The sequence below is a fragment of the Curtobacterium oceanosedimentum genome (genome assembly GCF_020297365.1).
Taxonomy (GTDB): Bacteria; Actinomycetota; Actinomycetes; order Actinomycetales; family Microbacteriaceae; genus Curtobacterium.
In genome coordinates this window covers 1-43,874 of record NZ_JAIXIG010000031.1, presented here as the reverse complement: position 1 = coordinate 43,874, position 43,874 = coordinate 1, and the positions used below count along the sequence as shown (strand labels likewise).

Annotated in this window: 44 protein-coding genes, 1 tRNA gene and 2 pseudogenes; 23 read left to right on the top strand and 24 right to left on the bottom strand. The window is 72.1% G+C overall.

Translation table 11 applies throughout. From position 1 onward, the window contains the following. Nucleotides 1-296: 296 nt before the first annotated feature. The 8 genes from LEL83_RS13570 to LEL83_RS13535 all read right to left on the bottom strand — a co-directional run bounded on the left by LEL83_RS13570 (nucleotide 297) and on the right by LEL83_RS13535 (nucleotide 9,653). Nucleotides 297-2,729, bottom strand: coding sequence for an MDR family MFS transporter (locus tag LEL83_RS13570; protein ID WP_225559211.1), 2,433 nt, complete (start codon nucleotides 2,727-2,729; stop codon nucleotides 297-299). Between the two features lie 222 nt (nucleotides 2,730-2,951). Next, entirely contained in the window at nucleotides 2,952-4,571 is a 1,620-nt protein-coding gene (gene pgm / locus LEL83_RS13565) for a phosphoglucomutase (alpha-D-glucose-1,6-bisphosphate-dependent) (RefSeq protein WP_225559210.1), read from the bottom strand. Nucleotides 4,572-4,694: 123 nt separating this feature from the next. Beyond that, nucleotides 4,695-4,940 (bottom strand): hypothetical protein, encoded by a 246-nt coding sequence (locus LEL83_RS13560; protein WP_225559209.1) that lies wholly within the window; start codon nucleotides 4,938-4,940, stop codon nucleotides 4,695-4,697. Between the two features lie 122 nt (nucleotides 4,941-5,062). Beyond that, nucleotides 5,063-5,725, bottom strand: coding sequence for a class I SAM-dependent methyltransferase (locus tag LEL83_RS13555; protein WP_225559213.1), 663 nt, complete (start codon nucleotides 5,723-5,725; stop codon nucleotides 5,063-5,065). Continuing rightward, nucleotides 5,722-6,372, bottom strand: a complete 651-nt coding sequence (locus tag LEL83_RS13550) for a TIGR04282 family arsenosugar biosynthesis glycosyltransferase (RefSeq protein ID WP_225559208.1) — start codon at nucleotides 6,370-6,372, stop codon at nucleotides 5,722-5,724. The genes LEL83_RS13555 and LEL83_RS13550 overlap by 4 nt, the downstream gene beginning before the upstream one ends. After that, the gene (locus LEL83_RS13545) at nucleotides 6,369-7,184 is read right to left on the bottom strand and encodes a glycosyltransferase family 2 protein (protein WP_308009914.1); all 816 of its coding nucleotides are present in this window, start codon (nucleotides 7,182-7,184) and stop codon (nucleotides 6,369-6,371) included. The genes LEL83_RS13550 and LEL83_RS13545 overlap by 4 nt, the downstream gene beginning before the upstream one ends. 484 nt (nucleotides 7,185-7,668) lie before the next feature. Further along, complete coding sequence (locus LEL83_RS13540) at nucleotides 7,669-8,739, bottom strand: NAD-dependent epimerase/dehydratase family protein (RefSeq protein WP_225559207.1); 1,071 nt, start codon at nucleotides 8,737-8,739, stop codon at nucleotides 7,669-7,671. Then, the gene (locus LEL83_RS13535) at nucleotides 8,736-9,653 is read right to left on the bottom strand and encodes an MTAP family purine nucleoside phosphorylase (RefSeq protein WP_225559206.1); all 918 of its coding nucleotides are present in this window, start codon (nucleotides 9,651-9,653) and stop codon (nucleotides 8,736-8,738) included. The genes LEL83_RS13540 and LEL83_RS13535 overlap by 4 nt, the downstream gene beginning before the upstream one ends. A 107-nt stretch (nucleotides 9,654-9,760) precedes the next feature. On the opposite strand from LEL83_RS13535, the gene LEL83_RS13530 reads away from it, so the two are divergent. The 8 genes and pseudogenes from LEL83_RS13530 (at nucleotide 9,761) to LEL83_RS13500 (ending at nucleotide 15,567) form a co-directional block, all read left to right on the top strand. Continuing rightward, nucleotides 9,761-11,002 carry a molybdopterin molybdotransferase MoeA gene (locus LEL83_RS13530; RefSeq protein WP_225559205.1) on the top strand — a complete coding sequence of 414 codons (1,242 nt, stop codon included), beginning with the start codon at nucleotides 9,761-9,763 and terminating at the stop codon, nucleotides 11,000-11,002. After that, nucleotides 10,999-11,487 (top strand): cyclic pyranopterin monophosphate synthase MoaC, encoded by a 489-nt coding sequence (gene moaC / locus LEL83_RS13525; protein ID WP_225559204.1) that lies wholly within the window; start codon nucleotides 10,999-11,001, stop codon nucleotides 11,485-11,487. Before LEL83_RS13530 ends, moaC begins: the two co-directional genes overlap by 4 nt. Beyond that, a complete protein-coding gene (locus LEL83_RS13520) occupies nucleotides 11,484-12,020 on the top strand; it encodes a MogA/MoaB family molybdenum cofactor biosynthesis protein (RefSeq protein WP_225559203.1) in 537 nt (178 codons plus the stop codon). Before moaC ends, LEL83_RS13520 begins: the two co-directional genes overlap by 4 nt. Continuing rightward, a complete protein-coding gene (locus LEL83_RS13515; RefSeq protein ID WP_225559202.1) occupies nucleotides 12,017-12,478 on the top strand; it encodes a molybdenum cofactor biosynthesis protein MoaE in 462 nt (153 codons plus the stop codon). Before LEL83_RS13520 ends, LEL83_RS13515 begins: the two co-directional genes overlap by 4 nt. Before the next feature lie 82 nt (nucleotides 12,479-12,560). Continuing rightward, on the top strand, nucleotides 12,561-12,953 hold the full coding sequence (locus LEL83_RS13510; protein ID WP_225559201.1) for a PLDc N-terminal domain-containing protein: 393 nt from the start codon (nucleotides 12,561-12,563) through the stop codon (nucleotides 12,951-12,953). A gap of 8 nt (nucleotides 12,954-12,961) precedes the next feature. Next, nucleotides 12,962-13,633, top strand: coding sequence for a hypothetical protein (locus LEL83_RS13505; protein WP_225559200.1), 672 nt, complete (start codon nucleotides 12,962-12,964; stop codon nucleotides 13,631-13,633). A 62-nt stretch (nucleotides 13,634-13,695) separates the two neighbouring features. Next, nucleotides 13,696-14,164, top strand: a pseudogene (locus LEL83_RS16380) (ATP-binding cassette domain-containing protein); the annotation flags it as partial. A gap of 56 nt (nucleotides 14,165-14,220) precedes the next feature. Further along, nucleotides 14,221-15,567, top strand: a complete 1,347-nt coding sequence (locus LEL83_RS13500; protein ID WP_443652041.1) for an ABC-F family ATP-binding cassette domain-containing protein — start codon at nucleotides 14,221-14,223, stop codon at nucleotides 15,565-15,567. 79 nt (nucleotides 15,568-15,646) lie between these two features. Here the strand turns inward: LEL83_RS13500 and LEL83_RS16310 are convergent, their stop codons facing one another. The 3 genes from LEL83_RS16310 to LEL83_RS13485 all read right to left on the bottom strand — a co-directional run bounded on the left by LEL83_RS16310 (nucleotide 15,647) and on the right by LEL83_RS13485 (nucleotide 18,110). Next, entirely contained in the window at nucleotides 15,647-17,083 is a 1,437-nt protein-coding gene (locus LEL83_RS16310; protein WP_225559198.1) for an FtsX-like permease family protein, read from the bottom strand. Continuing rightward, nucleotides 17,080-17,508 carry a hypothetical protein gene (locus LEL83_RS13490; RefSeq protein ID WP_225559197.1) on the bottom strand — a complete coding sequence of 143 codons (429 nt, stop codon included), beginning with the start codon at nucleotides 17,506-17,508 and terminating at the stop codon, nucleotides 17,080-17,082. Before LEL83_RS13490 ends, LEL83_RS16310 begins: the two co-directional genes overlap by 4 nt. Before the next feature lie 107 nt (nucleotides 17,509-17,615). Beyond that, on the bottom strand, nucleotides 17,616-18,110 hold the full coding sequence (locus LEL83_RS13485) for a MarR family winged helix-turn-helix transcriptional regulator (RefSeq protein WP_198657747.1): 495 nt from the start codon (nucleotides 18,108-18,110) through the stop codon (nucleotides 17,616-17,618). Between the two features lie 79 nt (nucleotides 18,111-18,189). Between LEL83_RS13485 and LEL83_RS13480 the strand changes: the two genes are divergently transcribed. Further along, nucleotides 18,190-18,261, top strand: a tRNA-Gln gene (locus tag LEL83_RS13480). A 230-nt stretch (nucleotides 18,262-18,491) separates the two neighbouring features. Here LEL83_RS13480 and LEL83_RS13475 read toward each other — a convergent pair. Further along, nucleotides 18,492-18,665 (bottom strand): annotated as a pseudogene (locus LEL83_RS13475) (3-hydroxyacyl-CoA dehydrogenase family protein); the annotation flags it as partial. A 21-nt stretch (nucleotides 18,666-18,686) separates the two neighbouring features. Here LEL83_RS13475 and LEL83_RS13470 point away from each other — a divergent pair. From LEL83_RS13470 to dapA, 5 genes are all read left to right on the top strand, one after another. Further along, nucleotides 18,687-19,058 carry an alpha/beta hydrolase fold domain-containing protein gene (locus LEL83_RS13470; RefSeq protein ID WP_308009913.1) on the top strand — a complete coding sequence of 124 codons (372 nt, stop codon included), beginning with the start codon at nucleotides 18,687-18,689 and terminating at the stop codon, nucleotides 19,056-19,058. A 737-nt stretch (nucleotides 19,059-19,795) separates the two neighbouring features. Further along, nucleotides 19,796-21,034 carry a sialidase family protein gene (locus tag LEL83_RS13465; RefSeq protein WP_225559194.1) on the top strand — a complete coding sequence of 413 codons (1,239 nt, stop codon included), beginning with the start codon at nucleotides 19,796-19,798 and terminating at the stop codon, nucleotides 21,032-21,034. Next, complete coding sequence (locus LEL83_RS13460; RefSeq protein WP_225559193.1) at nucleotides 21,031-22,470, top strand: SLC13 family permease; 1,440 nt, start codon at nucleotides 21,031-21,033, stop codon at nucleotides 22,468-22,470. The genes LEL83_RS13465 and LEL83_RS13460 overlap by 4 nt, the downstream gene beginning before the upstream one ends. Before the next feature lie 46 nt (nucleotides 22,471-22,516). Continuing rightward, nucleotides 22,517-22,873 (top strand): VOC family protein, encoded by a 357-nt coding sequence (locus LEL83_RS13455; protein ID WP_225559192.1) that lies wholly within the window; start codon nucleotides 22,517-22,519, stop codon nucleotides 22,871-22,873. 46 nt (nucleotides 22,874-22,919) lie between these two features. Continuing rightward, complete coding sequence (gene dapA, locus LEL83_RS13450; protein WP_225559191.1) at nucleotides 22,920-23,816, top strand: 4-hydroxy-tetrahydrodipicolinate synthase; 897 nt, start codon at nucleotides 22,920-22,922, stop codon at nucleotides 23,814-23,816. 82 nt (nucleotides 23,817-23,898) lie between these two features. Here the strand turns inward: dapA and LEL83_RS13445 are convergent, their stop codons facing one another. Then, entirely contained in the window at nucleotides 23,899-24,870 is a 972-nt protein-coding gene (locus LEL83_RS13445; RefSeq protein WP_225559190.1) for an aldo/keto reductase, read from the bottom strand. A gap of 166 nt (nucleotides 24,871-25,036) precedes the next feature. On the opposite strand from LEL83_RS13445, the gene LEL83_RS13440 reads away from it, so the two are divergent. From LEL83_RS13440 to LEL83_RS13430, 3 genes are read left to right on the top strand one after another with little or no spacing between them, the layout of a single operon-like run. Continuing rightward, nucleotides 25,037-26,335 (top strand): four-carbon acid sugar kinase family protein, encoded by a 1,299-nt coding sequence (locus tag LEL83_RS13440; protein WP_225559189.1) that lies wholly within the window; start codon nucleotides 25,037-25,039, stop codon nucleotides 26,333-26,335. Next, nucleotides 26,335-27,357, top strand: coding sequence for a 4-hydroxythreonine-4-phosphate dehydrogenase PdxA (gene pdxA, locus LEL83_RS13435; RefSeq protein WP_225559188.1), 1,023 nt, complete (start codon nucleotides 26,335-26,337; stop codon nucleotides 27,355-27,357). Before LEL83_RS13440 ends, pdxA begins: the two co-directional genes overlap by 1 nt. A gap of 35 nt (nucleotides 27,358-27,392) precedes the next feature. Next, nucleotides 27,393-28,157 carry a DeoR/GlpR family DNA-binding transcription regulator gene (locus LEL83_RS13430; RefSeq protein WP_225559187.1) on the top strand — a complete coding sequence of 255 codons (765 nt, stop codon included), beginning with the start codon at nucleotides 27,393-27,395 and terminating at the stop codon, nucleotides 28,155-28,157. Between the two features lie 19 nt (nucleotides 28,158-28,176). On the opposite strand, the gene LEL83_RS13425 is transcribed toward LEL83_RS13430, so the two are convergent. Together LEL83_RS13425 and LEL83_RS16305 are read right to left on the bottom strand one after the other, a co-directional pair. Next, nucleotides 28,177-29,961, bottom strand: coding sequence for an endo-1,4-beta-xylanase (locus LEL83_RS13425; protein WP_225559186.1), 1,785 nt, complete (start codon nucleotides 29,959-29,961; stop codon nucleotides 28,177-28,179). Nucleotides 29,962-30,023: 62 nt separating this feature from the next. Next, complete coding sequence (locus LEL83_RS16305) at nucleotides 30,024-30,356, bottom strand: hypothetical protein (RefSeq protein WP_225559185.1); 333 nt, start codon at nucleotides 30,354-30,356, stop codon at nucleotides 30,024-30,026. Nucleotides 30,357-30,507: 151 nt separating this feature from the next. Between LEL83_RS16305 and LEL83_RS13415 the strand changes: the two genes are divergently transcribed. The 3 genes from LEL83_RS13415 to LEL83_RS13405 all read left to right on the top strand — a co-directional run bounded on the left by LEL83_RS13415 (nucleotide 30,508) and on the right by LEL83_RS13405 (nucleotide 32,580). Next, on the top strand, nucleotides 30,508-31,452 hold the full coding sequence (locus tag LEL83_RS13415; protein ID WP_225559184.1) for a serine hydrolase domain-containing protein: 945 nt from the start codon (nucleotides 30,508-30,510) through the stop codon (nucleotides 31,450-31,452). Between the two features lie 57 nt (nucleotides 31,453-31,509). After that, nucleotides 31,510-32,220: a 5'-methylthioadenosine/S-adenosylhomocysteine nucleosidase gene (gene mtnN / locus LEL83_RS13410; protein WP_198657753.1), complete on the top strand. Its 711-nt coding sequence runs from the start codon at nucleotides 31,510-31,512 to the stop codon at nucleotides 32,218-32,220. 204 nt (nucleotides 32,221-32,424) lie between these two features. After that, nucleotides 32,425-32,580 carry a hypothetical protein gene (locus tag LEL83_RS13405; protein ID WP_198657754.1) on the top strand — a complete coding sequence of 52 codons (156 nt, stop codon included), beginning with the start codon at nucleotides 32,425-32,427 and terminating at the stop codon, nucleotides 32,578-32,580. 73 nt (nucleotides 32,581-32,653) lie between these two features. On the opposite strand, the gene LEL83_RS13400 is transcribed toward LEL83_RS13405, so the two are convergent. From LEL83_RS13400 to LEL83_RS13380, 5 genes are all read right to left on the bottom strand, one after another. After that, nucleotides 32,654-35,077 (bottom strand): excinuclease ABC subunit UvrA, encoded by a 2,424-nt coding sequence (locus LEL83_RS13400; RefSeq protein WP_225559183.1) that lies wholly within the window; start codon nucleotides 35,075-35,077, stop codon nucleotides 32,654-32,656. A gap of 257 nt (nucleotides 35,078-35,334) precedes the next feature. Then, nucleotides 35,335-36,015, bottom strand: a complete 681-nt coding sequence (locus tag LEL83_RS13395) for a hypothetical protein (RefSeq protein ID WP_198657756.1) — start codon at nucleotides 36,013-36,015, stop codon at nucleotides 35,335-35,337. 211 nt (nucleotides 36,016-36,226) lie between these two features. Beyond that, entirely contained in the window at nucleotides 36,227-37,627 is a 1,401-nt protein-coding gene (locus LEL83_RS13390; protein ID WP_225559182.1) for an FAD-binding oxidoreductase, read from the bottom strand. Between the two features lie 67 nt (nucleotides 37,628-37,694). Beyond that, on the bottom strand, nucleotides 37,695-38,129 hold the full coding sequence (locus LEL83_RS13385; protein WP_225559181.1) for a VOC family protein: 435 nt from the start codon (nucleotides 38,127-38,129) through the stop codon (nucleotides 37,695-37,697). 88 nt (nucleotides 38,130-38,217) lie between these two features. Then, on the bottom strand, nucleotides 38,218-39,093 hold the full coding sequence (locus LEL83_RS13380; RefSeq protein ID WP_198657761.1) for a DUF808 domain-containing protein: 876 nt from the start codon (nucleotides 39,091-39,093) through the stop codon (nucleotides 38,218-38,220). 99 nt (nucleotides 39,094-39,192) lie between these two features. Between LEL83_RS13380 and LEL83_RS13375 the strand changes: the two genes are divergently transcribed. Continuing rightward, nucleotides 39,193-39,462, top strand: coding sequence for a hypothetical protein (locus LEL83_RS13375; protein ID WP_198657762.1), 270 nt, complete (start codon nucleotides 39,193-39,195; stop codon nucleotides 39,460-39,462). 12 nt (nucleotides 39,463-39,474) lie between these two features. Here the strand turns inward: LEL83_RS13375 and LEL83_RS13370 are convergent, their stop codons facing one another. Both LEL83_RS13370 and LEL83_RS13365 read right to left on the bottom strand, forming a co-directional pair. Continuing rightward, nucleotides 39,475-39,885: a VOC family protein gene (locus LEL83_RS13370; protein WP_198657763.1), complete on the bottom strand. Its 411-nt coding sequence runs from the start codon at nucleotides 39,883-39,885 to the stop codon at nucleotides 39,475-39,477. A gap of 31 nt (nucleotides 39,886-39,916) precedes the next feature. Continuing rightward, the gene (locus LEL83_RS13365) at nucleotides 39,917-40,507 is read right to left on the bottom strand and encodes a TetR/AcrR family transcriptional regulator (protein ID WP_225559180.1); all 591 of its coding nucleotides are present in this window, start codon (nucleotides 40,505-40,507) and stop codon (nucleotides 39,917-39,919) included. A 108-nt stretch (nucleotides 40,508-40,615) separates the two neighbouring features. Here LEL83_RS13365 and LEL83_RS13360 point away from each other — a divergent pair, with 108 nt between their 5' ends. Next, nucleotides 40,616-41,563 (top strand): aldo/keto reductase, encoded by a 948-nt coding sequence (locus tag LEL83_RS13360; protein ID WP_225559179.1) that lies wholly within the window; start codon nucleotides 40,616-40,618, stop codon nucleotides 41,561-41,563. Between the two features lie 80 nt (nucleotides 41,564-41,643). On the opposite strand, the gene LEL83_RS13355 is transcribed toward LEL83_RS13360, so the two are convergent. Further along, nucleotides 41,644-42,222, bottom strand: a complete 579-nt coding sequence (locus LEL83_RS13355) for a TetR family transcriptional regulator (protein WP_225559178.1) — start codon at nucleotides 42,220-42,222, stop codon at nucleotides 41,644-41,646. Between the two features lie 68 nt (nucleotides 42,223-42,290). Between LEL83_RS13355 and LEL83_RS13350 the strand changes: the two genes are divergently transcribed. Further along, a complete protein-coding gene (locus LEL83_RS13350; protein ID WP_198657765.1) occupies nucleotides 42,291-43,058 on the top strand; it encodes an SDR family NAD(P)-dependent oxidoreductase in 768 nt (255 codons plus the stop codon). 199 nt (nucleotides 43,059-43,257) lie between these two features. Here LEL83_RS13350 and LEL83_RS13345 read toward each other — a convergent pair whose 3' ends face one another. Further along, the gene (locus LEL83_RS13345; protein ID WP_225559212.1) at nucleotides 43,258-43,860 is read right to left on the bottom strand and encodes a TetR/AcrR family transcriptional regulator; all 603 of its coding nucleotides are present in this window, start codon (nucleotides 43,858-43,860) and stop codon (nucleotides 43,258-43,260) included. Between the last annotated feature and the right edge of the window lie 14 nt (nucleotides 43,861-43,874).

Below are 43,874 nucleotides of genomic sequence, written 5' to 3'. Positions count from 1 at the left end.
GCCGTTGCGACGATGTCGGCGTCGTGCGACATCGACCCCGTCGTTCGGCGTCGGCCCCGGGCGTGGGTGCGCGTCCACGACATGGTCCGCGACGATGCACGCGTCGATCGACACGTGGGTTGTCGCACGATGCGCACGCACATGATGCACGCGCAAGTGCCGACGATGCACGCGTCGATCGACACGTGAGTTGTCGCACTATGCGCACGCAACGATCCCCCGCCGCGAGACAGGCACCGGTGCGACGATGTCGACGTCGTGCGACAACGACCCCGTCGTTCGGCGTCGGTCCCCGGCTACTCCGCAGCGTGCCGCCCGTGCGGATGCCCGTCTGCCTCCGCCGCCTCGACCCGTACACCCGGCACGGCGGACTCCTCACCCCGGGCCGCGTGGGCAGCCCGGGTCCGGATGGCACCCGTGGTCGTCGGGGGCTCGTCGACCGGCGCGGCCGCAGCGTGTGCGCCGTGCGTGGTGGCACCGGGCAGCGGATTGCGGGTGTCGTCCTGGTCCGGGCCCGTCGGCGGCAGCACCGACACACTCGTCGCGCCGGCGGCACGAGCGGACCGGGGCTGCGGGGACACGTCCGGCGAGGTCGGCACCGTCGGCACCGGTCCCACCCCGGGAGCGGCTGCGGCAGCACTGGCCGCCGCAGCACCCGCGGACCCCGACCCCGCGGACCCGGACCCCGACCCCGCCGCCGTCCGAGCGGCATCCGCCTGCTCCTGCAGCGCCGAGGTCTTGCGCAGCGGCGGGACGCGGAAGAACCACGTCAGCACGAACGCGACCAGGATCACCGCGAGCCCGACCCAGTAGACCCGCACGGCCGAGTCGCTGAACCCGACCAGGAACGGTCGCGTGAGCCGCTCGTCCGCCCCGTTGAGGAACGAGGTGTCGCTCGTGGTGGCGCTGCTCGACGAGTTCGCGCTCGAGTCACCGCGCCGGAGCTGCTCGATGATCGTCGGGGCCACCTGGTCGACGACGTCCTGGCGCTGCGACGCGTCCGAGTAGTCGACCTGCACCGAGCCGTCGACGACCGACGCGTTCGCCTTCGTCGCCACGGCCTGCAGCGCCTGCCGCTCGGCTGCGGGCTTCGCGTCGTCGACCTGCTGAGCGATGACGGTATCGGCCGCCGCCGCGGGGAGCGTGCCGGCGTCGACCTGCTGCTGCACGGCTGCGGTGACCTGCTTCGTCACGGCGGCGTCCGCGGCCTGCTTGGCCTGCGCCGCGCCCTGGTCGAGGCCGTCCTGCACGTTCTCCTGCACCGGGTCGACGATCTTCGTCCAGATCTGGTCCATCACGCCCTGGTTGTCGCGCGCGTTCGCGACCGAGGGGGTGAGCGCCGCGTCGAGGGCCTTCCGCAGGTCCGACTCGTTCTGCATCGCCGCCGTGATGTTCGTCGGCATCAGGGTGAACAGCACCGAGAGCAGCACGGCGGTGCCCATCGTGCCGCCGATCTGCCGGAAGAACGTCGCGGCGCTGGTGGCGACGCCGATGTCGCGGGGCGACACCGAGTTCTGCGCGGCGAGGGTCAGCGTCTGCATGAGCTGGCCGAGACCGAGCCCGATGCCGAACATGCCGAGCATCAGGAACCAGAGCGGCCGGTCGGCGGTCAGGAACGTCAGGATCGTGAAGCCGATCGCCGTGAACGCCGTGCCGGTGACGGGGAAGACCTGGTAGTTGCCGGTCTTCGAGATGATCTGCCCCGAGGCGATCGACGAGATCATCAGACCGAGCACCATCGGCAGCATCGCGAAGCCGGACCCGGTCGGGGTGACGCCCTTCACGATCTGCAGGTACAGCGGGATCGTGAGCATCGCGCCGAACATGCCGAAGCCGACGAGGACCGACAGGATCGCCGACATCGAGAACACCCGCGACCCGAACAGCTTCATCGGCAGGATCGCGTCGTCACCCATCGCCCGTTCGACCAGGATGAAGGCGACGAGCCCCACCGCGCCGATGCCGTAACAGGTGAAGGCGGCGACGGAGTCCCAGCCCCACTCGCGCCCCTGCTCGGCGATGAGCAGCAGCGGCACGAGGGTGACGATGACGAGCGTCGCGCCCCACCAGTCGATGCGGGGCTTGCCGCGCTCGCCGAACTTCGGCAGGTGCAGGAACGTCAGCACCATGAAGAGCGCGATGACGCCGATCGGCACGTTGATCAGGAAGACCCAGCGCCAGCCGTCGACGAACAGCAGCTCGTCCGCGCCGGCGAAGACACCGCCGACGAGCGGCCCGATGACGCTCGAGATGCCGAAGACCGCGAGGAAGTAGCCCTGGTACTTCGCCCGCTCGCGGGGGGCGAGCATGTCGCCCATGATCGCCAGCGGCAGGGACATCAGGCCACCGGCACCCAGGCCCTGCAGCGCGCGGAACCCGGCGAGCATGAGCATCGAGTCGGCGAACGACGCCGCGAACGACCCGACGATGAAGATCCCGATGGCGGTGAGGAACAGCGGGCGGCGGCCGAAGATGTCGGAGAGCTTGCCGTAGATCGGGGTCGTCACCGTCGACGCGATCAGGTACCCGGTGGTGACCCAGGCCTGCTGGTCGAGCCCGTGCAGGTCGTCGCCGATGGTGCGGATCGCGGTGCCGACGATGGTCTGGTCGAGGGCGCCGAGGAACATGCCGGCCATCAGGCCGTAGATCACCAGCAGGATCTGCCGGTGCGACATGACGACGTTGGACGCCGTGGTGGGGGCCGCGGGGGCGGTCGCGGTCTGGGTCATGAGCGGGTTCTCCCGAGGTACCGATGCGCGCAGGTCAGGGTTTTGCGCTGCGTGCAAAGTTACAACTTCCGCAAGCGCCCGGTCGCGGGGCGACCGCCTTCCTGAGTGGATCGGCAGTCGCCGTGCGCCCGCACGCCCCGGCGGCTCACGGCCTGGAGGCCCGGCTCGGCTCCGTCGGACGGGCTGCGGTGTCCGGGACCCGCCGGCCGCCCGACGAGGGCGCTACGCGCCCAGTGCTGCGTCGACGATCTCCTTGGCCTCGCGCTGCACCTGCTCCAGGTGCTCCTGCCCGACGAAGCTCTCCGCGTAGATCTTGTAGACGTCCTCGGTGCCCGACGGCCGCGCGGCGAACCACGCCTTGTCGGTGACGACCTTGACGCCGCCGACGGCCGCGTCGTTGCCGGGCGCCTTCGACAGCTTCGCGGTGATCGGGTCGCCGGCCAGGGTGTCGGCGGTGATGGCGTCGCCGTCGAGCTTGCCGAGGCGGGCCTTCTGCTCCTTCGAGGCGGCGGCGTCGACCCGCTGGTAGACCGGGGCGCCGAACCGCTCGGTGAGCTCGGTGTACAGCTGCGACGGGGTCTTGCCCGTGACCGCGACGATCTCGGACGCCAGCAGCGCGAGGATGATGCCGTCCTTGTCGGTGGTCCACGCGGTGCCGTCGGTGCGCAGGAAGGACGCTCCCGCGGACTCCTCGCCGCCGAACGCCACCGAGCCGTCGATCAGGCCGGGCACGAACCACTTGAAGCCGACCGGGACCTCCCACAGCCGGCGGCCGAGGGACTCCGCGACGCGGTCGATGATGCTCGACGAGACGAGCGTCTTGCCGATCGCGGCGTCGTCGCGCCACTGCGGGCGGTGGGCGTAGAGGTACTCGATCGCGACCGCGAGGTAGTGGTTCGGGTTCATCAGTCCGCCGTCGGGCGTGACGATGCCGTGCCGGTCGGAGTCGGCGTCGTTGCCGGTGAGGACGTCGAAGTCGTCCTTGCGCGCGAGCACCGAGGCCATCGCCGAGGGGCTCGACGGGTCCATCCGGATCTTGCCGTCCCAGTCGAGCGTCATGAACGCCCAGGTCGGGTCGACCTCGGGGTTCACGACGGTGAGGTCGAGGCCGTAGTGGTCGCGGATGAGGTTCCAGTACGGCAGCGACGCACCACCGAGCGGGTCGGCGCCGATTCGCACCCCGGCACGCTTGATCGCCGCGATGTCGATGATGTTCTCGAGGTCGGCGACGTACGTGTGCAGGAAGTCGTAGCGGTCGGGCTCGGCGTCCTCGGTGCGCTGCACCTCGGCGTTGCCGCCCTCGATGATCGCGTTCGCGCGGTTCGCGATCCAGCTCGTGGCGTCGCTGTCGGCGGGGCCACCGTGCGGCGGGTTGTACTTGAAGCCACCGTCTCGGGGCGGGTTGTGGCTCGGCGTGATGACGATGCCGTCGGCCGTGTCCGGGTTGCCGGCGCGGTTGTAGCGGATGATCGCGTGGCTCAGTGCGGGGGTCGGCACGTAGCCGTCGTCGCTGTCGGCCAGCACGTGCACGCCGTTCGCGGCCAGGACCTGCAGGGCCGTGCGCTCCGCGGGGGCCGAGAGGGCGTGGGTGTCACGCCCGATGAAGAGCGGGCCGTCGGTGCCCTGCGACCGGCGGTACTCGACGATCGCCTGCGTGATCGCGGCGATGTGGGTGTCGTTGAAGGCGGAGTCGAGGGAGGACCCGCGGTGGCCGGACGTGCCGAACACGACCTTCTGCTCGGCGATCGAGACGTCGGGCACGCGGTCGTGGTAGGCGGCGACCAGTTCGTCGAGGTCGACGAGGTCGTCTGCGGTCGCTGGGGTGCCGGCACGGTCGTTCATGCGTCCATCCTGGCATCGCCCGCCCTGGCGCGTTCGGGGGAAGTGCACGAGCGGCCGCCCGGCCCGGGTCGAGGGGGGACACCCGGGAGGACGACCGCTCGCGGTCTGGGGGAGGCCGGAGCCTCAGGCGGTGCGGAACGAACCCGTCGCGGTGCGGAACGAGCCGGTGACCGTGCGGGTCGACGCGGTGGCCGTACCGGGACGCGACCGCTGCGTGTCCACGAAGCGGCCGAGGCGCCCGGCGACCGGCACGCCCGTGTAGGTGCCCGACGGCTCGGTGGTGCTGCGGCCGGTGTACGACCCGCGCACGTCACGCCCGTCGATGCCGGACACGAAGCTGCCGCCGAACGGGAAGGTGCTGTTCGTCATGGGGTCTCCTCGGTGGTGACGCCGTCGGGACCGTCGGACCGACGACCCTGGCGACGTCGGCTGTGATCCGAGCCTACGACACAGTCTTGCATCATGCAAAAGAACTGCACGAACGTGCACGGTCAGGCCAGCAGCTCGCAGAAGTTCCGTCCCTCGGTCGTCCAGCTCTGCCGTGCGACCAGCCCGGCGTCGGCCGCGTGCCGGTGCAGCGCGTCGAGCCCGACCTCGGCCCACGGGAACTCGGCGCTCTCGTTGCCGTCCGTATCGACCACGCGGGCCGTGTAGACCCGGTCGGCGTCGACGTCGGGGTTCGTCTCGACGACGACGCGACCACCGACCCGCACGATCTCACGGCAGCGGACGAGCAGTGCGGTGGGGTCGCCGCCGATGCCGATGTTCCCGTCGATCACCAGCGCGGTGTCCCAGTGGCCCTCGTCCGGGACCGCGTCGAACACCGATCCCTGCATGGCGGTGCCGCCGGAGCGCTGCGCGATCGCGACGGCCTCGGCCGAGACGTCGACGCCGAGCGCCGGGATGCCACGAGCCTGCGCGGCGACGAGCATCCGCCCGGGGCCGCAGCCGATGTCGATGACCCCGCCGTCGACGTCGTCCAGGAGCGAGCGGTCGACCCGGTCGGCCGCGGCGCTCCAGCGACCGACGTCCATCGTCGTGACCTCGCCGGGACGCGACGGGTCGGTGAGGCGCAGGCGGCCGTCGGTACGGAGGGCCCTGGCGTAGGGCTCGCCGCCACCGGCGCCGAACGAGACGGGTGCGTGCATGGTCATCGGGTGCTCCCCACGGTCTCGGCACGGAGTGCCCGGCTGAACTCGGAGTCGGGCACCAGTTCGGCGACCCGTTCGGCGTCGGCGACGGTGTCCACGTCGAGCAGCTCGCCCAGGATCCCCACGTCGAGACCGGCGTCGGTCAGGCGGGCGAGCTGGACGGCGCCGGTGTCCTCGCGGGACATCGGGACGCCGCGGAGCAGGTCGCCGGAGGGCTCCCGCAGGTACAGCGACCAGAAGCCGCCGTCCTCGGCCGGTCCGAACCAGCCGTCGCGCTCGGGGGCGTCGAACACCGGGGCGAGCTCGGCGGCGGACGCCTGCGGAGTGTCCATGCCGACCAGGAGCAGCGGGCCGTCGACCGCGTCGAACAGGAACCCGAGGCGCTCGTCCAGGCCGCCGCCAGGCTGGTGCAGGACCTCGAAGCCCTCGGCGCCGGCTGGCACGACGGTGCCGTCGAAGAACAGGACCCGACGCGCCGCGGGCAGGGCCTGCACGGTGGCGAGGGTGTCGGCGAGGCTGCCGGCGGCGACGCGGGCCGCGCCCTCGGGGGAGAGCGCCGGTGTCAGGCGGGTCTTCACCTTGCCGGGCAGGCACTCCTTCGCGACGACGGCCACGGTGACGGGCGTGCTGGTCGGGGTCTCGGTGGTCACGAGCGCGCCTCCTCGGCGACGGTGCCGGATGCGGCGACGGGGGCGGATACGGCGCCGGCGACCGGGGCGGATGCGGACGCAGCGGGGCCGGCCACGGGGGTGGAGCCGGCCACGGTGCGGACGGGGGCCGGCGCGACGACGCGGGTCCGCGCCTCCCGGCGGTACGCACGGAGCAGACGGGACATGTCACGGACCGCGTTGATCGTGCCGCGGAGCGTGCCGGTCACCTTGCTGTCGCCGATGCGCTGCGCGTAGCCGATGTCGGACTCGTCGACGCGCCAGCCGGCCGCGTGTGCGGCGAGGACCATCTCGAGCGGGTAGCCGCTGCGCCGGTCGCGCAGGTCCAGGGAGACGAGGTCCTCGCGGCGCATGACGCGCATCGGGCCGAGGTCGCGCAGGCGGTAGCCGGTGGCACGGTGCATCAGGACGGCGAGCACGCGGTTCGCGAAGCGGGCGTGCGGTGCCCAGGCGCCGCGACCGGTCGGCACCCGTCGGCCGAGGGCCAGGTCGACGCGGCCGCTGGCGACCCGGTCGACCAGCGGCGGGAGTTCAGCGGGGTCCATCGAGGCGTCGGCGTCGCAGAAGGCGACGTAGTCGGCGGTGGCCGCGGCGACGCCGGCGGCGCAGGCCGAGCCGAAGCCCTTGACCGGTTCGGTGACGACGAGGGCGCCGTGCGCGCGGGCGACCTCGGCGGACCCGTCGGTCGACCCGTTGTCCACCACGATCGCCCGGTAGCCGGCGGGCAGGCGGCCGATCACCTTCGGCAGGGCATCCGCCTCGTCGAGGCACGGGAGGATCACGTCGACGCTCATGTCCGTCATTCGGTGCGGTCGGTCGGATCGACGGGTCTGTCCTTGCATGCACTCGACGTAACACGATGCCGCGCCGCGGGGTACAGGAAACGCGCCGATCGGTCGCAGTCTGTGCACCCCGGCAGGCTGCGGTCCCCAGAACGGGGGACAGGTGTGGGCGTGCGGGGGGTGTTGGAAGACGCCGTCGTCTTGGTGTGACGCCGGCGTGGGGGTTGCGGGGTCGGTCGGAAAACGCCGTCGTGTTCGTGTGACGCCGGGGACTCGGCGAGACGCCCCGCGGTTCGGCGGCGTCTCGCCGGTTCGGGGGCGGGTCGCGGACACGACGGCGTGTCGCGACGTGCGCTGGGCCGGTCGGACGGGAGGCCCGGGGCGGGGCCGCCACGGGCCTCCCGTCCGGCGTGTGGTCGCCGCTGCGGTCGCTCAGTGAGCAGGAGACGTCGGATCGCACGGGTCGGACCCGACGTCTCCTGCTCACTCGGGGTGGCTACCGGACGGCGCTGCGGAGCGGGGCCGTCGCGAAGTCGCGCATGCCGGCCTCGAAGTCGACCTCGGCGCGCCAGCCGAGCTCGGCGGCGATGCGGTCCGAACTCGCGGTGACGTGCCGGACGTCGCCCAGGCGGTACTCGCCCGTGACGACCGGCTGCGGGCCGTCGGGGCCGGCGATCGCGGCGGCCATGTCACCGATCGTGTGCACGATCCCCGAGCCGACGTTGTACGCGCGGAACGAGTCGGCCGGCAGCTCCGCCGTCGCCGCGATGGATGCCGCGTTCGCGCCGGCGACGTCGTCGACGTGCACGAAGTCCCGTCGCTGGGCGCCGTCCTCGAAGACACGGGGTGCCTCGCCGCGGGCCAGCGCCGAGCGGAACAAGGATGCGACACCGGCGTAGGGGGTGTTCGCCGGCATGCCGGGACCGTAGACGTTGTGGTAGCGCAGGGCCACCGCTCGCCCGCCGGTGGCCCGGGCCCAGCTCGAGGCCAGGTGTTCCTGCGCGACCTTCGTCTGCGCGTAGACGTTCCGCGGGTCGAGCGCGGCGGACTCGTCGATCAGCCCGGGCACCAGGGGCTCGCCGTCCGGGCCGATCGGGTCGAAGCGGCCGGCGTCGAGGTCCTCGCGGCGCCGGGCCGGCGGTCGGACGGGCGTGCCGGACGCGGTCGTGTACGCGCCCTCGCCGTAGACGACCATCGAGCTCGCGACGACGAGGCGGCCGATGTCGTGCCGGTCCATCCCGGCGAGCACGTGGGCGGTGCCGGCGTCGTTCGACGACACGTAGTCCGGGGCGTCCTGGAAGTCGACGCCGAGGCCGACCTTCGCGGCCTGGTGGCAGACGACGTCGACGCCGTCGAGCGCCGCGTCGAGGGCGATCCGGTCGCGCACGTCGCCGTGCACGAACGCGATGCCCTGCTGCTGGTGGGCGTGGACGACCTCGGCGGGGTCGCCGTGCACGTCGTCGCGCAGGGAGTCGAGGACGCGGACCTCGTACCCCTCGGCCCGCGCGCGGCGGACGATCGCCGAGCCGATGAAGCCGGCGCCGCCGGTGACGAGGAGGCGGGTCATGCGGTCGCGCCCGTGGTGGTGCTCGCGGCGCGCTGCACGATGCTCGCGCTCGCGCTCGCGCTGGCCGGGACGAGCTCGCGCGGGGTGAAGTCGGCGGGGATCGCGCCGACGATCTCGCCGATGGCTCGGACGATCACCTCGTTCGCACGGGCCAGCCGCTCCATGACGAGACCGTGCGTGACCGTGGCACCCGCGTCGTCGACGTCGGATCCGGTCGCTGCGGCTGCGGCTTCGGCTTCGGTTTCGGCTTCGTCCTCGGTCGGGGCGAGACCGGCGTCGGCGTCGGTGACGAACGACAGGTTGACGGTGGCGATGCCGAGCTCGGCGGCGAGCGGGACCTCGGGGGTCATCGTCATGTTGATGGTGTGGCCGCCGGCCTCGCGGAGCCAGACCGACTCGGCGCGCGTCGAGAAGCGCGGCCCCTGGATGACGACGCACGTGCCCGTCGGACGGAACGGCACGTCGAGCGCGGCGACGGCGTCGATCGCTGCGCGCCGGAGCGTCGGGTCGAACGGGTCGGCGAAGGACAGGTGCTGCACGTCGTCCTCGAAGAAGGTGTCGGCGCGGCCCCAGGTGCGGTCGATGAGCTGGTCGGTCACGACGAAGGTGCCGGGGGCGTAGTCGGGGTGCAGACCGCCGACGGCGCTGGACGACACGATCGCGCGGACACCGAGCGAGCGCAGCGCCCAGACGTTCGCGCGGTGGTTGATGCGGTGCGGGGCGACGGAGTGCTCGCGGCCGTGGCGGGTGAGGAACGCGACCCGGCGTCCGGCCATCGTGCCGATGCTGATGGGGCTCGACGTCTGACCGAACGGTGTCGGCACGTCGCGTTCCTCCGCCGTGCCCTCCTCGAACAGCTGGTAGAGGCCGGAGCCCCCGATGACACCGATCGTCACGGCTTCGTCGTTCTCCACAGATCCTCCGTCAGGTCGTCGGCGCGTGCTGCGCGCTGGATACGCTACTGAGGCCGCCACCGGGGGAACCGGGAGCGGCGACACTTCCCACCTGTTCGGAGGCACCAGTGCGAACGATCGGTCAGCACCGCGACGACCTGGCAGCGTTGCTCGCGCCGGTCCTGGCGGGCCTCGGCACGGACGAGTGGGCCATCGACGACCTCGCCGCAGCCGGGTCCGGGCGTCGCGTGCTCGCGGCGGGCGTCGGGTCACCGGTCCCGCTGCCGCCGTTCGACAACAGCCAGATGGACGGCTTCGCCGTGCGCGTCGCCGATGCCGGCCAGGACGTCCGCGTCGTCGACCCGATCCCGGCCGGGGTCGTGCCCGAGGCGCTCGGACCCGGGACGGCCGCACCGATCATGACCGGGGCCCGGATCCCGTCCGGAGCCGACGCGGTGTTCCCGGTCGAGGCCACCGAGCCGGGGGCCTTCCCGGCGGCCCTCGGGCTGTCACGGGTGTCCGTGCCCGCCGACCTGACCGCCGGCACCTTCGTCCGCGCGACCGGCAGCGACCTGGCGACCGGGGCCGAGATCGCGTCCGCGGGCAGTCCCGTCACGCCGGCGCTGCTCGGGGCCCTCGCCTCGGCGGGGGTCCGGTCCGTGTCGGTGCGCCAGCCACTGCGGGTCCTGGTCGTGTCGACCGGGTCCGAACTGCAGGGCGCCGACACCGATGCCGCGACGATCGGTGACGCGAACGGCATCGCGCTGCGGGCGGCGCTCGCCGAGGTCGGTGCCGAGGCGCGCGTCGTCCGGGTGCCCGACGACGTCGCCGCCTTCGAGCAGGCGCTCGACCAGGCCGTGGGGAACGGGATCGTCGGGGACCGGGTCGACCTCGTGCTCACCACGGGCGGCATCAGCGCCGGGGCGTACGAGGTGGTCCGGCAGGCACTCGAGCCCCGCGGCCTCGCGGTGACCCCGGTCGCCGTGCAGCCTGGCGGGCCGCAGGCGTTCGGCAGCGTGGTGTTCAGCCGTGCCGGTGGCCGATCCGTGCCCGTGGTGTCCTTCCCGGGCAACCCGGTCTCGGCGCTCGTCTCGTTCGAGGTGTTCCTGCGGCCGCTGCTCGCACCGGTCGCCGGGCTGCCGGCGGACCGACCCGTCCAGGTCCTGCCCGCCGCGTCCTCCGCCGTCTCACCCGCGGGCAAGCACCAGGTACGCCGCGGCCGGGTGCAGGACGGTGCCGTGCACTTCGTCGGTGGGCCGAGCTCGCACCTGCTCGTCCACTACGCCGCCGCCACCCACCTGGTCCACGTGCCGGTGGGCGTCGACACCGTCGAACCCGGCGACCCGCTCACCGTCTGGAGCCTCCGATGATCGACCCGTCCCCGTCCGACCAGCTGTCGCACGTCCGCGCCGACGGCAGCGCGCACATGGTCGACGTCTCCGCCAAGGACGTCACCGACCGCTCGGCCACCGCCACCGCCACCGTGGTCACGCGCGCGGACGTCGTCGCGCGGATCCTCGACGGCTCGCTGCCGAAGGGCGAGGTCGTCGGCACCGCCCGGATCGCGGCGATCATGGCGGTGAAGAAGACGTCCGACCTCGTCCCGCTCTGCCACCCGCTGCCGATCGCCGGCGTCCAGGTGGACATCACCGGGGCCGACGACCGCGTCCACATCGAGGTCTCGGTGCGGACCACCTCACGCACCGGGGTCGAGATGGAGGCCCTCACCGGCGCGAGCGTCGCCGCCCTGACCGTGTACGACATGGTGAAGGCCGTCGACCGCGCGGCCGTCATCACCGACGTCCGGGTGCTCGAGAAGCACGGCGGGCGCTCCGGGGACTGGAGCAACCGATGACCACCGAGCCGATCAGGGGTCGTGCCGCCGTGGTCGTGGTGTCCACGCAGGCGGCAGCCGACGGCGCGCTCGACCGGACCGGGCCCGTGATCACCGACTGGCTGCGGGAACGGGCGTTCACCGTGACCGATCCGATCATCGTGCCCGACGGCGGACCGATCACCGAGACCGTCACGGCCGAGCTGCTCGCCGGAGCGCGGGTCGTCATCACCACCGGCGGCACGGGCGTCACGCCGACGGACCGGACGCCCGAGGCCGTCGCGCCCCTGATCGACCTGGAGCTGCCCGGCATCACCGAGGAGATCCGACGCCGCGGTCTCGCCGGGGCCGGCCCGACCGCACTGCTCACCCGCGGTGTCGCCGGGGTGACGCACGCCGGCTGCCTGCTCGTCACCCTGCCCGGCTCACGCGGCGGGGTGGCCGACGGCCTCGCGGTGCTCGACGGCCTGCTCGACCACGTGCTCGCCCAGGTGCACGGCGCAGGACACGCTCCGCGCACCGCCCAGCGCGACAGCCCGCGGAGTACCCCGTGAGCGACGCCGACGCCGACGCCGCCGACGCCGCCGCCGCCGCGCGCGTCGTGCTCGCCGACGTCGTCGACCGCGACGTCAGCGTCGACGAGGTCGCAGCCGTGGTGGCCACCGACCAGGACGGCGCCGTGGTGACCTTCGCCGGCATCGTCCGCGACCACGACGGCGGCAAGGGTGTCACCGCGCTCGACTACGAGCGGCACCCGAGCGCCGGTGCGGTCATCGCCGAGGTCGCCCGCAGCATCGCCGAGCAGCACCCCGACGTCCGGATCGCCGTGCTGCACCGCGTCGGCGCACTCGGCATCGGGGACGTCGCGCTCGCCGCAGCGGTGTCGTCCTCGCACCGGGCGCAGGCGTTCGCCGCGTGCGAGGCACTGGTCGACCTGGTGAAGGAGCGCGTGCCGATCTGGAAGCACCAGCGGTTCACCGACGGCACGGACGAGTGGGTGGCGGCGCTGTGACGGACGCACCTGTGGGACTTCGCACCACCGGCGCTCGTTCGGGGCGTGGTGACGGTCCCAGCCGATCCATAGAATCGCGAACATGAGCATCTTGTTGTCCGGGTTCACCATCGTCCTGCTGGTGTTCGCCCTGATCGACATCCTGACGAAGACGGACGACCAGATCCGCGGCCTGCCGAAGATCGCGTGGGTGATCCTCGTGATCCTGGTCCCCGTCGTCGGCAGCATCGTCTGGTTCGCCATCGGCCACGACTGGGCCCCGGGGGAACGGAACCACGGTCGCTACATCGAGCCCACCCGCCACGAGGACCGCTACGCCACCCTCGGTGATGCCCGGAGCGCGCACGGCACCGCACGGGTGACCGGTACCGAGCAGGAGCTCGCCGAACTCGAGCGCGAGATCGAGTACTGGGAGGCCCAAGCTCGACTCAAGCGTGCGAAGGACGCCGCGGGCGAGGGCGACAGCGCCCGGTGAGCTGACCCGTGAGCACGACGACGCCGGATCCTCCGACCGTTCCCGACGAGGTCTGGCAGCAGATCGCGGACCGGCTCGCCGGGGCACCGACCCCGCCGAGCGCCCGCAGGTCGATGACCCGCCGGATCGTGATCATGGTCGTGGTCGTCGTCCTGGCCGGGCTGGCGGGGTACGTCGCAGCCGCATACCTCCCGCGGTTCGACCTGCCGGAACCCGACGGGGACCTGCCACCGTGGGCGGTCGTCATCGTCGCGGTCGGCTTCGTCACCGGAATGGCCTGCCTGGTGACCGCCTTCGTGCGGGGTGGTGGTGTCGGTGGGCTCTCCGGCATCAACTCGGAACCGACCGCGGGGCTCCGCCGCGCCGACCGACGACGCGTCGAGCGGATGGCGCGAGGGCGGGCCCCGGCTCCCGCCGAACGAGTGCGCCTGCTCGCCGCGATCGTCGACCGTCGCCTCCGACAGTCGACCGCAGGACTCTGGTTCACGCTCGGGTTCACGCTGTTCGAGTCGGCGCAGTCCCTGCTCAACTGGCCGTCGTGGCCCGGCATCCTCCACGGGGTCGTCTGCGCGGCCATGCTGGTGATGCTCCTGGCGCTCGTCCGGTACCGGCAGCAGTGGCGAGCCTTCCTGCAGGAGAGCCGGCCCCGCGCCGGAGCCGAGCCGACCCCGGCGGCCTGACCCGGGCCTCCAGACCGACCACCCCGCACCCAGGACCCCGCCGCGCCACCTACCCTTGACGGGTGGCACATCTCCTCGGCGCCGAGAACCTGCATCTCGAGTTCCCCACCAAGGTCGTCTTCGACAACGTCACCCTCGGCATCGACGAGGGCGACCGGATCGGTGTGGTCGGCCGGAACGGCGACGGCAAGTCGACGCTGCTCGCCCTGCTGTCCCAGCGCCTCGAGCCGGACGGCGGACGCGTCACGCACCGGCGCGGGCTGACGATCGGCTACCTGGACCAGCGCGACATCCTGCCCGAGGGCGCGACCGTCGGCAGCACCGTCGTCGGCGACCTCGAGGAGCACGAGTGGGCCGGTGACCCGAAGATCCGCGACATCATCGGGGGACTGGTCTCGGACATCCCGTGGGACGCCAGCGTCGACGACCTGTCCGGTGGGCAGCGTCGCCGTGTGGCGCTCGCACGGCTCCTCGTCGGCGACTGGGACGTCCTGTTCCTCGACGAGCCGACGAACCACCTGGACGTCGAGGGCATCGAGTGGCTGGCCGGGCACATCAACCGCCGGTGGTCGTCGAACCAGGGCGGCATGGTCGTCGTGACGCACGACCGGTGGTTCCTCGATGCCGTGTCGACCGACACGTGGGAGGTCCACGACGGTGTCGTCGACCCGTTCGAGGGCGGCTACGCCGCGTACATCCTGCAGCGCGTCGAGCGTGACCGGCAGGCGGCTGCGAGCGAGCAGCGCCGGCAGAACCTGGCCCGCAAGGAGCTCGCGTGGCTGCGCCGCGGTGCACCCGCCCGCACGAGCAAGCCGAAGTTCCGCATCGACGCCGCCAACGCCCTGATCGACGACGTGCCGCCGATCCGTGACACCGTTGCGCTGTCACAGACGGCGACGGCCCGGCTCGGCAAGGACGTCGTCGACCTGCTCGACGTGAGCGTCTCGTTCGACGGCACGCAGATCCTGGACCGCGTCGAGTGGCGCATCGCCCCGGGGGAGCGGACCGGCATCCTCGGCCCGAACGGCGCCGGCAAGTCGACGCTGCTCAACCTGGTCTCCGGACGCCTGCAGCCGACGAGCGGCCGGGTGAAGACGGGCAAGACCGTGCAGGTCGCGGTGCTCGACCAGCAGCTCGCCGACCTCGCGCAGTTCGCCGACGACCGGGTGCGCGAGGTCGTGGCCCGCAAGAAGACGAGCTACGTCGCCGACGGCAAGGAGATGACACCGTCGCAGCTGCTCGAGCGGCTCGGCTTCACCTCGGAGCAGCTCTCCACCCCCGTCAAGGACCTGTCCGGTGGGCAGAAGCGGCGCCTGCAGCTCATGCTCATCCTGCTCGACGAGCCGAACGTGCTCATCCTCGACGAGCCCACCAACGACCTCGACACCGACATGCTCGCCGCCATGGAGGACCTGCTCGACACCTGGCCGGGCACCCTGCTGGTCGTCAGCCACGACCGGTACCTGCTCGAGCGTGTCACCGACCAGCAGTACGCCGTGCTCGGCGGGCACCTGCGGCACCTGCCCGGCGGGGTCGACGAGTACATGCGGCTGCGCGAGGCCGGCACCGGTGGCGGGACCGCCTCGGCGGCTGCCGCCGCGTCTGCCGGGAGGCCCGACACCGTCGGCGGGACCGGCTCGGCCGGTTCCGTGGCCGGTTCCACCGCCGCCGGTGCGTCCGGCGGGTCGGCTGCGGCGGCCTCCGGGCTGACCGGCGCCGATCGTCGTGCGGCCGAGAAGGAGATGTCGGCCCTCGACCGGAAGATCGCCAAGGTCGGCACGGACCGCAAGAAGCTGCTCGACCAGTTCGCCACGCACGACCAGTCCGACTACGCCGGGCTGGGGGCGCTGCAGGTTCGCCTGGGGGAACTCGAGGCAGAGGTCGAGCAGCTCGAGGAGCGCTGGCTCGAGGTCGCGGAGCTGCTCGGGGTCTGAGTCGGTCGGAGTCTGAGTCGATCGGAGTCTGAGCCGCTCGGGGCTGAGCCGCTCGGGGTCTGCGCGGCCGGCCCGCCCGTCAGCCCCGGAGGGCGGCGATCGGGGTGCCCCGGACGGCACGGGCCGCCGGCCCGAGCGCTGCGGCCAGGCCGGTGACGGCGGCTCCGACGAGCACGACGACCACGAGCCACGCCGGGACCGTGGGGCCGAGGAGCACGGCGCCGTTCGTCGCGCCGAGGAGTGTGTAGGCGCCCGCCCACCCGTACGCGGTGCCGAGGACGAGCCCGAGCACGATCGCGACGGTGATGGTCATCGCGGTCTCGACGAGCACGAGCGACCGGATCTGGTGCCGGGTCGCGCCGACGACGCGCAGGAGTCCGAGTTCTCGACTGCGCTGGGTGATCGTGAGCGCCGTGACCACCACGACGCCCGCCGCCGCGATGATCCCCGCGGCACCGACCAACCCCGTGAACATGGCCGCGAGCTGGTCGAACTGGGTCTGGATGTCGCGGTAGTACACCGGGTCGGCGGCGGCCTGTCGCTGCAGCATGGTGGCGTACGTGGCGAAGCCCACCGAGAAGGTCGACATGAGGGTCACCGCGATGATGAGGCCGACCGTCGTCCGAGCGGTCCGCTCTGGTGCGCGCAGGGAGTTCCGCGCCGCCATCGAGGGGATGATGCTCCGGCCGGACGCCGACACCACGACACGGAGGACGGCCGGCAGCAGCACGGGCGACGCGACGACCACCCCGGTGAACGACAGCGCCCCGCACGCCACGGCGAGCAGCAGTGCGTTCACCGTCGAGGCGCCGAGCACGAACGCGACGCCGATGCCGAAGGCCCCCGCGAAGAACAGGGCGACCGCGACCACGCTCCGTGCCGTGCGGCTGGTCGTCCCGGGGACCGGCTCGACGACGGCGTCCAGTGCCCGGAGCGGCGGGATCGACAGCACCTCGCGGGAGCCGATACGGAACGCGAGCGTCGTGATGCCCGCGACGAGCACGGCGATCGGGGCCGCTGCCGGTGGGAGGAACCAGCCGAGCGCCGGGAGCACGTCGGTGGCCGCGGCCAGCGAGAGCGCACCGTTGGCGACCAGCGCCCCCGCGACCCCGCCGACGAGTGCGCCGACGACCCCGCAGACGAGACCGATCGCCGTGATCTGGCGACGGAGCTGCCCGCCCGTCGCGCCGAGCACACGCTGCAGCGCCAGGGCACGGGTCCGCCCGGCGATCACCGTGGCGCACGTGTTCGACGCGACCACGGCGCTGACGTACAGCGCGATCGCGATGAACACCCACGCGACGACGGGCAGGATCGCGGCGACCGTGGCGCTCTCGCCCGTCCGTTCGCCGATCTCGACGATCCGTTGCGCGGCCTCCGACCCGGTGACCACGAGGGCACCGAGGCCGGCGGACAGTGCGGCGACGAACACCGTGGAGCGACTCTCGGTCAGGGCGCGGAGTCGGGTGCGTCGCCGTCGGTGCGTCGGCAGGTCGCGGTGACGCGACGCGGTCACGATCGGTCGTCGCCCGTGTTGGGCGTCCAGGCCACCCACCGGTCCTTCTCAGAGGTCAAGGACCAGTCGCCGCAGCGGAGGACGGTCTTCGCCGCGTAGGCGTCGGGGGCGCCGGAGATGGTCACGCTCGGCGCGGACTTCCTGGGGACGGTCGTGCAGCCGTCGGCGGTGACGCCGTCGGAGCTGGTGAAGACGACGGTCGTGGGAGCGCTCGACCGCTTCTTCGCGGCCGTCCCGGCGGCGGAGGAGATGTCCGTCGCGTCCGCGGGCATCCACGCGGGCGGGGACTGCAGGTCGGCGCGGGTGTCGGCGTGGGTGCTCACCTCGTGGTGCAGCTGGTCGTTCAGCGCGGAGCACCCGGTCAGTGCGAGTGCGCAGAGTGCGAGGGCGCCGACCATGACGCCCTTCGAGGAGAGGTGGGACACGGGATGCCTTTCGTCGGGACACCACGATCCCATCGTGTCGGGACGGCGACGGGATCGGTCCAGGGGAGGACCGGCGTGCTCCTGCCGGATGACATCCGACCCAGCGGTCAGTCGCCGAGACCCAGGATGAGTCGGCGGAGCAGTCCGGCGAGCTGGTCCTGCTCGTCGTCGGAGACCCCGGACAGGATGCCGCGCTCGGCCGCCAGCAGGTCGGCGATCGCCGCGTCCACCGCCACCCGGCCCCGGCTCGTCAGCGACACGAGGATGCCGCGGCCGTCCTTCGGGTCGGTCCGACGGCCGACGAACCCGCGCGCGGCCAGCCGGTCCACCCGGTTCGTCATCGTGCCGCTCGACACCAGGGTCTGCTGCAGCAGCGTCTTCGGGCTCAGCTCGTACGGCTCGCCGGCGCGACGCAGGGCCGAGAGCACGTCGAACTCCCACGGCTCCATGCCGCTCGCGTCGAACGCCGTGCGGCGGGCGCGATCCAGGCGTCGGGCGAGCCGGTCCACGCGGGACAGCACCTCGAGCGGGCCGAAGTCGAGGTCGGCACGTTCACGACCCCACGCCGCGACGATGCGATCGACCTCGTCCTCCTGCGGCATCCCTCCATCTTGGCCGAACCCGGGGCGCACGGCCAGCGCCGCGGGTCGTGGGAGGATGGAGGAGCACCTGCGGGTGCGTTCCGCCTTGGTGTAATGGCAGCACGACGGCCTTTGGTGCCGTTAGGTCCGGGTTCGAATCCTGGAGGCGGAGCCGGGGGCCTGCGTCCGGGGTCGGGGCCGTGCCCTGCCGGATGTGGCGAGAGGGTCAGGGGTGTCTGTGAAGTGCGGAGGAGCCGGAGCGCTCTGCCAGGAGCTGGGGCTCTGGTAGCTCTGCTGCGGGCTGTGCTGCGATGGCCAGCGCGCTCGTGATCGTCTGGCTTGCTCGTGACCCGAGGGCCCCGTCTCGGTAGGCGATGGTGCTCCGGACACCGACGACCGCCGTCAGTGGTCGTAGGCGTAGAAGCCGCGACCAGTCTTGACGCCGAGGTTGCCGGCGTCGACGTACTCGTGCAGGAGCGTGCGGGGTCCTTCGGGCAGGTGCGGGTTCTCCGCTGCGTAGTGGTCCTCGATGTCGAGGACGACGTCGAGGCCGACCTGGTCCATCATCCGGAACGGGGCCGCGAGGACGTCCGCACCGTGCTGCTGTCACCAGCCTCGGACCTGACTCTGTCGAACCCGAAGATCCCCGCCGTCGCACCCACCGATCCGTGGCTCGGTGTCGAAGGCATCCGCGTCTACGCCGAGCAGTGGGCCGGGCAACTGCCGCTGACCGACCCCCGCGTCAGCCCGCTGCACGGCGACTTCGCCGGGCTCGGACCGATGCTGCTCCTCATCGGCACCCACGACATCCTCAACCCCGACGCGCACCTCGTCATCGACAAAGCACGCGCCGCAGGCGTGCCAGCGACACTCCTGGAACGCCGGGGCGCCGTGCACGTCTTCCCACTCCTGCTCACCCGCACCGCGGCCGAGGCACGGAACCGCATCGTCGAAGCGCTGCGAGCGTGACCAGGCCAGGAAGCCCGGATCACGGGGGCGAGGAACACGCTCTTCGGGCGCACGATGGCCGCCGATGAGTACCTGTTCCACCGCAGCTACCGAGGGCGACCGACGGCCGGTGCCCGTGCCACCACGATGAGATCCGTCTCGACAGCCGATCCACAGGCGGACGCGGTGGCATCGCTGGCGTTGCTCATCTCGTGGTCGATGCCGTGCAGACGCCATGGATCCCGCATCACGGCCCGTCGCTGCTCGGTCGCAGGTGGAGGGTGACCAGGTCGACGTCCTGGTGGCGAACGTCGGAGCACCGTCCCGGCACGGTGCACAGTCACGAGAGCTGCCGTTCGCTCAACCCACCGGCGTGCGACGTGCAGTCGACCCAGCTACCCGTCGAGCGTGGAGCAGGATCCCGGAACCCGTGGAACGTGTGTCACCACGGGGATCCGCGATCTGCGCGACCACCGGCATGCGGGGACGAGCCGGTCGCCTCCTCGAGACCCCGGTGACGAGACGCAGCCACCTCCGTGGTGCGCCCGGTCCGCTGTGGACGGCCCGCAACCATCGCCGGTGCGACTCGGACCGGCGATCGCGTACTTCGAGCAGCCGCGGCGTGTTCCCCCCAGTGCCACAGCGCGAGTATGCGCGCGACGCGCATCGACATTGCGCACTTCGAGCAAGTCTGTCAGGATGATCGCTCAGCGCCGATCCATCGGTGCCCACCGTCAACGTCGACTGGAGGACCCCGCATGCGTGACTTCGACGGCCTGTTGCGAGCCCGATCCGACGGGGGCGCCGAAGCGCTCCTCCCGACACCGACGGTGCAGTGCCACGCGGCCAACCTCGCCTTCCTGCCCGGGGGAGACCTCGCCTGTGTCTGGTTCGGAGGCACCCAGGAGGGCGTCTCCGACATCTCCGTCCACCTGTCGCGGCTCCCCGCCGGCACGGATCGCTGGCTCGAGCCCGTCCAGTTGAGCTTCGACAGTGCGCGTTCCGAGCAGAACCCGATCCTCTTCACCGCGCCGGACGGTGCCGTCTGGCTGCTGTACACCGCGCAGATCGCCGGGAACCAGGACACGTCCGAGGTGCGGCGACGGATCTCCCACGACGGCGGTGCGACCTGGGGGGAGCCGGCCCCGTTGCTCGGCCGCGATGCACCGGTCGGCGTGTTCGTGCGGCAGTCGCCGGTCGTGCTCGACAGCGGGCGGATCCTGCTCCCGGTGTTCAACTGCCGGACGGTGCCCGGCGAGAAGTGGGTCGGCAACGACGACACCGCGTCGGTCTGGTACTCGGACGACGGCGGGGAGACCTGGTCCGAGGTCGCCGTGCCCGAGTCGACCGGGTGTGTGCACATGAACATCGTGCCGCGCGAGGACGGCGTGCTCTGGGCGTGCTTCCGCTCCCGCTGGGCGGACCACGTGTACGAGTCGACCTCGGCGGACGGCGGGATGACGTGGGAGCCGTGCCGTCCGATCGACCTGCCGAACAACAACTCCTCGATCCAGGCTCGTACCCTCGACGACGGCCGGATCGCGATGGTGATGAACCACTCGAGCAAGGACGACGCGACGAGCCGCCGGGTCTCCCTGTACGACGAGATCGACGACGAGGGCCTCGCAGCCGACAGCGGCGAGCACGTCGCCGAACCCACGTTCGACGCCGACGGACCGAGCGCGTTCTGGGGTGCGCCGCGGGCGCCGATGACGCTCGTGGTCTCGAGCCCGGACGGGCGGTCCTGGCCGACCGCCTACGACATCGAGAACGGCGACGGGTACTGCCTGTCGAACAACAGTCGCGAGAGCCGCAACCGCGAGTTGTCCTACCCCTCGGTGCTCCCCGACCCGGCCGGGGGACTGCACATCGCCTACACCTGGCACCGCAAGTCGATCAAGCACGTGTACCTGCCCGCTGACGTCCTCGCTGCGATCGTGTCGACGCCGTCCACCTCCGCCGGTCCGGACCTCTCTGCGAAGGAGCAGCGAGCATGACCCTCCCCATGGTCTTCGCCCTCGCGATCACCGTCTTCATGATCGTGCTGATCATGATCGACCGCCTGCCGTTCGGTGTGCCGCCGTTGATCGCCTGCCTGTTGATGGTGGTCTTCGGCGTCGTGCCGATCAACGTCGCCTTCAGCGGGTTCGCGAACGCGACGATCATCATGCTCGCCTCGTTCATGGCGGTGATCGCCGCGTTGCAGAAGACCGACCTCGTCTCGGGCTTCAAACGGATGATCACGCGACTCGGCACGAAGGGCGGGTTCCGGGCCTACGTCCTCATCATCGTCTTCGTCATGCTGGGGTGCAGCATCTTCGGCACGGGGTCCACGGCCTACTACGTGCTGGTGATCGGCCTGCTGTCGACGCTCGCGTACAACAAGAAGTTGCCGCCGTCGAAGGTCCTCATGCCGGCCGGCTTCGCCGCGAACCACCCGATGCTCCCGTTCAACGTGGCGCTGCAGTACGGCATCGTCGTCGCGGTGCTCGAAGCGACCGGCGTCCGGGAGAACATCGACCTGGTCCGGTTCTCGATCGTCAACCTCGTGCTCAGCCTCGGGTTCCTCGTGTGGTGCCTCATCGCGTACCGTCTGCTGCCCGACCACGCGATCACCGACGAGGAGTCCGGCACCGCGAGCGCGACGGACGCGAAGGAGCCGGCTCTGGCCGGTGCTCGTCCGACCGGCGCCGCAGCGTCCGACCGCCCCGGAGCGCACGACGGCCCGGCGAGCGACCCTGCGGCACCGGGCCCCCACGCCGCCGAGGCGAACGCGACCGCGACCGCCTCGTCGAGCGCGACCGCCACGGTGACTGCGCCGACGCTGGACCGTCGGAAGCAGCTGGCGACCTACGCCTGCTTCGTCCTGGCCATCGCCGGCATGATCTCGTACAGCTACATCGGCGATGCGGGCTACGCGATCACGGGGCTCTCCGTGGCGCTCCTCCTGGTGATGAAGGTCCTGGACTTCACCGAGATCCGCGACGCCATCAGCCAGCCGATCATCATCATGTCCGCCGGCGTCATCGGCATCGCGGAGGCGCTCGGCGCGACCGGACTGACGAAGCTCGTCGGGGAGTCCGTCGCAGGACTGCTCGGCGGCAACGTCAGTCCCTTCCTGCTGGTGTTCGCGTTCTGCGTCCTGACGAGCGTGCTCGCGACCCTCACGGGGTCGACCATCGGCACGGTGTACGTCTTCGCGCCGCTGGCGATCGCGACCTGCGTCAGCCTCGACCTCGACCCTGCCGCCGCGGCGGTCGCCATCGTCATCTCCGGATGGAACGGACACTTCCTGCCGATCGACGGGCTCCCCGCGATGGTGATGGGCGTCGGGAAGTACTCGCTGATCCAGTTCTGGAAGTTCACCATCCCGATGTACGTCATCCGTCTGCTCGCCCTGACCGCCGGCGCGCTCCTGCTGTTCCCGATGTGACCGCGTCGCCAGGACACGATCGACCACCCCAGACACCGAGGACCCCGTGAAGAACACCTTCGAGCTCGCACACGTGGGCATCAACAACCCCGACGCAGCAGCGGCGCAGGAACTGTGCGACCTGTTCTGCCTCATGTTCAACCTCGATCCCCGCCAGGGGAAGAAGTCCGAGTTCGCCGGCACCTTCTTCGAGTGCGTGCGGTCGCAGTACCTCGGGACGCACGGCCACATCGGGATGTCGACCGGTGACCTCGACGCAGCGGTCGAGGAACTCACCGAGAAGGGCTTCGGCTTCGACCAGGAGACCGCCGCTCACTTCGACGACGGGCGTCTGCAGAACATCTACCTCGCGGGCGAGTTCGGCGGCTTCGCCGTGCACGTGATGCAGCACCCCCGTCCCTGACCACCATCCGACCGCCCGGCCACCCAGCCGACAAGGAGCACCTGCAGTGACCACCACGATCAGCGGCAGCATCCACGCGCTCGTCACCCCGTTCCACGACGACGAGTCGCTCGACCTCGACCAGATGCGCGCGCACACCGACCGCGCCGTCCGAGCGGGCGCCGACGGCGTCTTCTGCCTCGGGACCAACGGCGAGTTCTTCCAGCAGACCGAGGACGAGCGGCTCGCCGTGCTCGAGACGGTCGTCGACGCCACCGCGGGCCGCGTCCCCGTCTACGGCGGGGCCGGTGCCGTCGGGACGAAGGAGACGGTTCGCATCGCCCAGCGCATGCAGGCGGCCGGTGCCGACGTGCTCTCCGTCATCACGCCCTACTTCGCGGCGGCCTCGCAGGACGAGCTGTACCGGCACTTCGCGGTGGTCGCCGAGGCCGTCGAGATCCCGGTGCTCATCTACAACATCCCCGCGCGGACCGGGAACACCATCACTCCCGCGACCGTCGCACGGCTGGCGGAGATCGACAACATCGCGGGTGTGAAGGACTCGTCGGGCAACTTCGACGCGATCCTGCAGCTCATCGAGCTGACCGATCCCGAGCACTTCGCCGTGCTCGCCGGGACCGACTCGCTGGTCCTGCCGACGCTGCAGGCCGGTGGCGCGGGCGGCATCACCGCAGTCGCGAACGTCTACCCCCGGACCATGGTCGAGATCTCACAGAAGTGGGCGGCAGGCGACCTCGACGGTGCTCGCGCGGCACAGGCGTCCATCCGTCCGCTGCGCAACCTGTTCACGCTCGGCAACCCGAACACCATCGTCAAGGCGGCCACCAACGCGGCAGGCCAGGCCGTCGGCCCCTGCCGTGCGCCCTTCAACCTGCTCGACGCCGCCGCCCTCGAGAAGATCACCGAGACCGTGCGCGCCGACCAGGCGGCGGGCCTGGGCTGAGGCGCTGCGCCACCGCGACCACGAGACGGGCTGGAGGCTCGGTGCCAGCCGGCACCGAGCCTCCAGCCCGTCGACGGTCGCGTCAGCGGTTGTAGCCGGGCATCGGGCCGCGGAGTGCGGCGGAGACATCGTCGACGGCCTGCTGCACGTCGTCGGGCAGCGCGCCCGCGGCCAGTGCGGTGAGGTTCGCCTCGATGTTCGCGAGCCGCGAGCCGCCGACCAGGACCGCGTCGACGACGGGACGGCCGAAGGTCCACCGCAGTGCGAGCTCGGCCATCGGGATCCCCGAGCCCTCGGCGATCGAGCGGAGCTGCTCCACGGCGGCGAAGACCTCGTCGTTCCAGTACCGGCTGCGGTACATGCCGGCGAGGGGGGAGGACCCGAACCGCCCTGCCGCCGGCTGCTCCTCCGGGCGGTGCTTGCCCGTGAGGAGCCCGCCGCCGAGCGGGTTGTAGACGACCGTCCCGAGACCGGTGCTCCCGGCGTACTCGGCGTACTCGTCGTCGATCCGGGTGGCGATCACGCTGTAGACCTGCTGTCCGAGGACGGGTGCGTCGAGCCCGAGTGCCGTGGCCGTGTGCCCCAGTTCCGCGATCTGCCACGCGGAGAAGTTCGAGATGCCCCAGGCGCCGACCGACCCGGATTCGACGAGCGTCCGCACGGCGGCGAGCGTCTCCTCAGCCGGGGTCGACCGGTCGGGCTGGTGCAGGTAGAGCACGTCGACGTGGTCCGTCCGGAGCCGCCGCAGACTCGCGCGCACGCACCGGTCGATCGCCTCGGCGGACAGGGGAGCGGCGCCCTCGGCGTCCGGGTTCGGGATGCCGACCTTCGTCGCGAGCACGACGTCGTCACGACGTCCGGCGAGGACCGATCCGAGGATCTCTTCACTGCGGCCGCCGGCGTACCCGTTCGCGGTGTCGATGCCGGTCCCGCCGGCCGCCAGGAAGCGGTCGACCATCTCGGCTGCCGTGGGCTCGTCGACGCTGTCGCCGAAGGTCATGGTGCCGAGGACGGCGGGGGCGAGCCGGCGGCCTCGGATGTCGATGTCACGCACAGGGTTCCTCTCATTTGGGCACCACGAGACGACCCGTGTCAGGGTGCCCGCGGTTCAACCGCTTCGAGCACACCACTCTTGCGTGTTTCACGCAAGTCATCTAGCGTGTTTCGTGCACGCTGCCGGCACCCGGCGGCACCGGCCACCGAGCCCGAGGAGGGGTCCGATGTCGTACCGCCTCGCCGCGATCGCTGACGACCTGTCCGGAGCGGCCGAGGTCGCCGCGGTCCTCGGCAACGGGTCGGCGACCGTCGCCCTCACGCTCCCCGCGGCGCTCGAGCACGTCGCGCGCTCCTCGTCCGATGTCGTCCTCGACTGCGACACACGAGCGCTCGACCCGGACTCGCGCCGCGCCGCCGTCGCGCAGGCAGCGCTGCGGATGCGTGCGGCAGGAGCGCCGGTCCGGCTGGTGAAGACCGATTCGCTGCTGCGCGGTGGCGTGGGAGACGTCGTCGACGGGCTCACCGACGCCGGTGCGCACGTCGTGGTCGCCTCCGCGCTCCCGGCACTCGGACGGACGGTCGTCGACGGTCGGCTCCTCGTGCACGGCAGACCGGTGGCGGACGCAGGACTGCACGGCCTGGAGGCCCGGGTCGTCCCCGGTCCGCTGGCTGCCGTCGGACAGCGAGCCCGGTCCGTCCCGCTCGCGGTCGTCCGTGCCGGCGGCGACGCCGTCCTCGCCGCGGTCGACCAGGCGCACGGCGCCGGCGAGGTCCCCGTGCTCGACGCCGTCTCCGACGACGACCTCGACCGGATCGCAGCGGCGCTCGACGGCGCCGACCGCACGATCCTCGGTTCCGGCGGCATCGCCGCGGCCGTCGGCCGCCTCCGCGGAGCGCCGCACTTCACCCCGGGCGTCACCGGGCCCGGCGACCGGTCCCTGCTCGCCGCAGGACGTCAGCCCGTGCTGCTCGTCGTGGGGACGGCCAGCGCGGAGGCGACCGCGCAGCTCGAGGTCCTCGCGGCGAACGGTGTCCCGGTCGTGCCGGTGCCCCGCGACGTCCTGCTCCGCGCCGTCGACCGCCGCGAGGTCGACGACATCGACCACCCTGCGCTCCAGTCGGCACGGATCGCGTTGCGCAGTGGGAGCGCCGCGATCTGCGTCGAGGACCGGCACGAACCGCTCCCGCACCTCGCTCGGCGCCTCGCCGACGGCCTCGGCATCGTGGCCGCCGCCATCAGCGGGCGTGCCGCCCTGGTGCTGACCGGTGGGGAGACGGCTCGATCCGTGCTCACCCGCCTCGGGATCACGACCATCGTGCCGGAAGGTGCCGTCGAACCCGGGTGCATCGCGTCCCGCACGGACGATGGTCGCCGCGTGGTCACGCGACCCGGCAGCTTCGGGACCGTCACCAACCTGCTCGACGCCGCCACGTTCCTCCAGGCCGGCTCGACCGACCACCCCGCAGCCGGAGGCCGTGTCGAAGCGGCGCCAGCCGCACGAACCGAAAGGCAGCACTTGTGATGAACGCCACTCCGATCGTCGCCGTCACGATGGGCGACGGGGCCGGTGTCGGCCCAGAGATCGTCGTCGAGGCCGTCGTGTCACCGGACGTCCTGGCCGTCTGTCGGCCGGTCGTCATCGGCGACCTCGGTCGCCTCCGACAGGCCGCGGCGATCCGGGGCGTCGAGGTCACGTTCAACGTCGTCACGGACGTCGCGGACGCGACGTACCAGGACGGCGTCGTCGACGTGGTTGACCTCGGACTGCTCCCCGAGGACCTGCCGTGGGGGCAGCTCTCGCCGGTCGCCGGCGATGCGGCCTTCCAGTACATCCGCGTCGCGTGCGAGGCAGCGATCGCCGGGAAGGTCCAGGCGATCTGCACGGCCCCGTTGAACAAGGAGGCCCTGCACGCCGGCGGTCACGTCTTCCCCGGGCACACCGAGATGCTCGCGGAGCTCATGGGCATCGACGAGGTCTCGATGATGCTCTCGACCCCGAAGCTGAAGGTCATCCACGTGACCACCCACGTCGGCCTCATCGACGCCGTCCGGCGGATCGAGCCCGGGCTGGTCGAGCGGACCATCCGACGAGGCAACGAGGCCCTGGTCCGTGCCGGGAACCCGCACCCGAAGATCGGTGTCGCGGCGATCAACCCGCACGCCGGCGAGAACGGTCTGTTCGGCCACGGCGAAGAGGCAGAGAAGATCGCGCCGGGCGTCGAGGCGGCACGCGCCGACGGGATCGACGCCGTCGGGCCGCTGCCTGCCGACACCCTGTTCTTCCTCGCCGGTCGCGGGGACTACGACCTCGTCGTCGCGATGTACCACGACCAGGGCCACGGCCCCGTGAAGGTGCTCGGGATCGAGGCCGGCGTGAACATCACGGTGGGCCTCCCGGCCATCCGCACGTCGGTCGACCACGGGACGGCGTTCGACATCGCGGGCACCGGCAAGGCCGATGTCGCTAGCATGATCGAGGCGCTCCGCCAGGCGGCCGAACTCGCCCCGACGTCGGGCGCGATGACCTCGTCGCAGGGCGCCTGACCCGTCCTCAGTCCCTGCCCGTCCGGAGGTGCCCGGTGTCGATCTCGGCCAGAGCGCGGCGTGAAGCCATCGTCACGCTAGCCACGACGGTCGGACTCGCGAGCGTCGACGAGCTCTCCGAGCGGTTCGGGGTCACGGCGTCCACCATCCGGCGTGACCTCGCGACCCTGCAGGAGCAACGGAAGCTCACCCGGACGTTCGGCGGCGCGATGGCGGTGGCGGCGCACCCCGAGGCATCCCTGCGACAGCGGCTCGGCGAGCACTTCGAGGCGAAGCGCAACATCGCCCGCCGGGCCGCTGCCACCGTGGCCCCCGGCGCGTCACTGTTCCTGGACAACGGCTCGACGGTCGCGGCCTTCGCCCATGCACTGCCGGTCGACGCGGACCTCACCGTCACCACCACCAGCGTCGGGGTCATCACCGACATGGCCGAGCGTGACGACGTCCGCCTCGTCGCGCTCGGCGGCGAGTACCGGTCGCTCAGCAACGGGTTCGTCGGACCCCTGACGGAGGCGGCGCTCGAGTACCTGACGTTCGACGCGGTCTACCTCGGTGCAGATGCGGTGTCGCCGGAGCGTGGGATCTGCGAAGCGGACCTCGCGCAGATCCGGCTGAAGGAACTCATCGCTCGTCGCGCGGCGGCGGTGTACGTCCTCGCCGACTCGTCGAAGCTCGCACAGTCCGAGTTCCACGCCTGGACCCGACTCGGGAGCGGGTGGACGCTCATCACCGACGACGGCATCGCACCGGACCTCATCGAGCGCTTCGGGACCGCGGGCGTCTCGGTCGACACCGCCTGATCCCTCCCTCGCCGCCGCGTCAGGCCTTGCAGACGACCCGCCAGTCCGTGACGACCCGCCGCAGTGCGTGGTACGCGGGCGTCGGTTCGCCGTCGTCGTACACGAAGTCGTGGCCCTGCTGCAGGGAACCGTCGTCGTCGACCCACCAGTCGTACCGGTCGTCCACGCCCCACGTCGTGTAGGAGACGCAAGCCTCGGAGTGCAGGCAGGTCTCGAGGACCGTGGCGTACTGCTCGGCCTGGGCCTCCTGCCCCTCGTCGTCGGTGACGTCGTTCTCCGAGATCCGGGCGATCAGCCCGGCGTCCTCGACGTTGTCGAGCGTGGTCTCGAGGTCGTCGGCCGAGATGGCGTCGGTGTCCAGGTGGTACACGTGCGACTGCAGGCCCACGCCGTCGATGTACCCGCCACGGTCGTTCGTGTCGTTCGCGAGCTGGAGCAAGGCGTCCTGTCGGGGCCCGGGCACGTCGGCACCGTTCTCGTTGATGAACTGGCGGACGTCGGGGTCTGCGGCCTGGACGGCCCGTGAGACGACGACCGGGTAGGTCGACCCGAAGACCCGGTACCAGACGTTCCGCTGCAGGCTCGTGCCCTGGTCGACGTCGAACGGCTCGTTGACCACGTCGAGCGAGTCGAGCTTGCCCCGGAAGTGCGTGACCACGGTGGTCACGTAGTCGAGCAGGACCTCGGCGCTGGCCGCGCGCTGCTGCTTGGTGCCGGTGGGCAGGTTCCGCATCCACCGCGGCATCGCCTCGGTGAAGGCGATCGTGTGGCCGTGCACGGCGATGCCCTTGCGCTGCGCGAGGTCGACGATGGCGTCGGCCTCGGCGAACCGGTACTCGCCCTGCCGCGGCGAGAGTGCCTGCGGCTTCATCGCGTTCTCCGGCGTGAGGGCGCCGAACTGGCCCACGAAGTGCTCCGCGTACTGCGCGTCCGAGGCGAGCGGGCCCAGCGCGACGGCCGCGCCGACCAGGAAGTCCGGGCGGATGCGCTCCGCACGGGCCTGCAGACCGTCGGCGGCCGGTTCGGCGTCGGACGCGACGGGACCCGCGGTGGCCAGGGACGAACCAGCCGGAGCCTCGGCGATGAGGGAGCGCACGGTGAAGGACCCCGCGTCGCTCGACAGACCCAGCCAGAGCTCGCCCGAGTCGAGGACCTCGCCGACCGGCAGGGTGGCCAGCGTCCGACCACCGCTCGCCACTGCGAGCTGGTCGCCGGTGCGCTCGACGGAGAGCTCCGCCTCGGGGTCGGCGACCGTCACGTGCTCGTCGCGCGTCGGCTGCGGGTCGGTCACGTCCTGCTGGTCGGAGCCGTCGAAGACCGCGATCCGCAGGTCGTCGCCGCGGAGCGTGAGCCGCACACCGGCCGGCTCGATCCGGAACTCGTCGGCGATCACCGGCGGGCTGTCCGACAGGGTCAGGGTGGCGTCGGCGGTCACGTCCGTGAAGGTCGTGCTGAGCGTGAAGTCGTCCGGGGCCGACAGGTGCGTCCCCGCGAGGTTGAGCGGCGGGTCCGGCTGGCCGCCGCTGCCGTCCTGCTCGACGATGGTCCTGCCCGTCGCGGTCACCCGGAGCACGTCGTCCGCCGCGACGATGCCGGACACGTGCCGCCAGTCCTGCTGCAGGACGTCGAGGACGGTGCGCCCCGCGGACGGCGACGGCGACGAGCTGCAGCCCACCAGCGCGAGGACGATGCCCGCGGCCGCGACGCCGACGAGTCGACGGCGGGCGGCGGTGCGCGTCCCGCTCCGCGGTGACGTGTCGTGGTCGGCGGCGGACACCCGCGCGTCCCCGTGGAGGTGGCTCATGATGCGAAGGTAGCGGAAGTCGGTGCCGGGGACGCGTCGCGGGCCCGGCCGACCCGTGCCGGTCAGCCGGTCGGCGACGAGAACAGCACCGCGAGCACCGCGACCAGGCCGATCACCACGATGGCGAGGTCGAGCACGGCCAAGGTGAGGAGCCGGGCCCGCTGCAGCCGCACGGTCGTCCGCACCACGACCATCGCGGCGAAGACCACGACGACGAGCGCCAGTGCCGGCCATCCGATGCCCGGTGCGCGGATCGCCATGAAGACCATGACGACGGCGACGAGCGCGGCCGTGACGGCTCCCCACACGAGCCAGTTCGACCCCGAGGCCGTCCGGAGCGCGGGCTGGTCGCCGACCCGGGTGGGATCGGTGCGGCGGGACTGTTCGTCGGACACGGCCGTGACGGTACGCGGCGGACGCTGCGCACGCGCACGCCTCCGCCTGCACCCGCACCGGCTCCTGCTCACGCCTGCGCACCCGCCGACGCCCGCGCGCCCGCCGGAGCCATCCCGCGCGCCGGCTGCCGCGTCCGCGAGAGGATGGGGCGTGCACTCCGCGACGACCCTCCTCGACGCCGTCGTGCGGCACGTCGACGCGACCGGGTTCCGGGCGCACGGCGTGCACGTCCGCACGGCCGACGACACCGCCGAGCACCACTGGACCCCGGACGTCCGGCGGCAGGTCCACTCCGTCGCGAAGGCCGTCTGCGTCCTCGCGACGGGCATCGCCGCCGACGACGGCCTGGTCGACGTCGACGAGCCGATCGCAGCGACGCTCCCCGGCACCGCGCTCGGCGAGGGCGTGGACGCGGTCACGCTCCGCCACCTGCTGACGATGACGAGCGGCATCGACATGCCGTGGTCGCCGACCGAGATGACGGACTGGCCGGACCTGGCCGCCGAGTTCCTGCGTCGGCCGTCGCGTGGGCGCGTCTTCCAGTACGCGAACGCGAGCACCTACACCGCGATGCGCGTGCTGGCGGAGCGGGTCGGTGACGTCGGTACGTTCGTCTCCCGCCGCCTGTTCGCACCCCTCGGCATCGAGGATTTGGCCTGGCAGCGCTGCCCGAACGGGTACGTCGTGGCCGGTGAGGGCCTGGCGATGCGCACCGAGGAACTCGCGCGCATCGGTCGACTCGTCCGCGACCGCGGCGTGGTCGACGGGCAGCGCATCGTGGGTGCGCGGTGGTGCGACGCGATGCACGGCGACTGGGTGGAGCGCGAGGGGACCGGCCCCGGGTACGAGCGGTACGCGATGGCCGGCTGGGACGGCCCGGGACGACTCTGGCGACTGCACGGCGCCCACGGCCAGATGCTGCTCTTCGACCAGCCCGACGCAGCCCAGCCCGACGCAGCCGAGCCCGACGCAGCCCATCCCGACGCAGCCCAGCCCGGCACCGTCGTCACGGTCACCGCCGACGACCACTTCGGCGCCGACGCGCTCGCCGCCTTCGTCGCCGACGAGCTGGCCCGGCAGGACCCCCGCCGGTAGCGACGGCGACGACACGACCTGCACCCCGAGCCCCCGCCGCCGTGCGAGGATCGATCAGTGCAGCAGCAGACGCCCGTCGCGATCATCATCGCGGCCATGAGCGAAGAGGTGTCCGCGTTCGCCGACCTGTTCGGCGGTGTGCCGATCCTGGACGGCCCCGTCGGCGGACACGACCCGCACCAGCTGCTCGACATCGGTGGCGCGGTGGTCGCGGTGCGTCGCAGCGGCATCGGGTTCACGAACGCCACGGCCGCCGTCGCGCACGGGTTCCACGACTTCGGATCGGGCATCCCGGTGATCAGCGTCGGCACCGCCGGCGGGCTCATGCGTGGCGTCGCGATCGGCGACGTGGTCGTCGGCGACCGGTACGTCAACCTCAACGCCGACGCCACGGCGTTCGGCTACGCCCTGGGGCAGGTCCCGGGGATGCCGACCGGGTACGCACCCGACCAGCGCCTGGTGGACCTCGCCACCGCGTCCGACGCCGGGTACCGGATGCGCTCGGCGACCATCGGCTCGAGTGAGGTCTTCGTCACCGAGGACCGTGCCCGCACCATGCGCGTCGCGTTCCCCGAGGTCGCCGCGGTCGACATGGAGTCCGCGGCGATCGCGCAGTTCGCCCACGTGCACGCCATGCCGTTCGTCTCCGTCCGCTGCATCAGCGACCTGTGCGCGCCGGACGGCGCGGAGTTCCGCGAGCACCTGGACGGCGCCGCGGCGCGCGCCGCGCGCGTGGTGCACGACGTGGTGCTCGGCCTGCGTCCCTGACGGAACCGCCCACGGCGGTCTGCCTGGAGGCGCGGATCACCGCAGCCGGTCTGCCGGCGGTGATCCGCGCCTCCGGTCCGGACCCACCGGTGGACTGCGTTCCCCGGACGTTCGTGACGGATCGCGTACCCGGATCGGAGCCGCTCGCTAGCCTCCAGTTCGGGGGATCGACGAACCACGGCCAATCACACAGGGAGATCAGCCATGAGCGCCTACACGAGCGACGACAACGTCGAACCGGCACGAATCACCACCTTCAAGCGCGTCCGCAAGCAGTGGCGCCGGACCGGTGAGGTCGGCTACGTCCACAACGGCAGCGACTTCTTCCGCGACGACGCTCCGGAGGCGGTGGAGCGCTAACCACCGGTTGCTCCTCGTGCCCGCCAGGACCCGTCCTGGCGGGCACGCGTGCGTCCGGGGTCCGGTCCGCGCATCAGCCGCCGAGCTGCTCCAGCAGGTACGGTGCCGTCCGGCTGGTCGGCGACGCGGCGACCTGGTCGGGGGTGCCCGACGCGACCACCCGGCCGCCCTCGTCGCCGCCGGACGGCCCCATGTCGATGACGTGGTCAGCACCGGCGACGACGTCCATCGCGTGCTCGACCACGACGACGGTGTTGCCCGCGTCGGTCAGCCGGGCCAGCTGGGCGGACAGCAGCTCGACGTCCGCCGGGTGCAGGCCCGTGGTGGGCTCGTCGAGCAGGTAGAGCGTGTGGCCGGTCCGGGCGCGCTGCAGCTCGGTGGCGAGCTTGATGCGCTGCGCCTCGCCGCCGGACAGCTCGGGCGCGGGCTGTCCGAGTCGCAGGTAGCCGAGGCCCACCTGCTGCAGGGCCTGGAGTGCGCGCCCGGCGGCGGGGAGCTCGGCGAGGAAGGGCGCGGCCTGGTCGACCGTCATGCCGAGCACGTCGGCGATGCTCGCGTCGTGCCAGCGCACCTCGAGCGTCTCCTGCTGGTACCGCGACCCGTGGCACTCCGGACACGGGGCCCAGCTGCCGGGCAGGAACAGGAGCTCGACGGACACCGAGCCCTCGCCCTGGCAGACCTCGCAGCGCCCGCCGGCGACGTTGAACGAGAAGCGGCCGGCGGTCCAGCCGCGGGCGGCGGCCTCGTCGGTAGCGGCGAAGGCGGCCCGGACGGTGTCGAACAGGCCGGTGTAGGTGGCCAGGTTCGACCGCGGGGTGCGCCCGATCGGCTTCTGGTCCACCTGCACCACCCGGTCGACCAGGGGGTGGTCGGTCGCGACTCCCGGGAGCACGCCGCCCACGAGTGACGACTTGCCGGACCCGCTGACGCCGGTGACGGCGGTCAGGACCCCGAGGGGCAGGTCGACGTCGAGGCCGCGCAGGTTGTGCAGGGTGAGGTCGCGGAGTTCGAGGGTGCCGACGGGCGTGCGGGTCGTCCGCGCTCCCGACGGCCGACGCGGCTCGAGGTAGCGACGGGTGACGGACGCCTCGACCTCGGCCAGACCGGCGACTGGTCCGCTGTACAGGACGGTGCCGCCGCCCGACCCGGCACCGGGGCCGACGTCCACGATCCAGTCGGCACGGCGCACGATGCGCATGTCGTGCTCCACGACGAAGACGCTGTTGCCGCCGGCGCGCAGGGCGTCGAGGACGTCGACCAGGGACTCGGCGTCCGCCGGGTGCAGGCCGGCGCTCGGCTCGTCGAGCACGTAGACGACGCCGAACAGGCCGGACCGGAGCTGTGTGGCGATGCGCAACCGCTGCGTCTCACCGGGGGAGAGCGTCGGGGTGGCCCGGTCGAGCGACAGGTAGCCGAGGCCCAGGTCGACCAGGACCTCGACACGGGTCAGCAGGTCGCGCGAGATCGCGACGGCGACCTCGGTCCGCTCGCCCGACGACGCCCGCGCCGTGGCGGGTGCGGCGTCGGTGATCGCCGCGATCGGGCGCAGGACGTCGGCGAGCCCGGTCAGGGGCAGCCCGTTCAGGTCGGCGATGGAGTGGCCGCCGACCGTCACCGTGAGGGCGGCCTGCGTCAGACCGGTGCCGTGGCAGAGCCCACAGGGCCCGGACTCGACGAACCGCAGCACCTTGGTGCGCTGGGTCTCGCTCTGCGAGTCGGCCAGGGTGTGGAGCACGAACTGCCGGGCGCTCCAGAACCGGCCCTTGTACGGCTTCGCGACGCGGTCCCGCTTCGGGTGCACCTGCACGACGGGCTGCTCCTCGGTGAACAGCAGCCAGTCGCGGTCCTGTTGCGGCAGGTCGCGCCACGGACGGTCGATGTCGTACCCGAGCACGGCGGTGACGTCGCGCAGGTTCTTGCCCTGCCACGCGCCGGGCCAGGCGGTGATCGCGCCGTCGCGGATGCTCAGCGACGGGTCGTGCACGGCGGAGGCCTCGGTGACCTCGTGCGCGGTGCCGATCCCGTGGCACCGGGGGCAGGCGCCGGCGACGGTGTTCGGCGAGAACGCGTCCGACTCCAGCCGCTCGGCGTCGGCCGGGTAGGTGCCGGCGCGCGAGAACAGCATGCGCATCGAGTTCGACAGGGTCGTCATGGTGCCGACGGTGGAGCGGGAGCTCGGAGCACCGCGTCGCTGCTGCAGGGCGACGGCCGGTGGCAGTCCGGTGATGCTGTCGACGTGCGGCGTCGAGCCCTGTGCGATGAGGCGCCGGGCGTACGGGGCGACGGACTCGAGGAACCGGCGCTGGGCCTCGGCGAAGACGGTGCCGAAGGCGAGCGACGACTTGCCCGACCCGGAGACCCCGGTGAACGCGACGATCCGGTCGCGGGGGATGTCCACGTCGACGTCGCGCAGGTTGTTCTCGCGGGCGCCGCGGACGCGGATGAGGTCCTGCGGGCCCGGGTGGTCGTCGGACGTGGTGGGGCGAGGGGCAGGCATCCGCCCGATCGTAGGCGCGAGCACTGGGAGGACGGGTGCCGCGGTGGTCGGGAGGCGCTGTGGTCTGGAGGCGCGGTGCGGGCTGGCGCCGTGCCTCCTGTCCGTCGCGTTCTGCGTTGGGCGACAGTGCGCGCCCGTCCGTGCCCGTGGGGTGTCGGCCACCCCCGTGTCGACGGGGCCGGCGGTGTCGGGAGCACGTGAGTCGGCCCGGGCCACGTGTTCGCGTGGTCCGGGCCGACTGGGGTGGTGCGGGGGTGTTACTTGATCTGCGCGGTGATGGTGGCGGTGCCGACGAGGAGGCCGCGCTTGACGGCGTCGGTCTTGAAGGTCTGGTTCAGCAGGCCGGCGGCGTCTTCGGAGATGTGGACGGTGGTGCCGGTCAGGATGGCGTTGTCGCCCTCGAGCTGGAGGGGCTTGAGGGTGCCGCCGTGCAGCTCGAACAGGAACGCGTTCGGGGCTGCGACCTTGCCGTTGACGAGGACGTCGCCGTAGAGCTTCGAGGAGCCGGGGTTGACGACGAAGTTCTCGAGGGTGACGGTGGTGTCGCCGGCCTTGAGGGTCAGGCCGGAGTCGTCGTGGTTGAGCAGGCCCTGCACGTAGGGGCGGTAGTCGCCGTCCGGGGACCAGTAGGTGACCGAGCCGGAGGTGATCGGGAACGACACGGAGCCGTCCTCGAGGGTCGCATCTCCCGAGACGCCCGGGGTGAGCTTCAGGGCGGTGAGGGCGTCGGTGAAGCCGGAGTCGAGCTTGACGGCGGTGGAGCCGCCGAGGACCTCGGGGACGGAGGCGACGGGGGCGGGGATCTTCGACTCGGACGAGGACACCGTCTGCACGTTCGGGGTCGAGGCCTGGGCGGAGGAGATCCCGAACGCGGCGCCGCCGAGGACGAGGGCGCCGGTGGTGGCGAGGGTGATGGAGGTCTTGAGGCTCTTACGCATCGTGATCAGTCCTTTACGGTTGTCGCGCTCGGCGCGGCTGCTGGGTGCGCGCCGAACACACCCTGGTGCAGGGTGGAGAACCAGCGATGTGCGGCTGGTGAGCGCTCCGGGTGTTTCCCGGTCGTTGCAGGTGATTCGGCACCCTCCCGTGCAGGGTTTGGACCGATCTTGCGTCGTTACCGTTCTGTGATCTCCGGGTCGTCCGACGCGGTCAGAACGCCTTGCCGGGGTTCAGGGTGCCGGCCGGGTCCAGTGCGTCCTTCACCGAGCGGTGCATGGCGACCACACGCTCGCCCAGCTCGACGCGCAGCCCCGGCAGCTTGAGCAGCCCGACCCCGTGTTCGCCCGTCACCGTGCCGCCGAGGGCCAGGCAGTCCGCCACGATCGCGTCGAACGCGACCTTCGCCCGGGCCTTCGCGGCGTCGTCGCCCTCCGGCGCGATGATGAGCGGGTGCAGGTTGCCGTCGCCGGCGTGCGCGATGTTCGCGATCGTGACCTCCTGCGCGTCGGCCGTCGCCTGGATCCGCCGGAGCATCTCGGGCACGGCGCTCCGCGGCACGCAGATGTCCTCGGTCAGGACCGGGCCGAGCCGTTCGAGCGCCGGGTAGGCGAGCCGCCGGGCCTGGAACAGCCGGGCGATGTCGTCGGGGTCGGTGGCCCGCTCGACGTCCGTCCCGCCCGCCTGCGCGAAGATCGCTGCGACACGGTCGGCGAGCTCGTCACCCGCCGCACCGCGCTCGTCGACGCGGGCCAGCAGCAGCGTGTCGACGTCCGACGGCAGGCCGAGGTGCATCCAGTCGTCGACCGCACGCAGGCAGGTGCGGTCGACGATCTCGAGCGCGGCCGGCACGATGCCGGCGCGGGAGACCGCCGCGACGGCGTCCCCCGCGGCACTCAGCGACGGGAAGTAGCCGATCACGGCCCGTTCGTCGCGGCCGGCGAGGGGGAGCAGCTTCACGGTGACCGAGACGACGATGCCGAGCGTGCCCTCGGAGCCGACCATCAGCCCGGTCAGGTCGTACCCGGCGACGCCCTTCGCGGTGCGCCGACCGAGCTCGACGACGGAGCCGTCCGCCAGCACGACCGTCAGGCCGAGCACGTAGTCCCGCGTGACCCCGTACTTGACGCAGCAGATGCCACCGGCGTTCGTCGCGACGTTGCCGCCGATCGTGGAGATCGCCGAGCTCGCCGGGTCCGGCGGGTACCAGAGGCCGTGCTCGGCGACCGCGGCGCGCAGGGCGTCGTTGATGACCCCGGGCTGCGCGACGGCGTACCGCTCGTCCGTGTTCACCTCGAGCACGGCGTCCATCCGTTCGAGGGACAGCACGATCGACCGGTCCATTGCGTTCGCACCGCCGGACAGGCCCGTGCCGGCGCCGCGCGGCACCACGCGCACGTCCGACGCAGCCGCCCACCGGACGGCGGTGACCACGTCGTCGGTGCTCCGGGCGAGGACCACGGCGAGCGGTGTCGTCGAGTCGGCCCACTCGGCGTCGTCGTGCCGGTACCGCTCGAGCGACGCCGGGTCGCGCAGGACCTGGTCGGACCCGAGCAGGAGTCCGAGGGCGGCGGTGTCGACGGCGCCCGGGCGGGACGGGGTGGTGACGGTCATGCGGTGCGGGGTCCTTCCGGGGCGCGGTGCTGCGGTGCACGGGTCGGGTCCGTCAACGGTACGCCGCTCAGTCCAGGCAGAACTCGTTGCCCTCGACGTCCTGCATGACGATGCACGACTCGTCCGTCTGGTCCGCGAGCATGCGGCGGACCTGGGTGGCGCCGAGTGCGACCAGACGCGCGCTCTCGGCGTCGAGTGCCGCGAGTCGTTCGGCCCCGACCATGCCCGTGCCGACCCGGACGTCCAGGTGCACGCGGTTCTTGACCGTCTTGCCCTCCGGCACACGCTGGAAGAACAGCCGGGGTCCGACGCCCTCCGGATCGACGCACGCGAAGGCCGATCCCCGGTGCTCCGGCGGCAGCGACCGGTCGAACTCGCCCCAGTCGGCGAAGCCCGGTGGGGGAGGCGGCACCACGTACCCCAGGACCTCGCACCAGAACCGGGCGACTCGCTCCGGCTCCGCGCAGTCGAACGTCACCTGGACCTGTCGCACCGTCGCCATGCGGAGAGGATACGACTGCCGGTCGGTCGTGTCCCGGTGGGTGGTGACCGTCACGAACCCGGGCGCCGGCTGGCGACAGGGGTGTCGGTCAGTGCTGCTTGCCGCGCAGGCGCCCGATCCCGAGCACGATGCCCACGACGACCATGCCCAGGACGAGCCCGACGACGGCGGAGACCGCGGTGTCGGCGATCCAGACGACCACGGGTCCGGCGGCCTCGAGGCCGTGCTCGATCGCGTGCAGCAGGTCGAGCGGCCCGTGCCAGAGCGTCTCCGCCAGGTTCGCGACGACCAGGTGTCCACCGACCCACAGCATCGCGACCGTGCCGATCACGCTGATCACCCGGAACACCATCGGCATGGCGCGGACGATGCGGGCCCCGGTGCGACGGGTACTGCGCGACGGGTTCTTCATCATCTGCAGCCCGATGTCGTCCACCTTGACGAGCAGGGCGACGGCGCCGTACACGACCGCGGTCATGAGCAGCCCGATCACCGCGAGGGCGCCGAGCCGCGGCCAGAAGCCGAGGTCGGGGTCGAGGCCGTCGAGGGCGATGAGCATGATCTCGGTGCTGAGGATGAGGTCGGTGCGGACCGCCCCGAACACGAGCTTCGGCTCGGTGACCGGCCCGGCCGAGGCGCCCTCGTGGTGGACGCCGAACCACTCGGTGACCTTCTCGGCGCCCTCGAAGCACAGGTACGTGCCACCGATCAGCAGCAGCCACGGCAGCACCCACGGCGCGAACGCCGACAGCAGGAGCGCGAGGGGGATGATGATGACGAACTTGTTGAACAGGCTGCCGAGGGCGATGCGCCCGACGACCGGCAGTTCGCGGGCGGGCTCGAGGCCCTGCACGTACTGGGGCGTGACGGCGGCGTCGTCGATGACGACCCCGGCGGTCTTCGCGCTGGCCTTGAGGGCTGCGGAGAGGATGTCGTCCACCACGGCGAGCAATCCGACTGACATGTGCTGTGTTCTCCGCTCGTCCTGACCTGTGACCGTGCTCAGCGTAGTGGTCGCCGGGCACCCTGAACGCAGCCTCGGCGCCGCCCGTAGGCTCGCGTCATGTCTGACTTCACCGCCGCCCAGGCCGCCGTCGTCCGGATCGAACGCGCCGAGGAAGGACGCTGGGACCTGACGATCATCAGCGACTCCGGCGTGAAGATGGGGCACGGCGTGTACCTGTTCGACGCCGCACACGACGACGCGCAGGACGAGCAGGCGGCGGCACTGGACTTCGTGCGCGACTACGGCTTCCGCTTCGAGCGCGACGCCGTGCAGGCGGACGGGCCGGACGCCTTCTGGGCACCGCTGCTGCCGTCCGACCAGCAGTAGCGGCGCGGGGCGTCAGCGCGCCGACGCCTCGAACCCGATCAACCACGTGACGCCGTGCGCGTCACGCACGGTGCCGTCCCAGTCGCCCCACGGTCGCTCCTGCAGGGGGTCGACGACGACGCCGCCCTCGGCGAGCTGGTCGAACCACCGGCGCAGCACGTCCGGCGCCGCCGCGCCCAACAGCGAGAACAGCAGGCCGGTCGCCGCGAACGGGCTGTCCGTCCCGCTGGCGTCGGCCGCGAACAGCGCGAGCTCGCCGGTCAGCTGCCCGTGGGCGACCGCGTCGGCCGGTCCGTCCGTGCGCGAGAAGTCGGCGTAGGTGGCGATCTGCACCTCGCCGCCGAACACGCGCTGCCAGTGCTCGAGGGCCTGGCGCGCGGTGCCGGGGAGCTGGAAGTACGGAGCGGGTCCCGTCGCGTTCATGCCCGGACGATACCGCCGCGACGCCGACGCGTCACCCCGCGGGTTCGACGACGTCGAACGCGCGCCGGAGGATCCCCACGACGTCGGTGTCGTCGCCGGTCGCCCAGGTGGTGACGGCCACGTCGAAGCAGCCGAGTGCCGCCTGCACCAGGACCTGCGCGCGGAGGCCCGCGTCCCGACCGCTCAGGTGCTCGACGGCGATCGGCGTCAGGGCGTCGGCCCAGGCCTGGTGCTTCTCGAGGTTCCGGGCGCGCAGCGACGGGGTGCTCGTCATGACGCGGACGGAGCGGCGTCCGGTCTCGGCATCGTCCTCGCTCCCGCTGCCCAGCATCTCCGCGAACGCCTCGCGGAGGGCGTGCCAGACCGGTGCGCCGTCGACGTGCCGGCGGAAGGCGCCGACCAGGGCGTCGCGGTGCCGGGCGGGATCGCCGATGATCGCGTCCTCCTTCGCGGGGAAGTAGCGGTGGAAGCTCCGTGCCGAGATGCCCACCTCGGCGGCGACCTGTTCGACGGTGACGTTCTCGAAGCCGTCGCGGTCGAACCGCTCGACGGCGACCGCGGCGATGCGCGCGCGGACCGCTTCACGCGTGATGTCCCGCAGGCCCGTTCGTGTCTCGCTCACGCAGATGATCGTACTCCGTTGGCACGTTCAGCCTGATGTGGCAGAGACTGACAGTTGGGGCGTACAGTGCCAACGTACGCACCACCAGTACGACGTCACGAAAGGACGATGACCATGCAGCAGCGCACCCTCGGCCGACAGGGCCTCACCGTCAGCGCCATCGGCTACGGCGCGATGGGGACCACGTTCGCCTACGGCCCCGGCGACGACACCGAGTCCATCGCCGCCATCCGGGCGGCACACGAGCTCGGTGTCACCCACTTCGACACCGCGGAGCTCTACGGATGGGGGACCGGCGAGCGTCTGCTCGGTGCGGCGCTCGCCCCGATCCGCGACCAGGTGACCATCGCCACCAAGTTCGGGTTCACTCCGCCGGCCTACGCGCCGGACTCGCGGCCCGAGCACGTGCGGCAGGTCGTCGACGCGAGCCTCCGGAACCTCGGCACGGACTCCATCGACGTGCTCTACCAGCACATCCACGACCCGGCGGTCCCGATCGAGGACGTCGTCGGTGTGATGCAGGAGTTCGTGCAGGCGGGGAAGGTCCGGTACCTCGGGCTGTCGAACACCGATGCCACGCAGATCCGACGCGCGCACGCCGTGCACCCGATCTCCGTGCTGCAGACCGAGTACTCGGTGTTCTCGCGTGAGTCCGAGGAGCTCTTCCCGACCGTGGACGAGCTCGGCATCGGTCTCGTCGCGTACTCGCCGCTCGCACGCGGGTTCCTGAGCGGCGCCGTGCAGCCGCGCGACGCCTACGCTCCCGACGACCTCCGCCACCAGCTCGAGTGGTGGGCGCCCGAGCACTTCGAGGCGAACGTCGCCGTCGTCGGCGAACTCACCGCGATCGCCGAGGACAGGGGCGTCCGCCTGTCGCAGCTCGCACTGGCGTGGATCCTGGCGAAGCGCGATGACGTCGTGCCGATCCCGGGGTCGCGGAACACCGCCCGTGTCGCGGAGAACGCGGCGGCAGCCGACGTGGTGCTGTCGGCGGACGAGGTGGCACGCATCGACGCGCTGTCACGCGACGTCCGTGGGAAGCGCGCGATGGGCTGACCGCACACCGCGTCGGGTGGGAGGCCCGTTTGCGGGTCCGCACCGCGCCTCCCGTCCGTCGCTGGTCGCGGCCACCGCCGTCAGGCGAGCAGGGCGAGTGCCCGGTCGACGACCGCCTCGGGGTGCCCCTCGCCGTGCAGCGCCCACCAGGTGAGCGCGGCGCTCGCGCCGGCTGCCAGCGCGTGGGCGCGGACCGTCACGGTGAGGTCGTCGGTCGTCACGCCGTCCCGGTCGGCCACGAACCGGACGATCTCGTCGGTCAGGCCGGACACGGTCGCGGCTCCGACGTGCTCGAGCGACGGGTTCGCCCGGATCACCCGGAGTCGGTGCCGGGTGACCTCGACGGCGTCGTCCGGGAAGGTCGCCCCGATCCGGTACGCCGCACGGAGCGCCTCGGACGAGGGCTCGTCGGCGGGGCGGTTACGCAGGGCGCCACGGAACCGCTCGGCGAACTCGTCGAGGCCGCCCCAGACGAGCGCCGCCTTGTTCGGGAACAGCCGGAACAGCGATCGACGGCTCACCCCCGCCGCTGCGGCGACGTCGTCCATCGAGACCGCGTCGAAGCCCTGCTCGTCGAACAGGCGCAGTGCGACGAGGGACACGGCGTCGGGATCGATCGTCCGCGGGCGCCCGGCCGGGCGGTCGCTCGTCGTGCTCATGGAGTCCTTTCGGCACTGAGTGCTACAACTGTCGTGGCGCAGCGAGCGCCTCTCAGTGAGGAGACGACATGACAGACACCACCGCCGGACGGTTCACCGGCAGGACCATCATCGTCACCGGGGCGGGTTCCGGCATCGGGCGCGCCACGGCGACGCGCATCGCGCACGAGGGCGGGCGCGTCATCGCGACCGACGTCGTCGCGGAGCGGCTCGACGCCCTGCGCGCCGAGCTCGCGAGCATCGACGGGCTCGCTCTGGAGACGGTCGTCGGCGACGTCGCCGCGAGCGGGACGATCGACGCGCTCCTGGCCGCGGCCGGTGACCGGGTGGACGGGCTGGCCAACGTGGCCGGCATCATGGACGCGTTCCTGCCGCCGGACGAGGTCGACGACGCCACGTGGGAGCGGGTCTTCAGTGTCAACGTCACCGGACCGATGCGCCTGACGCGTGCCGTGCTGCCGCTCATGATCGCCGCCGGCACGGGCTCCGTCGTGAACGTCGCGTCGGAGGCCGCGTTGAAGGCCTCCGCCGCCGGCGCCGCCTACACGTCGTCGAAGCACGCGATCGCCGGCTACACGAAGAGCGTCGCGTTCTTCCACGGGCCGCAGGGCATCCGCGCGAACGCGGTCGCTCCGGGTGCGGTGGCCACGAACATCGAGGCTCCGATGCGCAGCGAGTACGCCGCCGGTCGGGTCGGCCCGATCATGCAGACGACCATCCCGCCGGTCGCGCAGCCCGAGCAGCTCGCGGCCGCCATCACCTGGCTGCTCAGCGACGACTCCGCGAACGTGAACGGTGCCGTGCTGCCGAGCGACGGGGGCTGGTCCGTGGTCTGACCGTTGCTGCGGCGCGGGACGCCGTCGTCACGTCGAGACGCCTCCGGAAACTGGGGCGTCTCGACGACTCCACGGCGTCGGGCGGACACGACGGCGTGTTCGCAACCCGGCCACCTGACGGACAGGAGGCCCGTGGCGGCGCCGTCACGGGCCTCCCGTCCGCCTTCTGCCACGCCACGGCGAGCCAGCGGCCGGCGGCTCAGGAGACGAGCGCCACCATCTCGCGCACCACGGCGCGGAGCCGCTCCGCGAGCTCCGCGTTCGACGTCACGGTGTCGCGGTGCGCGACCTCGCTGAGCGCCGACATCACCAGGGTCACGGCGGTGCGGGCGGTCTGCTCGTCGGCGCGCGTCCCGACGACGCTGAGCAGTGACTGTCGCGACTCGGCCATCCACCGCATGACCATCGCGGACATCTCGGGCCGCAGGACGAGCAGCTCCTTCGTCCGCCGACGGTCCTGCGACAGCGGGACGGTCGACGCCACGAGCGAGCAGACGTCGTCGACGAGCCCGCCCTGCGCGTCCGAGAACCAGGTGGCCGCCGCCTCGGGGACCTCGACCGAGTCGAGGCCGAGGGCCGCGTGCGCCTTCGACGAGAAGTAGTTGAAGAAGGTTCGCGGCGAGACGTCGGCGTCGGCGCAGATCTGCTCGACGGTGACGCCGTCCAGGCCGTTCGCGGTCACCAGGGTCAGCGCGGCACCGTGCAACGCCTGCCGGGTCTGCTGCTTCTTCCGCTCCCGCAGCGTGCACGGGGCTGCGGTGTCCGGCGTCTCGAGGACCGGCGGCGCTGCGGGGGTGGGCACGGTGTGCTCCTGGG

Bases quoted from the DNA above. Each gene is read 5' to 3' on its own strand.
- LEL83_RS13570 (WP_225559211.1), bottom strand. From the start codon at position 2,729: ATGACCCAGACCGCGACCGCCCCCGCGGCCCCCACCACGGCGTCCAAC.
- pgm (WP_225559210.1), bottom strand. From the start codon at position 4,571: ATGAACGACCGTGCCGGCACCCCAGCGACCGCAGACGACCTCGTCGAC.
- LEL83_RS13560 (WP_225559209.1), bottom strand. From the start codon at position 4,940: ATGACGAACAGCACCTTCCCGTTCGGCGGCAGCTTCGTGTCCGGCATC.
- LEL83_RS13555 (WP_225559213.1), bottom strand. From the start codon at position 5,725: ATGACCATGCACGCACCCGTCTCGTTCGGCGCCGGTGGCGGCGAGCCC.
- LEL83_RS13545 (WP_308009914.1), bottom strand. From the start codon at position 7,184: ATGAGCGTCGACGTGATCCTCCCGTGCCTCGACGAGGCGGATGCCCTG.
- LEL83_RS13540 (WP_225559207.1), bottom strand. From the start codon at position 8,739: ATGACCCGCCTCCTCGTCACCGGCGGCGCCGGCTTCATCGGCTCGGCG.
- moaC (WP_225559204.1), top strand. From the start codon at position 10,999: ATGATCGACCCGTCCCCGTCCGACCAGCTGTCGCACGTCCGCGCCGAC.
- LEL83_RS13520 (WP_225559203.1), top strand. From the start codon at position 11,484: ATGACCACCGAGCCGATCAGGGGTCGTGCCGCCGTGGTCGTGGTGTCC.
- LEL83_RS13510 (WP_225559201.1), top strand. From the start codon at position 12,561: ATGAGCATCTTGTTGTCCGGGTTCACCATCGTCCTGCTGGTGTTCGCC.
- LEL83_RS13500 (WP_443652041.1), top strand. From the start codon at position 14,221: ATGGTCGTCGTGACGCACGACCGGTGGTTCCTCGATGCCGTGTCGACC.
- LEL83_RS13485 (WP_198657747.1), bottom strand. From the start codon at position 18,110: ATGCCGCAGGAGGACGAGGTCGATCGCATCGTCGCGGCGTGGGGTCGT.
- LEL83_RS13465 (WP_225559194.1), top strand. From the start codon at position 19,796: ATGCGTGACTTCGACGGCCTGTTGCGAGCCCGATCCGACGGGGGCGCC.
- LEL83_RS13460 (WP_225559193.1), top strand. From the start codon at position 21,031: ATGACCCTCCCCATGGTCTTCGCCCTCGCGATCACCGTCTTCATGATC.
- LEL83_RS13440 (WP_225559189.1), top strand. From the start codon at position 25,037: ATGTCGTACCGCCTCGCCGCGATCGCTGACGACCTGTCCGGAGCGGCC.
- pdxA (WP_225559188.1), top strand. From the start codon at position 26,335: ATGAACGCCACTCCGATCGTCGCCGTCACGATGGGCGACGGGGCCGGT.
- LEL83_RS13425 (WP_225559186.1), bottom strand. From the start codon at position 29,961: ATGAGCCACCTCCACGGGGACGCGCGGGTGTCCGCCGCCGACCACGAC.
- LEL83_RS13405 (WP_198657754.1), top strand. From the start codon at position 32,425: ATGAGCGCCTACACGAGCGACGACAACGTCGAACCGGCACGAATCACC.
- LEL83_RS13400 (WP_225559183.1), bottom strand. From the start codon at position 35,077: ATGCCTGCCCCTCGCCCCACCACGTCCGACGACCACCCGGGCCCGCAG.
- LEL83_RS13395 (WP_198657756.1), bottom strand. From the start codon at position 36,015: ATGCGTAAGAGCCTCAAGACCTCCATCACCCTCGCCACCACCGGCGCC.
- LEL83_RS13390 (WP_225559182.1), bottom strand. From the start codon at position 37,627: ATGACCGTCACCACCCCGTCCCGCCCGGGCGCCGTCGACACCGCCGCC.
- LEL83_RS13385 (WP_225559181.1), bottom strand. From the start codon at position 38,129: ATGGCGACGGTGCGACAGGTCCAGGTGACGTTCGACTGCGCGGAGCCG.
- LEL83_RS13380 (WP_198657761.1), bottom strand. From the start codon at position 39,093: ATGTCAGTCGGATTGCTCGCCGTGGTGGACGACATCCTCTCCGCAGCC.
- LEL83_RS13375 (WP_198657762.1), top strand. From the start codon at position 39,193: ATGTCTGACTTCACCGCCGCCCAGGCCGCCGTCGTCCGGATCGAACGC.
- LEL83_RS13370 (WP_198657763.1), bottom strand. From the start codon at position 39,885: ATGAACGCGACGGGACCCGCTCCGTACTTCCAGCTCCCCGGCACCGCG.
- LEL83_RS13360 (WP_225559179.1), top strand. From the start codon at position 40,616: ATGACCATGCAGCAGCGCACCCTCGGCCGACAGGGCCTCACCGTCAGC.
- LEL83_RS13355 (WP_225559178.1), bottom strand. From the start codon at position 42,222: ATGAGCACGACGAGCGACCGCCCGGCCGGGCGCCCGCGGACGATCGAT.
- LEL83_RS13350 (WP_198657765.1), top strand. From the start codon at position 42,291: ATGACAGACACCACCGCCGGACGGTTCACCGGCAGGACCATCATCGTC.